Source organism: Halomonas sp. 3F2F, assembly GCF_014897805.1.
GTDB lineage: Bacteria > Pseudomonadota > Gammaproteobacteria > Pseudomonadales > Halomonadaceae > Vreelandella.
The window spans coordinates 115344-156516 of record NZ_JABUZE010000076.1; the positions used below are offsets into that span (position 1 = coordinate 115344).

Annotated in this window: 36 protein-coding genes, 4 tRNA genes and 1 pseudogene (1 of these 41 running past the window's edge); 22 read left to right on the forward strand and 19 right to left on the reverse strand. The window is 52.7% G+C overall.

The window, feature by feature from the left end:
• From murI to INT21_RS09285, 4 genes are all read left to right on the forward strand, one after another.
• Positions 1-330, forward strand: the final stretch of a protein-coding gene (murI, locus tag INT21_RS09270; RefSeq protein WP_089038719.1) for a glutamate racemase. The gene continues 468 nt to the left of window position 1, outside the view; the window shows 330 of its 798 coding nt (coding positions 469-798); its start codon lies off the left edge, out of view; the stop codon is at positions 328-330.
• Between the two features lie 57 nt (positions 331-387).
• A complete protein-coding gene (gene trmA / locus INT21_RS09275) occupies positions 388-1500 on the forward strand; it encodes a tRNA (uridine(54)-C5)-methyltransferase TrmA (protein WP_193068095.1) in 1113 nt (370 codons plus the stop codon).
• Between the two features lie 197 nt (positions 1501-1697).
• Positions 1698-6521, forward strand: a complete 4824-nt coding sequence (locus INT21_RS09280) for an NAD-glutamate dehydrogenase (RefSeq protein ID WP_193068094.1) — start codon at positions 1698-1700, stop codon at positions 6519-6521.
• Positions 6522-6804: 283 nt separating this feature from the next.
• Entirely contained in the window at positions 6805-7818 is a 1014-nt protein-coding gene (locus INT21_RS09285; protein ID WP_193068093.1) for a quinone-dependent dihydroorotate dehydrogenase, read from the forward strand.
• 70 nt (positions 7819-7888) lie between these two features.
• On the opposite strand, the gene rmf is transcribed toward INT21_RS09285, so the two are convergent.
• A complete protein-coding gene (gene rmf, locus INT21_RS09290; protein WP_009722578.1) occupies positions 7889-8098 on the reverse strand; it encodes a ribosome modulation factor in 210 nt (69 codons plus the stop codon).
• A gap of 341 nt (positions 8099-8439) precedes the next feature.
• Between rmf and rlmKL the strand changes: the two genes are divergently transcribed.
• Both rlmKL and INT21_RS09300 read left to right on the forward strand, forming a co-directional pair.
• Positions 8440-10662, forward strand: a complete 2223-nt coding sequence (rlmKL, locus tag INT21_RS09295; RefSeq protein ID WP_193068092.1) for a bifunctional 23S rRNA (guanine(2069)-N(7))-methyltransferase RlmK/23S rRNA (guanine(2445)-N(2))-methyltransferase RlmL — start codon at positions 8440-8442, stop codon at positions 10660-10662.
• A 19-nt stretch (positions 10663-10681) separates the two neighbouring features.
• Positions 10682-11017: a glutaredoxin family protein gene (locus INT21_RS09300; protein ID WP_193068091.1), complete on the forward strand. Its 336-nt coding sequence runs from the start codon at positions 10682-10684 to the stop codon at positions 11015-11017.
• Positions 11018-11139: 122 nt separating this feature from the next.
• On the opposite strand, the gene INT21_RS09305 is transcribed toward INT21_RS09300, so the two are convergent.
• Positions 11140-11421, reverse strand: a complete 282-nt coding sequence (locus tag INT21_RS09305) for a WGR domain-containing protein (protein ID WP_030070186.1) — start codon at positions 11419-11421, stop codon at positions 11140-11142.
• Positions 11422-11505: 84 nt separating this feature from the next.
• Here INT21_RS09305 and pdxB point away from each other — a divergent pair, with 84 nt between their 5' ends.
• Positions 11506-12681 (forward strand): 4-phosphoerythronate dehydrogenase PdxB, encoded by a 1176-nt coding sequence (gene pdxB, locus INT21_RS09310; protein ID WP_193068090.1) that lies wholly within the window; start codon positions 11506-11508, stop codon positions 12679-12681.
• A gap of 95 nt (positions 12682-12776) precedes the next feature.
• On the opposite strand, the gene htpX is transcribed toward pdxB, so the two are convergent.
• The 4 genes from htpX to msrB form a co-directional block, all read right to left on the reverse strand.
• On the reverse strand, positions 12777-13682 hold the full coding sequence (htpX, locus tag INT21_RS09315; protein WP_172420287.1) for a protease HtpX: 906 nt from the start codon (positions 13680-13682) through the stop codon (positions 12777-12779).
• Positions 13683-13790: 108 nt separating this feature from the next.
• Entirely contained in the window at positions 13791-15038 is a 1248-nt protein-coding gene (locus tag INT21_RS09320; protein ID WP_089038711.1) for a pyridoxal phosphate-dependent aminotransferase, read from the reverse strand.
• Positions 15039-15093: 55 nt separating this feature from the next.
• The gene (gene ylqF, locus INT21_RS09325) at positions 15094-16047 is read right to left on the reverse strand and encodes a ribosome biogenesis GTPase YlqF (protein WP_193085087.1); all 954 of its coding nucleotides are present in this window, start codon (positions 16045-16047) and stop codon (positions 15094-15096) included.
• 120 nt (positions 16048-16167) lie between these two features.
• Positions 16168-16566, reverse strand: a complete 399-nt coding sequence (msrB, locus tag INT21_RS09330; RefSeq protein WP_038482587.1) for a peptide-methionine (R)-S-oxide reductase MsrB — start codon at positions 16564-16566, stop codon at positions 16168-16170.
• Between the two features lie 339 nt (positions 16567-16905).
• Between msrB and INT21_RS09335 the strand changes: the two genes are divergently transcribed.
• From INT21_RS09335 to nadB, 5 genes are all read left to right on the forward strand, one after another.
• Positions 16906-16981 (forward strand) — tRNA-Glu (locus tag INT21_RS09335).
• Between the two features lie 55 nt (positions 16982-17036).
• Positions 17037-17111: transfer RNA gene (locus INT21_RS09340), tRNA-Gly, on the forward strand.
• Positions 17112-17198: 87 nt separating this feature from the next.
• Positions 17199-17272: transfer RNA gene (locus tag INT21_RS09345), tRNA-Cys, on the forward strand.
• Between the two features lie 41 nt (positions 17273-17313).
• A tRNA-Leu gene (locus INT21_RS09350) sits at positions 17314-17400 on the forward strand.
• Positions 17401-17737: 337 nt separating this feature from the next.
• Positions 17738-19432 carry an L-aspartate oxidase gene (gene nadB / locus INT21_RS09355; protein ID WP_193068227.1) on the forward strand — a complete coding sequence of 565 codons (1695 nt, stop codon included), beginning with the start codon at positions 17738-17740 and terminating at the stop codon, positions 19430-19432.
• Here the strand turns inward: nadB and INT21_RS09360 are convergent.
• On the reverse strand, positions 19409-19720 hold the full coding sequence (locus INT21_RS09360) for a hypothetical protein (RefSeq protein ID WP_232471489.1): 312 nt from the start codon (positions 19718-19720) through the stop codon (positions 19409-19411). The genes nadB and INT21_RS09360 overlap by 24 nt on opposite strands.
• A 46-nt stretch (positions 19721-19766) precedes the next feature.
• A complete protein-coding gene (locus tag INT21_RS09365) occupies positions 19767-20060 on the reverse strand; it encodes an FAD assembly factor SdhE (protein ID WP_009722716.1) in 294 nt (97 codons plus the stop codon).
• Positions 20061-20265: 205 nt separating this feature from the next.
• Between INT21_RS09365 and INT21_RS09370 the strand changes: the two genes are divergently transcribed.
• The 3 genes from INT21_RS09370 (at position 20266) to lapB (ending at position 22211) form a co-directional block, all read left to right on the forward strand.
• Positions 20266-20562: an integration host factor subunit beta gene (locus INT21_RS09370; protein WP_009722715.1), complete on the forward strand. Its 297-nt coding sequence runs from the start codon at positions 20266-20268 to the stop codon at positions 20560-20562.
• A 143-nt stretch (positions 20563-20705) separates the two neighbouring features.
• Positions 20706-21011, forward strand: a complete 306-nt coding sequence (locus tag INT21_RS09375; RefSeq protein ID WP_038482879.1) for a lipopolysaccharide assembly protein LapA domain-containing protein — start codon at positions 20706-20708, stop codon at positions 21009-21011.
• The gene (gene lapB, locus INT21_RS09380; RefSeq protein ID WP_193068228.1) at positions 21012-22211 is read left to right on the forward strand and encodes a lipopolysaccharide assembly protein LapB; all 1200 of its coding nucleotides are present in this window, start codon (positions 21012-21014) and stop codon (positions 22209-22211) included. It abuts the gene before it with no gap.
• Between the two features lie 12 nt (positions 22212-22223).
• Here lapB and pyrF read toward each other — a convergent pair whose 3' ends face one another.
• Entirely contained in the window at positions 22224-22922 is a 699-nt protein-coding gene (pyrF, locus tag INT21_RS09385; protein WP_193059260.1) for an orotidine-5'-phosphate decarboxylase, read from the reverse strand.
• A 274-nt stretch (positions 22923-23196) separates the two neighbouring features.
• Between pyrF and INT21_RS09390 the strand changes: the two genes are divergently transcribed.
• Positions 23197-23481, forward strand: a complete 285-nt coding sequence (locus INT21_RS09390; RefSeq protein WP_193059261.1) for a ComEA family DNA-binding protein — start codon at positions 23197-23199, stop codon at positions 23479-23481.
• A gap of 114 nt (positions 23482-23595) precedes the next feature.
• Here the strand turns inward: INT21_RS09390 and prpF are convergent, their stop codons facing one another.
• From prpF to INT21_RS09415, 5 genes are all read right to left on the reverse strand, one after another.
• Positions 23596-24774 (reverse strand): 2-methylaconitate cis-trans isomerase PrpF, encoded by a 1179-nt coding sequence (gene prpF / locus INT21_RS09395; protein ID WP_193059262.1) that lies wholly within the window; start codon positions 24772-24774, stop codon positions 23596-23598.
• Positions 24775-24934: 160 nt separating this feature from the next.
• Positions 24935-27574 carry a Fe/S-dependent 2-methylisocitrate dehydratase AcnD gene (gene acnD / locus INT21_RS09400; RefSeq protein WP_193059263.1) on the reverse strand — a complete coding sequence of 880 codons (2640 nt, stop codon included), beginning with the start codon at positions 27572-27574 and terminating at the stop codon, positions 24935-24937.
• Between the two features lie 33 nt (positions 27575-27607).
• Positions 27608-28735 (reverse strand): bifunctional 2-methylcitrate synthase/citrate synthase, encoded by a 1128-nt coding sequence (prpC, locus tag INT21_RS09405; RefSeq protein WP_038482861.1) that lies wholly within the window; start codon positions 28733-28735, stop codon positions 27608-27610.
• A gap of 57 nt (positions 28736-28792) precedes the next feature.
• Positions 28793-29689 carry a methylisocitrate lyase gene (gene prpB, locus INT21_RS09410; RefSeq protein ID WP_226912621.1) on the reverse strand — a complete coding sequence of 299 codons (897 nt, stop codon included), beginning with the start codon at positions 29687-29689 and terminating at the stop codon, positions 28793-28795.
• Positions 29690-29732: 43 nt separating this feature from the next.
• Positions 29733-30476, reverse strand: a complete 744-nt coding sequence (locus INT21_RS09415; RefSeq protein WP_089038604.1) for a GntR family transcriptional regulator — start codon at positions 30474-30476, stop codon at positions 29733-29735.
• A 252-nt stretch (positions 30477-30728) separates the two neighbouring features.
• Between INT21_RS09415 and pabB the strand changes: the two genes are divergently transcribed.
• Positions 30729-32087, forward strand: a complete 1359-nt coding sequence (gene pabB, locus INT21_RS09420) for an aminodeoxychorismate synthase component I (RefSeq protein WP_193068230.1) — start codon at positions 30729-30731, stop codon at positions 32085-32087.
• A gap of 115 nt (positions 32088-32202) precedes the next feature.
• A complete protein-coding gene (locus tag INT21_RS09425) occupies positions 32203-32823 on the forward strand; it encodes a phosphoadenosine phosphosulfate reductase domain-containing protein (protein ID WP_193059266.1) in 621 nt (206 codons plus the stop codon).
• A 69-nt stretch (positions 32824-32892) separates the two neighbouring features.
• Here the strand turns inward: INT21_RS09425 and cysB are convergent, their stop codons facing one another.
• Positions 32893-33867, reverse strand: coding sequence for an HTH-type transcriptional regulator CysB (gene cysB / locus INT21_RS09430; protein WP_089038607.1), 975 nt, complete (start codon positions 33865-33867; stop codon positions 32893-32895).
• 298 nt (positions 33868-34165) lie between these two features.
• On the opposite strand from cysB, the gene trxA reads away from it, so the two are divergent.
• Complete coding sequence (gene trxA / locus INT21_RS09435) at positions 34166-34549, forward strand: thioredoxin (protein WP_009722702.1); 384 nt, start codon at positions 34166-34168, stop codon at positions 34547-34549.
• Between the two features lie 69 nt (positions 34550-34618).
• On the opposite strand, the pseudogene INT21_RS09440 reads toward trxA, so the two are convergent.
• Positions 34619-35717 (reverse strand): annotated as a pseudogene (locus tag INT21_RS09440) (AI-2E family transporter).
• 192 nt (positions 35718-35909) lie between these two features.
• Between INT21_RS09440 and INT21_RS09445 the strand changes: the two are divergent.
• Positions 35910-36740: an SIMPL domain-containing protein gene (locus INT21_RS09445; protein WP_193059268.1), complete on the forward strand. Its 831-nt coding sequence runs from the start codon at positions 35910-35912 to the stop codon at positions 36738-36740.
• Here the strand turns inward: INT21_RS09445 and serS are convergent.
• The 3 genes from serS to INT21_RS09460 form a co-directional block, all read right to left on the reverse strand.
• Complete coding sequence (gene serS / locus INT21_RS09450; protein ID WP_193059269.1) at positions 36682-37959, reverse strand: serine--tRNA ligase; 1278 nt, start codon at positions 37957-37959, stop codon at positions 36682-36684. The genes INT21_RS09445 and serS overlap by 59 nt on opposite strands.
• Before the next feature lie 184 nt (positions 37960-38143).
• Positions 38144-38407 (reverse strand): Txe/YoeB family addiction module toxin, encoded by a 264-nt coding sequence (locus INT21_RS09455; RefSeq protein WP_193059270.1) that lies wholly within the window; start codon positions 38405-38407, stop codon positions 38144-38146.
• Positions 38404-38646 (reverse strand): type II toxin-antitoxin system Phd/YefM family antitoxin, encoded by a 243-nt coding sequence (locus tag INT21_RS09460; RefSeq protein ID WP_193059271.1) that lies wholly within the window; start codon positions 38644-38646, stop codon positions 38404-38406. The genes INT21_RS09455 and INT21_RS09460 overlap by 4 nt, the downstream gene beginning before the upstream one ends.
• 324 nt (positions 38647-38970) lie before the next feature.
• Between INT21_RS09460 and INT21_RS09465 the strand changes: the two genes are divergently transcribed.
• Together INT21_RS09465 and INT21_RS09470 are read left to right on the forward strand one after the other, a co-directional pair.
• Positions 38971-40224 (forward strand): dicarboxylate/amino acid:cation symporter, encoded by a 1254-nt coding sequence (locus tag INT21_RS09465; RefSeq protein ID WP_193059272.1) that lies wholly within the window; start codon positions 38971-38973, stop codon positions 40222-40224.
• A gap of 116 nt (positions 40225-40340) precedes the next feature.
• Positions 40341-40931: a DUF4202 domain-containing protein gene (locus INT21_RS09470; RefSeq protein ID WP_193059273.1), complete on the forward strand. Its 591-nt coding sequence runs from the start codon at positions 40341-40343 to the stop codon at positions 40929-40931.
• Positions 40932-41173: the final 242 nt, after the last annotated feature.

Sequence of the window (41173 nt, forward strand, 5' to 3'; positions counted from 1 at the left end):
ATACCGATTAACCAGCAGCGCATAAACCTAGCGCTAACACCTTTATGGCAGGCTACCCAGACCAACCCAGCACTCGATACGGTTGTGCTGGGCTGTACCCATTTTCCACTGTTGAAAACTGAGCTAATCCGGCTATCGCCGGTACCCTTGGCGTGGGTGGATTCTGGCGATGCAATTGCCCGCCGAGTAGGGCAAGTGGCACCGACCATAGCCAACAGCGCCCAAGATGGGCGTTGCTTCACGACAGCATCAGCGTCGCAACTTACTAACGGGTTGGCACGCTTTGGTTTTCACGCGCCACAACGATTAACGATTCCTAACGCGGTGTAGTCCCTCTGTTAGGTTGTTTGTTTTTATTGATGTTATTTACTTAAATGAGGAACTACCTTGGCGATCCCCACTGTAGAACCAGAACGCTACGCCGAACAGCTCGCTGAAAAGCAAGCCTACGTGGAGAAAACCTTTGCAGCGTTCACCACGCCCACGCTTGAAGTCTACCCCTCACCGCCGAGCCACTATCGGCAACGCTGCGAATTTCGTATTTGGCATGAAGATGATGACCTCTTCTACGCTATGTTTGAGGTCGATTCGCACAATCCCAAAAACAAGCGTGTCGTGCGTTTGGATCAGTTCCCCGTCGCCAGTGAGCATATCAATGCGCTGATGCCGCGTCTGCGAGAAGCGTTTCTTGCCAGCGATGAACTTCGTCGGCGCTTATTTCAAGTTGAGTTTTTAACCACGTTGTCTGGCGAAGCCTTGGTAACGCTGATCTACCACCGCCCGCTAGGCGAGGCCTGGGAGGCCGAAGCGCGCGCACTGGAGGAGGCGCTTGGCATCATGATTATTGGCCGTTCGCGCAAGCAGCGCTTGGTGCTAACCCGCGATCATGTGTGGGAGCGCTTAACCGTTGATGGACGTGAGCTGGTGTATCAACAGGTCGAAAACAGTTTTACGCAGCCGAATGCGCATATCTGCCAGACCATGCTTAGCTGGGCCAGGGAGGCCACCGCTGGACGGCAGGATGAAGACTTGGTGGAGCTTTACTGTGGTAACGGTAACTTTACCATTGCGTTAGCGGATAACTTCCGCCGCGTTTTGGCGACGGAAATTTCGCGCACCTCGGTTGCCAGCGCTAACGTCAATCTGGACGCTAACGGTGTAACCAATGCTCAGGTCGTAAGAATGTCCGCTGAAGAGTTCGCCTTGGCGCTAAAGGGCGAGAAAACAGGTCGCCGAGTGACGGAGATGGCGTTGGATGCGTATGAGTTTTCCACCGTGCTAGTCGATCCACCAAGAGCGGGTTTGGACGCCGAAAGTTGTCATCAAATCAGCGAATACGCTCAAATCGTCTATATTTCATGCAATCCGGCAACGCTAGCTGAAAACTTAACCATACTGACTCAAACACACCATATTGAACGGTTCGCGCTTTTTGATCAGTTTCCGTTTACCGAGCATTGTGAATGCGGTGTATTACTCACACGAAAGAGCGCTGGGTAATTGAGAAATTGCCGATAATGCTTAAGAGCTCTTGTCAATAGTGCTTATGATGCATAAGCGGCATACACCATGAATAACCTGTCAGATGGTTAGGGGGATAAGCAACGGTAGCGTAAGCTAGTGGATAGTGTGGCCTAAAGGCCTATTGTCCTTCGTTTTTTGGCCTAAATTGTGGCCCCAGGCAGTCGAGGTGATGGATGCATTACGTTGCGATTGAAGAGAGTCGGCGGGATCTTTTGAAGCAGCTACAAGAGCGATTGGATGCGCGACTGGAGCCGGAGCGAGCGGCAGATGTCGAAGCCTTTGCTCGCCACTTCTACGCCACGGTACCCGTTGAAGACTTGGTTGACCGGCGTTTAGACGACTTGTATGGGGCCACACTGTCGATTTGGCAGTTTTTACAGCATCACGATCCCAAAAATCCCAAGGTGCGCATCTTCAATCCCGACTTTGAAGAGCATGGCTGGCAGTCAACCCACACCTTCGTTGCCGTTTTGCACGAAGATATGCCATTTTTGGTTGACTCGGTACGAATAGAGCTTAATCGTCGCGGACTGACGGTTCACGCTATTCAGAACGCTGTGCTTGCCGTGGCGCGTGATAGTCAGCATCAGCTCAAAGCACTTGCCTCGCCAAGAGATGAAGATGCGCCTGAGGCGCGTGAGTCGCTGATGGTCATTGAAGTGGATCGCCACTCGGATCCTGAATCGCTGACCAAAATTGAGAATAAGTTACATGAAGTGCTACGTGATGTTAGAACCGCCGTCAGCGATTTTGACGAGATGTGCGGTCAAATCACGTCGGCTATTCAAGAGTTAGAGAAAAACTGCCCCCCGCAAATTGATCCTGACGATCATGAAGAGGCCATCGCGTTTTTAGAGTGGCTGCTCAAAGACAACTTTACCTTCCTGGGGTACGACGAGTATCTGTTGGAAGGCAAAGAGCTGCAGCGCGATCCTAATAGTGTTCTAGGGGTTTTCCGCCTTGATCAGCCGCGTTATCGCGAGCGCATCCGCACTGAAGAGGGGGTTGATGAGAATGGCGACTATGTACTAGTACCCCAGCTACTGTCGTTTGCTAAAAGCGCGCATCACTCCCGGGTGCATCGCCCCACATACCCAGACTACATTACCGTTGATCGCTATGACGACGATGGCAATGTGATCGGCGAGCGGCGCTTCTTTGGCTTGTTCACATCTACGGTTTATAACGAATCGCCACGCAATATTCCGCTGCTGCGTCGCAAGTTGAAAGCGGTGATGGATATTGCCGGGTTTAACCCCCAGGGGCATAACGGCAAACAGCTGTTGCAAGTGTTGGAAGTGTATCCGCGTGATGACCTATTCCAGATCAGCACCGAATCCCTGGCCAGCACGTCACTCGGTATTCTTAATATCCGCGAACGCCGCCAAGTGCGCTTGTTTATTCGCGCGGACGTCAGCGGTAAGTTCTACTCTTGCTTAGTCTTTGTTCCAAGAGATGTGTTCTCTACTGACCTGCGCCAGCGCATACAAACGATGCTATGCGATGAGCTAGACGCTCATTTTGGCGACTTTAACACCTATTTGTCAGAGTCGGTTTTAGCTCGTATTCAGCTTATTCTGCGCTTTAATGGTGAAGGACCAAGTCAATACGATCTTAAGCGCTTAGAAAGCAAAGTGGCACGTTTGGCACGTAGCTGGCGTGATGAGCTTCAAGAAGCAATGATCGAAGGGTTTGGTGAAGAGCGTGCCAACCACGAAATGGATCACTTCCATGATGCATTCTCGGCCAGCTACCGAGAAGATTTCAACGCGCGCACAGCGGTGTTTGATGTTCAGCATCTGCTGACCCTGGATAGCGGTGACGATCTCTCGTTGTCACTTTATCGCCCCTTGGAAGAGCAAGCGGGCGGTATGAACTTAAAGCTTTTCCATCGTGAAACGCAGATCCCGCTGTCTGATGTGCTACCGATGATGGAAAACCTGGGATTGCGCGTTATCGGCGAGCGCCCTTATGACATTAATGCCCCGCAGCAGCGTTACTGGATTCATGACTTCGAACTGGAACATAGTCGCGAAGGCGTTAATTTAAGTGAGATGCGTGACACCTTCAGCGAAGCGTTTAAGCGTATATGGGCCGGAGAGGCGGATAACGACGCTTTTAACCGTCTGATAATTGGTGCTGGCCTTGATTGGCGTGAAGTCGCCATGCTGCGCGGTTATGCCCGTTACCTTAAGCAGATTCGCTTTGGTATGTCGCAGGACTACATCGCGGCTACTCTAGCTAATTACCCGGTAATCACCCAGGCGCTCGTTGAGCTATTCCGCTTGCGCTTTGATCCCAAGCATCAGCCAAGCAGCTTAGATGACTGTATTGCTCGTTTAAATGAGAACCTGGAAAGTGTCGCCAGCCTTAATGATGACCAGTTGCTGCGTCGCTTTATGGAGCTTATTCAAGCAACTCTGCGCACTAACTACTACCAAAAAGCGGATGATGGCCGTTTTAAAGACTATATCTCCTATAAACTGGAGCCCTCGAAAGTCACGGGCATGCCCAAGCCCCGTCCGGCGTTTGAGATTTTTGTCTGTTCACCCCGCGTAGAAGGTGTTCACCTGCGTGGCGGTAAAGTTGCTCGCGGTGGCTTGCGCTGGTCAGATCGCCACGAAGATTTCCGTACGGAAGTGTTGGGTCTGGTAAAAGCCCAGCAGGTAAAAAATGCGGTTATCGTGCCCGTGGGAGCTAAAGGCGGTTTCGTATGCAAACGCATGCCAGAAAATGCTGGTCGTGAAGCTCAGCAGAAAGAAGGTATCGCCTGCTACAAAATCTTTATTCGCGCACTGCTGGATGTCACTGACAACCTAGTGGGTGGTGAGGTTGTGCCACCGCAAAATGTGGTTCGCCATGATGGCGACGACACCTACCTTGTCGTTGCAGCCGATAAAGGGACCGCAACTTTCTCGGATATCGCAAATGAGATATCCATAGAGTATGGCCACTGGCTCGGGGATGCCTTTGCTTCTGGCGGTGCTAACGGTTACGACCATAAGAAAATGGCGATTACCGCGCGTGGTGCCTGGGAATCCGTCAAGCGTCACTTCAAAAACCTTGACGTGAATACCCAGCAAGATTTGTTCACGGTAGTGGGCGTTGGCGATATGGCTGGCGATGTTTTCGGCAACGGCATGCTGCTGTCGGATAAAATCCAGCTGGTAGGCGCATTTAACCACCTGCATATTTTTGTCGATCCAAACCCCGACGCGGAAGCTGCTTTCGCCGAGCGCAAGCGCATGTTCAACCTGCCGCGCTCCAGTTGGGAAGACTACAATGCTGAACTGATTTCACAGGGGGGCGGTGTCTTTAGCCGCAGCGCGAAATCGATCCCGATTAGCCCGGAAATGCAGCAGGTGTTTGGTATCGAAGAAACGCGCCTTTCACCCAATGATCTGATCCGCGCCATGCTGAAGGCCAAGATTGATCTGTTGTGGAACGGTGGTATCGGCACCTATGTGAAGAGCTCCGATGAAACCGACGCCGACGTGGGCGACAAAGCCAACGACGCGCTGCGTATTAACGGCGCTGAGTTGAATTGCCGCGTTGTTGGTGAGGGCGGAAACTTGGGCTTGACCCAGCGTGGCCGGATGGAAGCGGCCGCTAAAGGTGTGCGCGTTTATACAGACTTTATCGATAATGCGGGCGGGGTTAACTGCTCTGACCATGAGGTCAATATCAAGATATTGATTGATGAAGTGGTTAAGCGTGGTGACATGACCGACAAACAGCGTAACCAGCTGCTATCAGATATGACCGAGGAAGTTGCTAACCTAGTCATTCTCGATAACTATCGTCAAACCCAAGCGCTGGATCTGTCAGAAATTCTGTCTCACCAAGGCATGGGGCCATACCGTCGCTTTATCAGTGAGCTTGAGTCAGCCGGTCAAATTGATCGTGAATTAGAGTTCTTGCCTGCCGATGATGTGCTTAAAGAGCGCGCCAGTCATGATCAGGGCATGCGGTTACCTGAGCTGTCGGTGCTGATTTCTTACGCTAAGAGCACCCTGAAAGGCGATTTGATCAACTCTGATGTGCCGGATGATCCCTACATTCATCGTCATTTAGAACGCTTGTTCCCTGAGGTGTTGACGGAACGCTACCAGACCGAGATGTACGACCACCGTCTGAAGCGTGAAATTGTTGCCACCCAAGTGGCCAACGATCTAGTTGACCACATGGGTATCGTCTTCGTTCGTCGTCTAATGGACTCTACCGGCGCAGGTCGAGCTGATATTGCTCGTGCTTACGTGGTCGCTCGAGACGCGTTTAACCTGACGGCACTGTGGGAACAGATTGAGGCGCTGGACAACCAAGTGCCGAACCGTGTGCAGTACTCAATGATGCTCGACCTGATGCGCATGATTCGCCGCGCGACGCGCTGGTTCCTGCGTCAGCATTTGGGATTGTCGACCCAAGATACAATTGAGTACTTCGGACCTCGCCTTGCTCAACTGCAAGAAGGGATTGGTGAACTGCTCAGCGGAGAAGAGAAGGCGACATGGCGTAAGCGTTGTGACGAGCTGCTAGAAGCAGGTGTGCCAGAAGCGCTAGCCTCTACGGTGGCTGCATCGCCTAGTCTCTATGCAGGTTTGGGCATTATTCACGCAGCGCGGGTCACCAATGAGAAGCCTCAGCGTGTGGCCGAAGTGTTCTACGAAATTGGCAGCCGTCTAGAGCTACCCTGGATTATCCAGCAGGTGACCCAGCTGGAAGTGCGTGATGCGTGGCAAGCGCAAGCGCGAGAAACCTTCCGTGACGATATTGATCGCCAGCAACTGGCACTAACGACCAGTGTTCTGAAGCTGGAAGCGGGTAGTCGTGACACTCAAGAGCGTGTGGCTCAGTGGCTTGAGCAGCACGCCGAGCTACACCGTCGCTGGTGCCATTTGATTGACGAGGTGCGCGGTGGCAGTGAAGGCGGCTTTGCATTATTTGCTGTTGCCGTGCGTGAACTGGTCGATCTTGCTGAAAGTGATAGTGAAGGGTAAGCCATAAGCTAGCGATTATCTTGCCCGATGAGTAACACCACCTACCGCGCCCTGAATCAGGGCGCGGTTTTTTTATGACGGTTCTTGAGACCGTTCTTGAGACTGCTCTTGATACCGCTCTTGTGAGCGCTTTTTCACGGCATCGCCTTTCTCGCCGCTCAGCGCTGCGAAGATAACTTGATTTACGCTATACTCTGCGCGCCGCGCACTATGTCGTCTATTTGCCCACATGTAGCGTGTCCGTTCGTCTGCTTCATGCCCACTGCTCTGGAGAGCCTCGCTGATGTATAACTTCGCCCGTTCGCTGTTGTTTCGACTCGACCCAGAAACGTCTCATGGGTTGGCGCTGGGTGCGTTAGATACTCTGCATCGGGTGGGCGGTGTGCAGCGGGTATATGGTGAGCCTGTGAGCGACCCTGTCGAACTGATGGGGCTGCGTTTTAGTAATCGGGTAGGGCTTGCTGCAGGGCTGGATAAAAATGCCGATCACTTGGATGCGCTGGGCGCGCTGGGCTTTGGGTTTGTAGAAGTAGGAACCGTGACGCCCAAAGCGCAGCCAGGCAACCCGAAGCCACGCCTGTTTCGGCTTGCAGGCCACGAGGCGATCATTAACCGCTTTGGATTTAATAACAAAGGGGTTGAGCACCTTGTTGCCCAGGTGAAAAAGCGCCACTACAGAGGCGTTGTGGGTATCAATATTGGCAAAAACTTAACCACCTCTGTGGAGAATGCGCTTGATGATTACCTGCTCTGTTTAGAAGCGGTGCACGGCGTGGCTGATTATATTGCGGTCAATATTTCCTCACCCAATACGCCTGGGCTACGGACATTGCAGTTCGGTGAGCAACTGGATGCGTTGTTAGGGCCTATCCGATCGCGCAGCCAAGAGCTGGACAACGCGTTAGGCCGCAAGGTGCCGCTACTGGTTAAAATCGCCCCAGATATGAGTGAAGAAGAGGTTGTCTTGGTAGCCGACAGTATTGCTCGAAATGCACTGGATGGTGTGATTGCGACCAATACCACGGTATCTCGCGAGGCCGTTAAGAGTGACCCTCAGTCAGAAGAGGCGGGTGGGCTTTCTGGAAAACCCGTTTTTGAAGCATCGAATAGGGTGATTCGCCTGTTACGTGCGCAACTGCCAACGCTGCCTATTATAGGTGTGGGCGGGATTGATAGCGGTGAGGCCGCTGCTGCTAAAATTGCCGCTGGCGCAGACTTGGTGCAGCTCTATTCAGGGTTGATCTATCAAGGGCCTGGGTTAGTGAAAGCGTGCGCCGAGGCATTGAAACAGCCATAATTGAGCAATAAAAAAGCCCGCTTGTCAGCGGGCTCCGTACTCCAAATGTCATGTTTGAAAAGGTAAAAAACTAGGTCATCACCATGGGATTTTTATGAATACCGGAGACGCCGGTCATCCCGTCCCACTGATCACCGCGACCTTCACGCCAACCACTCATCCAATATTCGCGTAAATTGACATCTTGACTGGGGCAGTCATCTCGGGAGCGACCCGTAATGCCCGCTTTATAGCCGTGAACATAAGCCCGTTGGAAGCGATCACGTTTTTGTCGTTTCATTGGCTAACCTCTTTTCACGAAAGCCTTTGATAAGAAAAGCACGCTGGGCAAAAATGCTATATTTGCATCAGTGCTATTTCGATAGATAACTTTGGCAAGCCGCCACTCAACGCTAGTGCCTAGCACTCACGTGCTGAACGGGCAAAGCGGCAGACTCGACAAATTAGGGTCTTGAAAGCAAGTTGCTTATAAAACCCTGACAAACAACGCATGCGTTTTTCAGTAGCTACACTCTTATTGTTAGCTCATTATGGGGTCACTTGTCGACCATCAAATTGTCATAAGACGTAAACTCATTTGCCATATATAGGAATATCGCGCTCTTACGCGCGGCGATAAACATGACTGAGTCGAGCCAAACTGCCCCTCTAAACCTCCTTGCTACCTGCCCCAAAGGCATTGAAGGCCTTTTAGCTGATGAGCTTTCAGCGCTAGGAGCCGAGCTAGGTAAAACGACCGTGGCGGGCGTTTATTTTTCCGCCAATCTAGCAACCGCCTATCGCATATGCCTATGGTCACGGCTAGCTAACCGCATTATTTTGCTGTTGGCTCGGGAGCCGATGATTGATACCGCTGAGCAAGTGCGTGACGTGGTTGCCCGGCTTCCCTGGACACAGCATTTAACGCCAGGCAAAACGCTGGCGGTAGATTTTCATGGTCGCAGCGACCACATTCGCCATACTCGGTTTGGTGCCCAGACGGTGAAAGATGGCGTTGTTGATTCGCTGCAGCTAGCAGGTCAGGAGCGTCCAAATGTGGATACCAAAACGCCTGATCTGCGCATCTACGCCCATCTACACCGTGCTAACTTAAGTCTGGGAATTGATCTTTCAGGCGAAAGTTTGCACCGCCGTGGCTACCGCCGTGATGTTGGACATGCACCGCTGAAAGAGAACTTGGCAGCCGCATTGCTAGTGCGTGCTGACTGGCCTGAACGAGCAAAAGCCGGTGAGCCGCTGTTAGATCCGTTATGCGGTGCAGGCACGTTGCTGATTGAAGCGGCGTTAATGGCTGCCGACCAAGCGCCCAATCTCAATCGGGAGCGCTTTGGCTTTCAGGGCTGGGCAGGCCACGACGAGCCGCTGTGGAAAGAGTTAAAGCGCGAAGCTGAGGCACGGGCGTCGATAGGCCGTAAACGCTGTAAAACGGCGCTGGTGGGCTTTGATCAGAGTCCGGCGGCATTGACAGCAGCGAAAGCTAACGCCATGCGTGCGGGCATTCCTGCGCTAATTACCTTGCATGGGCAGAGCCTAAGTCAGCTAAGCAGGCCAGAGACTATTACTGCCGAACGTGGGCTATTGATAACTAACCCGCCTTATGGCGAGCGCTTAGGCGAATTGCCTGAGTTGGTGCGTTTGTATGCCCAGCTGGGAGAAAAGGCGAAAGCGCTGTTTCCCGGTTGGACACTGGCGCTGTTTACCGGTAACCCCGATTTGGGGCATCGCCTTGGGCTACGTGCTCACAAGCAGTATGCGCTGAAGAACGGTGCTCTGGATGCGAAGTTGCTGCTGATGGAAATTGCCACTCACACGGCCAGCATGCCAGGCAGTGACAGCGTTTCTTCTGTCTCAGAAAATGGTGGAGAGGCGCAGCAAACAAGTATCAGTGCCAAGCCTGCTGTGTCGGAAAATGCCCAAATGTTTGCCAACCGACTGGCGAAAAACCAAAAACGTCTGAAAAAGTGGCTCAAGAAAAGCGCTGAGACTTGCTATCGTGTTTACGATGCTGATATGCCGGAGTATGCGCTGGCAGTCGATCGTTACGGTGATCGAGTGCACGTTCAAGAGTACGCCGCACCCAGCTCAATCAACCCCGCTCAGGCTCAAAAGCGCTTGTTTGATGCCCTGGAAGTGCTGCCAGATGCCCTCGGCGTCGACCCAGGCAAGGTGTATATAAAGCGTCGTGAGCGGCAAACGGGTAGTGCCCAATACCAGAAGCGGGATGCCAGCGGTGAACGCTTTGAAGTGCAGGAGGGTGACGCTCGGTTGTGGGTTAACCTGCGTGACTACTTGGATACCGGCTTATTTTTGGATCATCGCCCAGTGCGCCGCCTGCTTAACGAGATGGCTAGCGGGAAACGCTTCTTAAACCTGTTTTGCTACACTGCCACGGCAACCGTGCAAGCAACCTTGGGCGGTGCAAGCGACAGTGTCAGCGTCGATATGTCGAATACCTACCTTGAGTGGGCGAGAGACAACTTTGCACTGAATAAGCTGGACCCAAGACTACATCGTGTGGTGCGGGATGACTGTTTCCGCTGGCTTGAAACCGCGAACGCCGAGTTTGACCTGATCTTTATGGACCCGCCGACATTTTCTAACTCCAAGAAAATGCGCGATACCCTGGATGTTCAGCGTGACCATCCGCGGCTGGTGGAACTGGCCATGGCGCGTCTTGCGCCCGGCGGTACCCTGGTGTTCTCGAACAATCAGCGACGCTTCAAGCTAGACGAGGGGCTCAGCGAGCGCTACGCAGTGGAAGATATTACATCGCGTACGTTTGACCCGGATTTTCAACGCCGAACCAACCTGCATCATGTGTTTTTGCTACGGCATAAAGCGTAAGGGCACAAAGAGATCGGATATGATTCAGCTATCGATTTATACAACGTTAGGCTGCCACTTGTGCGCTCAGTTAGAGGCGCTAGTGGTAACGTTGGCGAACCAAGAGGTATCGCTGCATCACATTGAAATCAGCGACGACGATACGTTAGCGGCGCGTTATGGTGTGCGCATTCCGGTTTTGATGGATGCTAATGGGGAAGAGCTGGATCGAGGCTTTGATCTTGATAAGCTGAGCGCTTGGTTACAAGCGCGCGGCTGGTTGGATGAGGCTGCGCTGGCGGCACTTACCACACCGCCCGAAAATGCGCCGCCAATTGGCGCGCATCAGCGCAATGGACGGCGCTACTTGGGTTGAGACAGTCCTTGAGACAGCCCTTGAGACAGCCCTTGAGACAGCCCTTGAGACAGCCCTTGAAACCGCTCTTGAAAAAGCCTTTAGGGTTCGAATTATTGTCGCTAACATAGAGTTTGATGCACCTAAAGTGCATCAAGTAGCGACAACTGCCGCATGGCTTCCTGTCCTTCGGGCGTATGATCGGCTGCTTCCAGTACCTTGCGAAACCCTCGCGAGGTCTGGATGGTGGCCTCATCTTCCATCCACATTTGTGCTTGCTCCAGGGTGTCTGCCAACTGATGCTTTAGCCCGCCAAACTGGGTGCCGATTTGCCCCCAGGCGCGGCTGAAAATCCAGTCGCCAAACATATCCTGGTGAATATGCACCAACACATAGTCATGGTCGGTTTCCCAGCGTACGATCACACCCATCTCCTTAACTGCTTCTTGATCATGCCTGCACAGCAAGCCGTTGCGGGCGTATTGTAAAGCCCGGATACGAAAACGCCTATGAAACTTGTTATCGACGCTAATATCCCCGCTGCAGACCTCTGTTTTGAGTCGTTTGGTACGTTGCATCGCTTGCCAGGGCGTGAGATTCGTCCTACCGATGTGGCTGATGCCGACGCACTGATAGTGCGCTCGATTACTCAGGTCAATCACGCGTTGTTAGCACAAAGCCCTGTCCGTTTTGTGGGTACCTGCACCATTGGCACTGATCATATTGATCGCGCGTTATTAAGCGAGCGTGGCATTGGCTTTGCTAGTGCGCCTGGCTGTAATGCCGACGCCGTGGTGGACTACGTGCTTAGCAGCTTGCTGCTGATAAGTGAGCGACAAGGTTGGTCGTTGCTGACACGTAGGGTGGGTATTGTGGGGGCTGGCAACGTTGGCAGCCGTTTGCAGCAGCGTTTGCAAGCACTGGGTGTGGAAACCATGGTGTGTGATCCGCCTCGCGCAGAAAAAGAACACCCTGGAAAAGGGCCCGCAGCAGTAGGGGAGGCGGGCCTGTTTTGCTCGCTGGATAGCGTCATCGAACACTGCGACGTAGTGTGCCTGCATACTCCGCTGGTGAAAGAGGGCCCCCATGCCACGTATCAACTGCTTAATGCTGAGCGTATTAATGACCTAACCCCTGGAACTGTGTTGCTAAACGCCGGGCGGGGCGACTGTATTGACGGTCTGGCGCTACGTAGTCGTTTAGCAGGTAAAGGCGATATCACGGCGATTCTCGATGTTTGGGAAGATGAGCCGGAGATCGATGCCGGGTTGCGTGATTTGGTAGCGCTGGCGACACCACATATTGCCGGGCATAGCCTTGATGGCAAGTTGCGTGGTACGTGGATGATTCAGCAGGCGCTGGCTCAGCATATCGAGCGGCCAAGTGGCGTTACGTTTAGCGAACTCTGCCCACGACCTGCGCTGTCGGCATTAACGCTGCAGCAAGCGATGCCGACAGAAGAAGCACTCCGGCTATGCACGCGCGCGGTTTACGATGTGCGCCGCGACCACGATGCGTTGCAGCGGCACGTGTTTCACCAGGGAATCAAAAAGGGCTTTGATTACTGCCGATCAAACTACCCACTGCGTCGAGAGTTTGCCACGCTGCGCGTGTTGTTAGAGAACGACGCAACGGTGTTGGAAGCGCCATTGCTGGCGGCTGGTTTTCAAGTGCGCTGCGTATAGTTGTGTGGTGACGGTGTGTTGGTTGTGAGGTGGTTTAGACAGCACAAGGCCCGCATTTGCGGGCCTTGTGTGTTATGCAGCTAGCGAATATGCGTTTACTGACGGTAAGCCGCTTCTTTTAAGGCGCGAATGCGATCGTCCAGCGGCGGGTGGCTGGCGAACAGCTGCTCTAGCAAAGAGCGGGTTTGGCCTTTAGTAATAGCCATCGCACGCAGGGTATCTGGCATCTGGTCAGGCATTTCAGTTTCCGCTTTCAGACGTGCCAGCGCATTCACCATTGCGCCGGTGCCCGCTAGGCGTGCACCTGCCTCATCAGCACGGTATTCACGATAACGTGAGAACCAGGCAACGATTGCGGAGGCGACAAGACCAAAGACGATTTCTGCCACGATCACCACGGCAAAATAGCCGATAAAACCAAGGCCACCTTCGCCGTCGCTACGACTTCTTAAGAAGTTGTCGACTAACTGAGCCACGACCCGAGCAAAGAACATAACAAAGGTATTCACGACACCTTGAATCAGCGCCAGCGTTACCATGTCGCCGTTGGCCACGTGGCCGATTTCGTGGGCCAGCACCGCGCGCACTTCTTCAGGGCGCATACGGTTTAATAGGCCCGCTGAAACGGCGACTAATGCATCGTTTTTATTCCAGCCGGTGGCAAACGCGTTGGACTGCTGAGCAGGAAAAATGCCCACTTCTGGCGTTTTAATACCCGCTTCGCGGGAAAGTTCAGCCACCGTATCCAACAGCCACTGCTCTGTTGAGTTAGAGGGTGTTTCGATAATCACGGTGCCGGTCGAACGCTTTGCCATCCATTTGGAAATGAACAGCGATACTAGCGAGCCGACCATGCCGAAGATAAAGCAGAAAATCAGCAGGCTAGTAAAGTTGATGCCCTGACTGCTTAGGTAACTTTCCACCCCAAACAGTCGCAGCGTTAAGCTGGCAACCAGCAACACCGCTAAGTTAGTGGCTAAAAACAGCACAATTCGCATCATGGTGCAGGTTCTCCATCAAAGGTCATTAAAAAAGCGTTAGTGGAATGACAGTTTAGATACGTGCTGTTAACGTCAGTTTCAAGTCACCGTTTTTATTGATGACTGCTTTTATTGACGATAGCGAGACAAGAAATTAGCAAAGCGATCAAGCGCATCACCCAATTGGTCGGCCCATGGCAGAGTAACAATGCGCACGTGATCCGGTTCTGGCCAGTTGAACGCAGTGCCTTGCACCAGCAGGATTTTTTCCTGGAGCAGTAAGTCCAGCACCAGCTGTTGGTCATCCTGAATGTTAAACACCTTAGGGTCTAAGCGGGGAAAGGCATACAGCGCACCTTTAGGCGTCACGCAAGAGACCCCTGGGATGGCGTTAAGCTTTTCTATCGTAATATCTCGCTGAGCCAATAGTCGGCCGCCCGGCAGAATCAAATCATTGATTGACTGGTAGCCACCCAGTGCGGTTTGGATAGCGTGCTGGGCTGGGACGTTAGCGCACAGGCGCATTGAGGCCAGCATGGTCAGGCCCTGAATAAAATCACTGGCGCGCTGTTTGGCTAGCGTGCCGGAAATGGTCATCCAGCCGGAACGAAAGCCCGCGCAGCGGTAGCTTTTCGATAGCCCATTCATGGTAATGACCAGTTGGTCATCATCCGCCAATGCACCCGTGGCGGTGTGCTCTACGCCGTCATAAAGAATCTTGTCGTAGATCTCATCGGAGAACACCACCAAATTGTGCTCTTGGGCAATATCCAGCACTTCCCGTACCACTTCAGGCGGGTAAACCGCACCGGTAGGGTTGTTCGGGTTGATAATGACAATGGCCCGGGTACGGCTGGTAACTTTGGCGCGAATGTCTGCTATGTCCGGTGCCCAATCGGCTTGTTCATCGCATAAGTAGTGAACACCGTGACCGCCAGATAAATTCGCTGCGGCGGTCCATAGCGGGTAGTCAGGGGCAGGGATCAGTACTTCATCTCCGTCGTTTAACAGCGCCTGCATCGACATCACGATCAGCTCGGAAACGCCGTTGCCGATGTAGATGTCTTCAATGCCAACCCCAGGAATCCGTTTACGTTGGCACTCTTGCATAATTGCCTTACGTGCCGAGTAAAGGCCTTTAGAATCACAGTAGCCCTGGGCAGTGGGCAGGTTGCGCATCACGTCTTGAAGAATCTCTTCCGGTGCCTCAAAGCCAAATGGCGCCGGGTTGCCAATGTTAAGCTTTAAAACTCGCTGGCCTTCTTCTTCCAGGCGCTTGGCATGGTCGAGCACTGGGCCGCGAATGTCGTAACAGACGTTATGCAGTTTGTGCGATTTTTTCAGTGTGTGTGATTCTGTAGGCTGCGGGGTGTCCATGGGGTTTATTATCCAAAATGTCCTGTGGCCGTGGGTGTTACTGATGATCAGCTCATTATGCGTCGGATTGTAGGTGGCTGTCTTCGTCGTTTTGTATCGGTGGTGGTGGAATATCACCTGGGGTTTCTAATGTAAGCCTACCGAGCTTGCCATCGCGTAGTTCGTGAAGCAGTACTTCGGCACCGCGGTGTATGTCGACCTCGCCACCGGGGCGTAAGCCGCCGCGCTTACTCGCAATTTCTTTCAAAATGGCGTGGCCGTCAAAACCGGCAATGGCTAAGAAGTCCGGCTTTTGCGGGCCATCGGCATCCACCTCTTGTGCTACGGGCGCTTCATAAGTAGGCAGCGCCTTTAACTTATAGCGGGCGGTCAACTCTGCAGGATAGCGCTTGGCAAGCTCGGCACTGGTGACGATGGCTACATCGGTATACTCAATCGCAGTATCACGAATTGCACCGCTAGCAGCCAAGCGATAGGCGCTAGCCTGGTCTTCGATTTTTGGCCATAGCACCCCAGGGGTGTCGATCAGCGCGACGCGGCCGTCGATACGCACCTTTTGCTGGCGCTTGGTGACCGCGGGCTCATTGCCAGTTTTAGCAATTTTCCGACCCGCAAGCCCGTTGATCAGCGTCGATTTTCCGACGTTGGGAATGCCCATTACCATCACGCGGACATCTCTATCAGCGCGTACCGCGCCTGCCAGCTCGTGGCATAGCTTAGGGATTTTTTTAAGCTCGCGAATATTGGTAGTGGTAATTGCCAGGGCGCGGGTATCTTCTTGAGCATCGAAAAAAGCTACCCACTCAGCAGTACGCTCAGGGTCGGCAAGATCCGCCCGCGACAAAATCTTCAATACCGGCTTATGGCGAGTCAGCTCGGCCAGCATCGGGTTGGCGCTGGAGTAGGGCAGGCGCGCATCAAGTACTTCAATTACGACATCAATTTCGGGCAGCGCGTCCTTAATCTGGCGGCGGGCCTTGTTCATATGTCCGGGGAACCAGCCGAGCATGAGTTTCTCCTAATTAGCGCAAAGCAAATACAAGCACGAAAAACGGGCACAAAAAAAGCGGGCTGCCATTCTAGCAGATGGCGCCCGCCTTTCTGACGTTGAACGAGGATTTAGTGACGATTACTCGTCAGGATGAAACTCTAGTGACACCGAATTGATGCAGTAGCGCAACCCCGTCGTGTCTGGCGGACCATCGGGAAATACGTGACCCAGATGGGCGTCGCAGTGGGAGCAAACGACTTCAGTGCGCCGCATGCCGTGGGAGGTGTCGCTATGCTCTTCAATGCAACGTGTTCCCAGTGGGCGATCAAAGCTTGGCCAGCCGCAACCCGCATCAAACTTATGTTCGTTTTCAAACAGCGGCGCATGGCAGCACACACAGTGGTAAATACCTTGAGCATCACTGACCTGATAATCTCCGGTGAAGGGGCGTTCAGTGCCTTTCTCACGTGCCACATGGTACTGTTCCGGGGTGAGTTGCTTGCGCCATTCATCAGGGGATTTTTCTATTTTCGCCATGGGGATCTCCTCTCCCTCTGGTTACCGTTAAACAGAGGCTTACTAAGCAGGCTAGCGTATCACTACGCAGAGTGACAGTAGATAGCCTGTCCAGGTTCAGCATGTGTGAAAGGTAAGAAAACCGCCAGTGTGGCGTTTACACGCTAGCGACATTACCGTGACGGTGTAGTAAGTGTATGAGAAATAAGCGGGTGCTCTTACATAAAGTGCTAGGGGTGATCAAAGCACCCCATTTTGAAGGCGCGACTCGTGGCAGGATAAAACGTTTCGATTTCAGAGTGCTTGACAGCACATTAAGGGCTGAGTAATATACGCGCCACCTCGACGAGGCAATGAAACGTCCCATTCGTCTAGTGGTCTAGGACACCGCCCTTTCACGGCGGTAACAGGGGTTCGAACCCCCTATGGGACGCCACTTACTCTTATAGAGTTAGTGGTATAGAGTAAGAGGTCGTCAAGGTATCGGAATTGCGGGAATAGCTCAGTGGTAGAGCATCGCCTTGCCAAGGCGAGGGTCGGGAGTTCGAATCTCCTTTCCCGCTCCAACTTGGATAGCGTAGTAAAGCAAGAGAGGGTCGTGAGCTGGAACGCCAGTCCGATCGCATCTACTTTCTCGCTCCAACGACTTGTTAGGCTGGATGGCAGAGTGGTTATGCAGCGGACTGCAACTCCGTGTACGCCGGTTCGATTCCGACTCCAGCCTCCATTTAAGTGTGGCGATGAATAGCAATATTCCTGCGATGCACTGCCCGGATGGCGAAATTGGTAGACGCAAGAGACTTAAAATCTCTCGGAGGCAACTCCGTGCCGGTTCAAGTCCGGCTCCGGGCACCATATTTAATTAGCACCTCCCCTTCTTTCAGCAGCAAACGTTTCCCATCTTGTTTTAAGAGCACTAGAGAAGCTTTTTTGTGCTTCTTACAAGGCTCTTCAATTTTTTGATTACCCCTCTTTTTTATCCATCCTGTTGTATCCGATCGTCAAATAGCTTGCCCCCTCTTAAATATCGCACTAGAGCGTTTAGCCGCTATCTATATGCGCTGAAAGCAATTTTTCACAGACCCTCATCGCCAAGTGACAACAGTCACGCTATGATGCCTTCCTCTGCTGTCTACAGCACGCGAAGCATTTAGCACCTACTGCGTTTGAATGTAAAAGAGGATCCGGCCCCATGAGCTCGCCAACATCCGACGTACTTGTCATCGGCGGCGGCGTCGCCGGCCTAACTTTAGCCCTTGAAGTTGCTGACCACCTTTCGGTAACCCTGGTTAGGCCCGCTCTGGATGACCAAGGAGCCAGCCGCTGGGCGCAGGGTGGAATAGCCGCCGTGCTCTCGCCAGACGACGATCTGGATGCCCATGTGCGAGATACGCTCATTGCTGGTGATGGCCTATGTGATGAAGAGGCTGTTCGATTTACCGTGACACACGGCCCAGATGCCATTCAGTGGCTAATCGACAACGGTGTCCCCTTTACACCGGATCCAGACCCGAGCGCCCGCTACCCTTATCATTTAACACGGGAAGGCGGCCACAACGCACGCCGCATTATTCATGCTGACGATGCAACTGGACGCGCGGTAGTCGATACGCTGTACGAAAAAGTCACTTCTCACCCCAATATTACTCAGCGCAGTGACTTAACCATCCTGCACTTAATCAGCGATGCCACAGGCCGCTGTATTGGCGCGGAAGGCGTAGATCAACAGCAGCATCAACAAACACTGCTTGCCAAGCACATCGTACTAGCAACAGGCGGTGCAAGTGGCCTTTATCGACACACCACCACCCCATCGCCCAGCAGTGGGGAAGGCATGGTGATGGCCGCTGAACTGGGCGCAAAACTGATGAATCTTGAGTTTCAGCAGTTTCATCCTACCTGTCTATTTGACCCAGAAGGACCTGCTTTTTTAATTAGCGAAGCCGTACGAGGAGAAGGCGGGCACCTGCTAAATGAGGCCGGTCATCGGTTTATGCCCGATATTGATTCTCGCGCTGAGCTGGCGCCCAGAGACGTCGTTGCTCGAGCAATCGATTCGCAAATCCAACAAAGCAGCCAAGGGCATGTATGGCTAGATATCAGCCACCTTGGAGCAGCCGCTATTCGCCACCACTTCCCTACTATTTTGGCACACTGCGCCTCTCGGGGAATTGATATAACCCGCCAACCCATCCCAGTAGTGCCTGCCGCTCATTACAGCTGTGGCGGTGTTGCCACAGACCAGCGTGGCGCAACTCACGTCACCAATCTCTATGCGGTTGGTGAGCTTGCCTACACAGGCCTACATGGCGCAAATCGCATGGCTAGCAACTCACTATTGGAGTGCCTGGTATACGCCAGAAGCTGCGCAAAGCACTTACTCACGCAGGAAAAACGCGCGCAAACACGGCCAGTTGCACCTAAAGAGACTCTTAGCGATACCCCCGATACAATGCCGCTGCTAGGCCAGCAGTGGTCATCCACTTCCTTGGAAGCCCTGGCGGCTATACGTAGCGAACTGCGGGCAACAATGAGTCAGCACGTTTCGATTGTTCGCAGCAATCAGGGGCTAACTATCGCTCACCATAAGCTGAACGAACTTGAGACGCAGCTTAACGACATTCTAAACGACAGCCTTGACGGTGTTGCTGACAGCTCTAAGAGTGGCTCTAACAACGCTTTTGAAGACACCGCAGGCAAGCGCAGCCACCCTGAAAGCGTGCGTTTACAGCAAGCACTGTGGCTTGCAAAGTTGACGGTATTGGCGGCACTTCAGAGACATGAATCACGGGGACTGCATTACTCTATCGACTGGCCTAAGCACCAGGAGAATACAGCGGCTTCGGAGATGTCACTTGATCAGCTAGCGCCCGGGACGATGGCATAAGCGCCGCAGCGAACGTTGACTGTGTGCAGGCAAACTATCTGGCCACAACCAAAGCCGCTGCGGCCCGACACGGAGCCCGATTAACCAAGGGCCCACGTAATCAGCGTTAACAGGCTGTTCGTTTTCAAGCTCACCCTCTTCCGATAACCACTGCGCACTTAAGTGATGGCCGCTTTTTGAAACTCTTAACTCTCCCATGGGTTGATAGCGATACTCACGGCTCAGCAACAGTATCGCGATTACTGCCGCAAGCAACGCTACCCATGGACTAATAAGCCATGCTGTCACCGCACACAACCCGAATGCCAAGAATGCGTGAAAAGCGCACTGGATTTTAGAGCGTGCGATAAGCAGAGTTATCGGTATTTTCTGCATGTTCTACGATCATCTGCACGATGCGCTTTAATGATGGCTCCTCGGGCCATTCACGACGCATCAACCATCCAAAGAGATCTTGATCCTCTTCCTCAATTAAGCGCTGATAGGCCAACTGCTCATCTTCACTCAGTTCATCAAAGCGGTGTTCAAGAAACGGTATCAGCAGCAGGTCAAGCTCCCACATGCCACGGCGAGAGTGCCAATAAAGCCGTTTACGCAATATGGCTGCAGGGGAAGTATCGTCGTTCAACGTCAGCCTCTCCAGTTACAAAATGAGTCGCCAGTATACCTAAGCCACAGGGTCGCGCCAGCGCCTCACTTCGCCTATGCTGATATTCATTCTAGTACCTTGTTTTATCTGAATTGTTTTATCCTGTTATGCGCAGTATGCTGACTCTGTTGTTATCGAGGTCGCAAGCGCGTCACGGCCATTAAAGTTCGCAGGGAGCCAACCGATGACCAAATCTGAACTAATCGAACAAATTGCGATGCGTCAACCGGAGCTATCCGCCAAAGAAGTAGAAACGGCGGTGCGTATTATTTTAGACGATATGACCGATGCTCTTGCTAGCGGGGGACGGGTTGAGATCCGGGGGTTCGGCAGCTTTTCGCTTCACTACCGAGAGCCTCGTGTCGGGCGCAACCCTAAAACAGGAGACCCGGTCGACTTGGACGGCAAGTATGTGCCGCACTTCAAACCGGGCAAAGAGTTGCGCGAACAGGTAGATGCAAGCCGCGCACTTGGCTATTAATGAGCTAACCGAGGCTACACAACCTCGGCATTGCCAATAGCAAGGCTCTTTTGATCTTGTTATCCGACTTTATGTGGGATGACGCCGCGCCACGACTCATACACAATAGAGCCATTATGAACGTCACTGACTAGGAAACTCTCATGCGTTGGATCAAAGGGCTGATTCTGGCCGTCATATTGCTGGTTGTTCTACTGGTGGGCATTTTATTTGCCGTCAACAACCAACAAACCATTGCCTTAAACCTAATTTGGGCAGAACTGCCGCCTGTGTCACTCTCTGTCTGGCTGCTAGCTACGTTAACTTTCGGCGTTATCTTAGGCATGCTTGCCATGCTAGGTGTTTACGTGCGCCTTAAAGCGCAGCTAGCACGAAGTGAACGACACAATAAGCAACAGCGCAAAGAGCTAGACCGCTTACGCACTCAGGAGCTTAAGGAACTGGCTTAAATGTATGATGTCGTGCTGCTAGGCGTTCTACTGGCAGCCATTGCCATCGGCTTTGGCCTGGGTGTTCGTCACGCTTCCCGCCGCCGCCAGCGCACTCACGACTCTCGCCCATCTGGTTTATCGAGAGAGTACTTTGTCGGGCTGAATTACCTGCTCAATGAGCAGCCCGACGAAGCTATCAATACGTTTGTCAATGCACTGGATGTTAATAGCGATACTGTGGAAACCCACATAGCGCTAGGCAAGCTGTTTCGCGCACGCGGTGAAGCAGACAAAGCCGTTAGCATTCATCAAAACCTGCTTGCTCGCCCTGCCCTTTCCACCAGCACTAACGAACATGTGCAGCTTGAGCTAGCACGTGACTTTATGGCGTTAGGCGTTCACGACCGAGCTCAGCGAATGCTGAGAGCGCTGCTGGATAAATCAGACAATGACACCTATCGCCAGGAAGCCAAGCGGCTACTGATTGATTTGCTTGAGCGCGAAAAAGACTGGCAAGAAGCACTCGACGTGGCTCAATCACTGTTCAAGCAACAGCCCGGCATGCAACGACCTGCTGCTCACTGGCTATGTGAACTCGCCCAGCAGGAGATACATCAAGCAAGTCGCGCGATCGCCCGTAAGCACTTAAAAAAAGCGCTTCAATTGGATGAGCGATGCGTCCGCGCGACGTTACTACTTGCTGAGCTGGAGATGGATAATGGGCATTACACACGCGCCATTGAGCGCCTAAACCATATTCCCCAGCAGGATATTGCGCACATTCCCACCATGCTGCCCACCCTTCAGCATGCCTATGAGCGTAATAACGACATTCAAGGGTTTGAAACGCATCTTTATCGACTGCTGGGACAAGCACCGTACACCAGCATTATTATCGCCCTCGGAGAGCTCGTTCATCAAAGAGATGGCGTAGATAGTGCTATTGAGCAAACGGGCGAGTGGCTAAGGGAGGCACCCAGCCTGGGTGGGCTTGATTACCTAATCGACCTTTATCATGAAAGCCAACGTCTGAGTGGAAAAACTCCGCCAGACACGCGTTTGCTGTTACTTAAGCACCACACCAATGCCCTTTTAGAGGGCAAAGCCCGCCATCGCTGCCGCCGCTGCGGCTTTGCCAGCGACAGCCTGGCATGGCAGTGCCCTAGCTGCCGCCGCTGGGGCACCATTAAGCCCATTACCGGGGTTGATGGCGAGTAAGCGGTAGTACCGTCAGCCAGCCAGTTCAGCTTCTATGGCTGCTAGCGCCATCATTGGCTCTGCCGCCTGTGTTACCGGTCGCCCAATCACTAAGTGCGTACTGCCAACACGCATCGCATCACTGGGTGTCATAATACGCTGTTGGTCATTAGCCGCTGCAAAGCTTGGGCGTATTCCAGGAGTTACCTTCAAAAAGTCGTCGCCACACAGCGCCTTGATTTGCGCCGCCTCTTGGGCTGAACAGACAACACCGCCTAATCCGCTCTGCTGAGTTAATGCGGCTAAACGCAATACATGCTCTTCCGGCGTAGCAGCTATGCCTACCTCATGCAGATCCTCAGCTTGCATGCTGGTTAGCACCGTAACGGCAATAAGATGTGTACTTAGCCCATGATCATCTAAACGCTTAGCGGCCGCTTCCATCATCTTGCGCCCGCCAGAAGCATGCACGTTAACCATCCATACGCCTTGCTCAGCTGCCGCCTGCACCGCGCCTGCCACCGTATTGGGAATGTCATGAAATTTTAAGTCTAGAAAAATTTCAAAACCACGCCCATGCAAGGCTTCCAGTACCGCAGGGCCACTGCGCGTAAACAACTCTTTACCCACCTTTACCCGGCAGCGCTTAGGGTCAAGCTGATCTGCCATGCATAAAGCCGCATCAAGAGAGGAATAATCCAACGCGATAATCAACGGGGTATCAGTAGACACTGTGCTTAACTCCATTTTCCATTTGACAGCATTATAACAGCCATCCCGATCCCGCTGTGTAAGTGATTAACCATTATCAGAGAGCAAAAATCTTACAAACACCATCGTTAATGTCTTACAGCTCACCTCCTATAAATGTATTAGTTTAATTAAGGCAAAAGGTATTGAAGGAACAGTCAACCTTTTTGCATGCGCAAACCGCCACAGCCTATCACTCCAAGTACAACAACCGATGGGAAAGGCGGCTTTAGGGAAATCTATGAGGATATTAACAATGAAAATAACGCTAAAAGGACTATTGGCTGCACTGCTATTGAGCCTAAGCTTAGGGGTTTCGGGCCTTGCATTGGCACAAGACATCGCGCCTATTAATGTGAATACAGCGGATGCTGAGCTGCTTGCTGAGTTACCTGGTATCGGACCCAGCCGTGCGGCCGCGATTATAGAAGAGCGCGAAAATAATGGCGCATTTGCTAATGTAGATGATCTAACCCGCGTTAGCGGCATTGGCCCCGCCACTGTTGATCGTATGCGCGACCAAGTAGCGATTGAAGAGTAAACTGCTAAAGCAAAGATAAGTATAAAACTTACATCTCTCTAGGCTGAAGCCGCCGTTTAGGGCATTCCCAAAACGGCGGCAAGGCGTCACCTAGTATTCACGCGCGAATACTCTTTAAAAGCTATCTCCGGGTATGCGTACAGAGCCTTCCATTAACACCCGCGCGCTGCGGCTCATGACAGCTTGATCAATCTGCCAGCGCCCATCAGTCAGACTTGCTTTTGCACCTACACGCAACGAGCCAGAAGGATGCCCAAAGGTCACCGCTTCACGCTCCTCACCACCTGCGGCTAAATTTACTAACGTGCCTTGAATGGCTGCTGCCGCGCAGATGGCAACCGCTGCGGTGCCCATCATTGCGTGGTGCAGTTTACCCATGGAAAGCGCCCTTACCACAAGATCGATGTTTTCCGCACTCACCGCTTTACCACTGGACGCCGTATAGCTAGCCGGCGGGGCAACGAAAGCCACCTTCGGCGTGTGCTGCCGGCTGGCCGCTTCATCAACATGCTTAATCAATCCCATACGCACCGCAGCATGGGCACGAATGGTCTCGAACATGGCGAGTGCTTTGGCATCGCTGTTAATTGCTTCCTGTAGTTCGCAACCGGTATAGCCTATGTCCTGGGCGTTAACAAACACGGTGGGAATACCCGCATTAATCAGCGTCGCTTTTAAAACGCCAACCCCGGGCACTTCCAAGTCATCGACCAAGTTCCCGGTTGGGAAAATTGCCCCCTCACCATCCGCAGGATCCATAAAGGCCACAGGAATCTCAGCGGCAGGAAAGGTCACACCGTCTAGCTCAAAATCGCCGGTCTCCTGCACCTGTCCATTAACAATAGGCACTTTAGAGACAATGGTTTTACTGATATTGACCTGCCAAATACGTACTTCAGCGACACCGTTTTGCGGTATTTTGGCGGGGTCAACTAACCCATTAGCAATCGCATAAGGACCTACTGCTGCCGATAAGTTGCCGCAGTTGCCGCTCCAATCCACAAACGGCTTATCAATTGAAACCTGGCCAAACAGGTAGTCCACATCGTGATCTGACGACTCACTCTTGGAAAGAATCACCGTTTTACTGGTGCTTGAGGTTGCCCCTCCCATCCCATCGATCTGCTTTTCATAGGGGTCTGGGCTACCAATCACCCTCATCAGCAGTTTATCTCGCGCCTCGCCCGGCACTCTTGCCGCCTCGGGCAAGTTGTCCAAGGTGAAAAATACCCCCTTACTGGTGCCACCGCGCATATACGTCGCAGGAATACTAATTTGTCCAACATGAGACATAAATAACGCTCCCTAACCATTTTCAATGACGATGCCTGAACATTCTCAATGACGATTATCAATGACCATGTTCACTAATCGCATGCCGAAAAAAGAGCCCGGCGCTTAGCGACGGGCTCTTTCATTAATCGCCTTGGCGCTGCGTTACACGCCAATTTGGCTACGCCGTGGTGGACTCAAGAAAGTCCTGGGCGAAACGCTGCAAGACCCCACCGGCAGAGTAAATCGTGACCTCTTCGGCGGTATCAATACGGCAGATCACCGGCACACGTTCAGTGGTACCACTTTGACGATGAATAACCAGCGTCAGCTTGGCTCGGGGCTGAGGAGTGCCTTCTACGTCGAAGACTTCCGTACCGTCCAGCGCCAAGGTTTTACGTGTGGTGCCCTCCTCAAACTGCAGCGGCATCACGCCCATACCAATTAAATTGGTCCGGTGAATACGCTCAAAGCCTTCGGCTACAATGGCTTCAACACCCGCTAGCGCAACACCTTTCGCCGCCCAGTCACGCGAGGAACCCTGACCATAATCCGCACCGGCAATAATAATCAGCGGCTGTTTACGTGCCATATACGTTTCAATGGCTTCCCACATCCGCGTCACAGTGCCTTCTGGCTCAACACGTGCCAACGACCCCTGCAGCACTTTGCCCTGCTCGTCGTGGACCATTTCATTGAACAGCTTCGGGTTCGCTAATGTTGCCCGCTGGGCAGTTAAATGATCGCCGCGGTGGGTCGCGTAGGAGTTAAAGTCCTCCTCAGGCAGGCCCATCTTGTGCAGATACTCACCTGCTGCGCTGTCCAGCATAATCGCGTTAGAAGGCGACAAATGGTCGGTGGTGATATTGTCCGGCAAAATCGCCAACGGACGCATACCTTTCAAACCACGTTCGGCAGCCATATTGCCTTCCCAGTAGGGAGGCCGACGAATATAAGTGCTCTGAGGCCGCCACTCATAAAGCGGGCTGACCTGAACGCGCGCGCTCTTGTCGAGGTCGAACATCGGGATATAGGTCTGACGGAACTGCTCCGGCTTCACGGAAGCCTTCACAATCGCATCGATTTCGCTATCGTCGGGCCAGATATCTTTTAGCGTGACGGGGTTTCCGTTTTGGTCGGTGCCCAGTACGTCTTTCTCAATATCAAAGCGAATCGTGCCGGCAATGGCGTAGGCAACCACTAAGGGCGGCGATGCCAGAAATGCCTGCTTCGCATAGGGGTGAATGCGCCCGTCAAAGTTACGGTTACCGGAAAGTACCGCTGTGGCGTATAGATCACGGTCGATAATTTCTTTCTGGATGACCGGATCTAACGCCCCGGACATGCCGTTACAGGTCGTACAGGCGTACGCCACGACACCAAAGCCAAGTGTTTCCAGCTCATCCATCAGCTTGGCTTCTTCCAGATACATCTTGACGGTTTTCGATCCCGGCGCCAGCGACGATTTTACCCACGGTTTGCGGGTTAACCCTAAGCGGTTAGCATTACGAGCAATTAAGCCAGCTGCCACCATATTGCGCGGGTTAGAAGTATTCGTGCAGCTGGTAATCGCGGCGATAATCACCGCACCATCTGGCATTCTACCTGCTTGCTCGTCGGCCCTTGCTTTATCCAAGTCGATCGCGATGCCGCGTTGGGCCAGCTCCGAGGTGGGCAAATGAGCATGAGGGTTGGAAGGCCCCGCCAAGGTGCGATTAACGCTTGAAAGATCAAAGCGCAGTACCCGCTCATACTCAGCAGTTTTTAGGCTATCGGCCCATAGCCCTGTGTGCTTGGCATAGGCTTCAACCAGAGCAACCTGCTCATCCTCACGACCCGTAAGCTTGAGGTAATCAACGGTTTGGTTGTCGATGTAGAACATCGCCGCCGTGGCGCCGTACTCTGGCGTCATGTTGGAAATGGTCGCCCGGTCGCCTACGGTTAACGCGTCGGCACCTTCTCCGTAAAACTCCAGGTAGGCACCGACTACACGCTCTTTGCGTAGAAACTCGGTAATCGCCAACACCATATCGGTGCTGGTAATACCTGGCTGCAGCTTGCCAGAGAGTTCTACACCAACGATATCCGGCAGGCGCATCATCGAAGCACGGCCCAGCATCACACTTTCGGCTTCAAGACCACCCACACCAACGGAAATAACACCCAGCGCATCGACCATCGGCGTGTGGCTATCGGTACCCACACAGGTATCTGGGTAAGCAACACGCACTCCTTGTTCATCAGGGCGGCACTGCACTACCGGCGACATTTTCTCCAGATTGATCTGGTGCATAATGCCGTTGCCCGGAGGAATAACATCAACGTTCTCAAAAGCCACTTTGGTCCAGTTAATGAAGTGGAAGCGGTCATCGTTACGGCGATCTTCCACCTGGCGGTTTTTTTCGAACGCGTCTTTCTCAAACCCAGCGTGTTCAACGGCCAATGAGTGGTCAACAATCAGCTGTGTAGGCACCACAGGATTCACTTTAGCCGGATCACCGCCCTTCTCAGCGATGGCATCCCTTAGGCCAGCAAGGTCGACTAACGCGGTCTGCCCCAGGATGTCATGGCATACAACGCGTGCCGGGTACCAAGGAAAATCCAAATCTTGCTTGCGCTCGATGAGCTGTTTCAGTGCATCGGTTAACAGCGCTGGATCGCAGCGGCGTACCAACTGCTCAGCCAACACTCTGGACGTGTAGGGCAGCGTCGCGTAGGCGCCGGGCTTGATATCTTCAACGGCTTGATGCGCGTCGAAGTAATCTACCGGAGCACCCTCTGCCGTCACGCCTGGCAGCGGCTTACGATAATTCGTGTTCATAATGCCTCTCACTTAATCACGGCCCGTTAAGGGTTAGTCACGCGCTTCGATGGGCACCCACTCGCTCTTCTCAGGACCAGTGTAGTCGGCGCTGGGGCGAATAATGCGGTTATTGGCGCGCTGCTCAAACACATGCGCTGCCCATCCCGTTAAACGGGACATGACGAAGATTGGCGTGAACAGTTTGGTCGGAATATCCATGAAGTGGTAAGCACTGGCATGGAAGAAGTCCGCATTGCAGAAAAGCTTCTTCTCGCGCCACATAACTTCTTCACAGCGCACAGAAACGGGGTAAAGCACGCTGTCGCCAACGTCTTCAGAAAGTTTCTTCGACCACTCTTTGATAATTTCATTACGCGGGTCAGACTCGCGATAAATGGCATGGCCAAAGCCCATGATTTTCTCTTTGCGCTCAAGCATACCAAGCATTTCACGCTCAGCTTCTTCCGGTGACGCCCAGTTCTCGATCATCGCCATGGCCGCTTCGTTAGCACCGCCATGTAGCGGGCCACGCAACGAACCAATCGCGCCGGTAACACAGGAGTGCATATCGGAAAGCGTCGAGGCGCAAACCCGCGCCGTGAACGTTGACGCATTGAACTCATGCTCGGCGTATAGAATCAGCGATACGTTCATAACCCGCGCATGCAACTCAGAAGCGGGCTCGCCACGCAGCATATGCAAGAAGTGACCGCCTACCGAGGCATCGTCAGTTTCAGTATCAATGCGAACGCCGTCATGGCTAAAGCGGTACCAGTAGCAAATAATCGAGGGCAGTACCGCTAACAGCCGATCAGAAACATCCTGCTGCTGGTCAAAGCTCTCTTCTGTCTCCAGGTTACCCAGCATGGAGGTACCGGTGCGCATAACATCCATCGGGTGCGCATCTTTGGGAATTTGCTCCAGTACGGTTTTCAAAGCATCGGGTAAGCCACGCAGCCCCTTCAGCTTGGTAATGTAACTATCAAGCTCGGCTTGATTGGGCAGCTTGCCTTTCAGTAATAAATACGCGACTTCTTCAAACTTCGCCTTCTCGGCCAGCTCTTTGATATCAAAACCACGGTAGGTTAATCCGGAACCCGTTTTACCCACCGTACACAGCGCTGTAGTACCGGCGCTTTGACCACGGAGTCCTGCGCTGTTTTGCGGTTTGTCAGCCATGTCGTGTCTCCTGTTAGCTCTTTTTATATGTTTTAGTATTGATAATGTTAACGGCTATTAAGCGTCTTTCTGCTCAGCAAATAGCGCGTCGAGCTTTTGCTCGAAATCGTGATAATTTAAAAAGTCGTACAGCTCATCGCGAGTCTGCATGGTATCGACCACCTCTTTTTGATGACCGTTATCTAAAATGCTCTGATACACCTTCAATGCGGCAGCATTCATAGCGCGGAAGGCCGATAGCGGATAGAGCACCATGCGACACCCCACCTCGCCCAGCTCCTGCTGAGAGAACAGCGGCGTTGCGCCAAACTCAGTGATGTTGGCCAGTATTGGCGCATTCACGCGCGAACAGAACGCACGATAATCATCCAGGGTGTGCACGGCTTCGGCGAAGATTGCATCCGCACCCGCCTCCACACAGGCATTAGCACGCTCGATAGCGGCGTCTAAGCCCTCTTTCTGGAACGCATCGGTACGCGCAATCAGATAGAAATCGGGATCAAGCTTGGCATCTGCCGCGGCTTTGATGCGGTCAACCATTTCCTGCTGGGACACAATGGCTTTATTCGGGCGGTGGCCGCAGCGCTTTTGAGCCACTTGGTCTTCCAGATGAACCGCAGCAACGCCTGCGCGCTGCATCTCTTTAACGGTACGCGAAATATTAAAAGCACCGCCCCAGCCCGTATCGATATCTACCAGCAGCGGAAGATCGGTAGCGCCACAGATACGATGTGCATCTTCCACCACGTCGTTCATGCTGGTCATACCCAAGTCCGGCAAGCCAAAAGACGCGTTAGCCACGCCGCCGCCCGACAGATAAATCGCTTGGTGGCCTACTCGCTCGGCCATCATCGCGGTATACGCGTTAATCGTGCCTAGAATCGGTAAAGGGCGGTTCGCGTCTAGCGCAGCACGAAAGCGAGCACCTGGCGTGAGAGTAGATGAAGTGGACATTGGCATTGCTCCTTTAAAAGGCTTGGCGGATAGGCATAACGAACTAATCCGCTGATGACGTTGATTGTTGTTCAAGAACAGCAGCGTAACGGTCGGCGACGTTGGCTCGGGAAGCGCTAACGTGGCGGCGCATCAGCAACTCCGCTAGCTCGGCATCTCCGGCTTCAATGGCATCTACAATACGATGGTGCTCGACAAAGGCGAGCTGGGGCCGCTTACCGCTGGCGCTGAACTGGGTACGGTAAAGACGCACTAAGTAGTAGAGATCATCGCAAAGCAGGTTCATCAGCATTTTGTTATGGCTGCCTTGAACAATGCGATAGTGGAAGTCGAGATCGCCTTCGCGCTGATAGTAAGCTTCGCCACGCTTGAGATCTGCCTGGCCTTCGTGAAGGGCCAACACCTCACGCAGCCCTTTAATCTCCTCGGCAGACATATGCTCAGCAGCCAAGCGGGCTGCCATGCTCTCAAGCGCTTCGCGCACATCAAACAGCTCAAGCAGCTCTTTCATAGAGAGCTTGACAACGCGAGCGCCAACGTGAGGAACACGCTCAATTAAACGGTGCGCTTCTAAACGCCGCATGGCTTCGCGCAGCGGACCGCGAGAGATACCGTACGTTTTAGAAAGCCCCGGCTCGGTAATTTTGCTGCCCGGCGCCAGCTCTCCACGTACGATAGCGTCTTGAAGCTGGTGAAAGACCCGCTCAGCCAGCGTTCGGACTTCTGGCGAGGTCTGATCACTGGGCGAATCAGCTTTAGAACGAGAAAGAGTAGCAAGTGAGGTCATGGCTAATTGTCGACAATTATGAGGTAGGAGAACTTTAGCCCGCCATATTTGTGCCGTCAACTAGTCAAAATGGTCGATTTTATTCACCTTTCGTGTAACCCAGCCATTTATTCTTGGGTTAATGTCAACAATCATGCTCTTTCCGTTAACCGTGTTTAACCTACCGTGAGAAAGGCGTCAGTGGTTAACACTGGTGTCATCTATTAACGACCTCTAGAATGCGATGCCTTCCATCGGCCTGGCGTTTGCTCCATGACATCGGCGTTGACCATTAAAGCCCTGCCCTACTCTCCTACTCCCCTGGAGATCTTTGCTCACCTGCGAAAGCGTCATGGTGCGGTATTACTTGATAGCGGCCGCCCATCAGCAAACGGGCGCTACGACATTATCAGCAGTGATCCGTTAGCTACGCTAGAAGTCATGCCTGATGGACAAACTAACTTCACTTCAACGCAGCTGGACCTTCCCTCGGCACTCGCTGGAGATATGACCGCCCAGCAGCAATGGATGCTTGAACAGCTACCCAGCACAGATTTCCCCAGCGAGCTGCCTTTTTTAGGCGGCCTGATGGGTTATTGGAGTTATGACCTAGGACGTAATAACCTCGCGATTTCCAGCCGCCACCCCAATGTTACTAATCTGCCATTGGCACGTTTGGGGCTTTACGACTGGTGCATTACCTTTGATCACGAAAAGCAGGCAACATGGCTCATTGCAACAGCAACTCGCCAACAGCAGGTCATGAAATGGCTAGCTCAGCCACCTACCAGTGTTGCTAAAGACTTTCACTTAACCAGCCCCTTTCATGGCGAGCTAAGCCAAGCGGATTACACTGAACGTTTTAACACTGTTCAGCACTACATTCGCGCCGGCGACTGCTATCAAATTAACCTTGCTCAGCGGTTTACAGCGAGCTATGAAGGCGATGAATGGCAGGCTTATCTACGCCTTCGCAAGGCAACGCCAACGCCCTTCTCAGGCTTTATGGCATGGAAAAACCAGGCGGTACTCTCGCTTTCCCCCGAACGCTTTATCCAGTGTAAAGACGGGCGAGTGGAAACGCGCCCAATCAAAGGCACGCGACCACGAGGTAAGTCGCCGGAGGAGGATATCACTCTAGCGGAACAGCTATTAAGCAGCACGAAAGACCGCGCGGAAAATGTCATGATTGTTGACTTGCTGCGCAATGACTTGGGACGCGTATGCGCTCCTGGGTCTATTCGTGTACCGCAGCTATGTCAGTTAGAGAGCTACCCCAACGTGCATCACCTGGTAAGCGTGGTTCAAGGTCAGCTCGCCAAACATCGCTCACCGCTATCTCTGCTGACAGCAGCGTTTCCTGGCGGCTCTATTACTGGCGCGCCTAAAATACGCGCCATGCAAATTATCGACGAGTTGGAGCCTTGCCAACGCAGTGTCTATTGCGGAAGCCTGGGGTACATTGATAAACGGGGCAGCATGGACACATCAATTGCGATACGCACCATGGTGGCAGATGCAGGCAAGCTAAATGTTTGGGGCGGCGGAGGATTAGTCGCCGACTCTAGAGCAGACGAGGAGTACACAGAAACGCTGGATAAAATCCGCCATCTAATCGGCGCCTTGGAATAAATAACAAAATTCTTACATCAAAAAGGAATATAAAAGCCAAACCAAACGGTATTGGGGCTAAGCCCCTCCTCTTTGATAGCCTAGTGTCATACTCGACCTTATGACAGGAGGCAGCATGTCTTCAGCGCTTGACAGCATTAACCGTGATTTTGCCAATAATCCCCAAGAGCTTATCAAGTGGGCGCTTAGCCAAGGCGAGCGTCCTATTTGCACGACCAATTTCCGGCCGTTTGAGGCGGTGATTCTGCATATGGTCACTCAGGCACGTCCAGACATCCCCATCGTATGGATGGATAGTGGCTATAACACTGAGGCCACTTACCAATTCGCCGATGCCTTAATCCAGCGGCTGAACCTAAACATGGTCAGCTTTATTCCGCAGCGAACCCGTGCTCACCGTGAAGCGCTAGAGGGGGCAATGCCCAGCATTGACGACCCACGTCACGCAGCCTTCACTCAAGAAGTAAAGATTGAGCCGTTTGAGCGTGCCCTGCGGGAAATGCAGCCGGATGTCTGGTTCACCGCCCTGCGGGCAGAGGACACCCCAGAGCGGGCTAAAATGCAGCCTGCCAGCCGTAACAGCGATGGCTTATTAAAAATTGCCCCGCTGCTGCAGTGGACTGCAAAAGATATGTACTACTATCTTGAGGCACACGACCTGCCCAACAACTTTGACTACTTCGACCCCACCAAGGTAGAAGACAAACGTGAGTGTGGCCTGCACTTACAGCACTGATTAGGCAGAGAACGGTGAATAGCGCCCAGACACCCACGTCAAGCGCTATTCACCCACTACCCGATGCTCCTAATGCTCAGGAAGCTCTACTCCCTCAAACAGCTCATGCTCAAAACGTGGGCCAGCCAACAAGGCTTCGTCTACCAAGTCTCGGGTGAGATGAGGTGCAAAGCGTACGAGGAAATCGTACATATAGCCGCGCATAAAGGTGCCACGGCGAATTCCAATCTTAGTCGTAGAACTCGCGAAGAGATGGCTGGCGTCCAATGCGACCAAATCCTCATCTAGCACCGGATCAACCGCCATTTGGGCGACAATACCAACCCCCATGCCCAGTCGCACATAGGTTTTAATCACATCAGCATCAGCGGCCGTTAACACCACATTGGGCGTAAGTCCCTGTGCTTTAAACGCATCATCTAACTGCGAGCGGCCGGTAAACCCAAACACATAAGTAACGAGAGGATGTTCGGCCAACGCTTGAAGCGTCAGCGGCTTGTCTATCGATGCCAGGGGGTGGTCTTTAGGTACTAAAGCGCAGCGATTCCAGCGGTAGCAAGGTAACAACACCAAGTCGGTGAATAGCTCTAGCGATTCAGTGGCAATTGCAAAATCGGCCTGACCTTCGCTAACCATCTGAGCGATTTGCTTGGGTGTGCCCTGCTGCATATGTAGGGCAACATCAGGATACTTGAGGGTAAACTCGCTGATGATAGGAGGTAGTGCATAGCGCGCCTGAGTATGAGTAGTAGCAATCGACAAACTCCCCCGGCGCTCGTCACTGTGCTCTTGGGCGACTTGTTTGATGTTTTCGGTCAGCTTCAACACCTGACCTGCCAACTCAATGATAGACAGCCCTGCAGGCGTTACGCGGGTAAGGTGCTTTCCGCTACGTGCAAAAATCTCCACACCTAGCTCATCTTCAAGCAAGCGTATCTGCTTGGAAATACCCGGCTGCGAGGTAAACAAACTCTGCGCGGTGGCTGACACATTCAGGTTGTGTCGATTGACTTCCCAGATATAGCGAAGTTGCTGTAGCTTCATATCCTCACCTTATTATCTATGCAGGAAGCACGTTGAAGCGCATCCTCGCGCCGCTGCTAACTTGCACCACCCACGAAGCACTCAAAGGTGCAATACGTGGGGGCGACACGCCTCATACATACAATTTTGAATAAAAAATCATCTTATAATTCACTTATAGTATAAAAAATAGCCGTCACGAACACCCCTTAATTTTTCATAATGGCTGTCGAAACGTCATAGGAAATTTGCCAGCACCTTCTGCGCCCGCTAACATCTGCCAACTTGGCGCGGTGAAAGTGCGCTAGTAAAACGCGTAATGACCGTTGCTCCATTTGAGGCAACGAAACAGCAAGAGCAACGCAAACGGGAGAAACAGATGGCTAACAATGTTGATGTCACCAACGCCAATTTTGAGCAAGAAGTCCTCAACGCCGAACAGCCAGTCCTACTGAAGTTTTGGGCCCCCTGGTGCGGTCCCTGTAAAGTAATGGCACCTGTGGTTGATGAAGTTGCTGCCGAACGTGGTGATAATCTGAAAGTGGTTAGCGTGAACGTTGACGATGCGCCTGAAATTGCTGCAGAACAAGGCGTGCGCGGCGTTCCGACAGTGATGCTATTTAAGTCCGGTACGAAAGTGGCATCGCTGGTAGGTGCACAGTCTAAGTCCCAGCTGACCCAATTTATCGATCAAAATGCCTAACTCGCGCTAACGTTACCGCTGGCACTGCCAGCGGTAACTTCCTGCACTTCCCATCTCAAACGCCTCCTTCTACTCTCGACGCTTCCAAGGTGGACGGCGTGCATCGCCAAGACGCGTTCGACGCTGCCCTCCCGGCCCCAGTAAATGAGCAATCCAGCGAGTCTGAGGATGGCTATCCAAGGCGATTTTTAATGTCATCGTCAATACGACCGACAACAACATCCCCGCAGCACCAAAGATCCACCCCCACACAACCAACGAAAGAAACGCCACAAATGTTGATAGCCCCAATGCTTGCCCCATCACTCGCGGCTCAACCAAGTTACCCAAAACGAAATTAATCACCAAATAGGCAGATGCGAGTAACAGCGCCTGCAATACTCCGCCATCTTGGGATACCAGCAATAGCAGTACGGGAGGAATCGCCGCCAAGGCCGAGCCGATATTAGGAATAAAGTTAAGGGCAAAAGCCAACACCCCCCCACAGCAACGGGAACTCCACTCCCACTATTAAGCAAGAGAGCCATACCAGCGCCCCGGTGGCCAAGCTAATAACGGTCTTCACTGCCAGGTAGCGCTTCAGCGTTAAACTAAACTCGCTAAACCGCTTTAGGCTTGGCGCTGGGTTCTCAAGAGCGCGGGACACTTTATCTCGGAAGTTAAGCGTTTCAAACAGCATGAAAATAACTAACAGCCCGATAATACTGCCTTGCATAAAGAGATTGCCAAGTTCGCCTAGCAACGTTGTCACCCACGACCCATCGTCTTCCATAGCAAGCATATTGCTGAGCTGATCAGGATTAATGGCTAGCCCACGGTTAGAGAGCGCGTTCAACAAATCCCAATAATGCTCATACAAACGCGACTCGATATCCGGTAGCACCTGAACAAAGGTGCTAAAGCTGTTGACCACCAGCAAGCCAATTAAGGAAATAAAACCCAGCAGCACCATCAATGTTAAAAAAGCAGAGGCTCCCCTGCTGAGGCCACAGCGGTGCAGCCACTGCACAGGCGACGTACATACAACAGCAATAAAGACTGACAGTAACAGAGGAACCAGAAGATCCGCCCCAGCCTTCATACCCGCCACAATAACAACGAGTGCGGCAAGCGCCAGGGTCGCATTTAAAGGGATACTACGATAATCCTCATCCGATAATTTCGACATTGCCCTTTCCTTAGCGTGTTATCCACATATCATGGCCGCTCGCGCAATATTGCACAAACCATGACAACATTAAGCAATTGCTTTGCATCGACTCTTAGCCAGTGAACTTTATTGCGCTTTGCCCTTCCAAGCAGCGTCACAGTATAAATTAGTTAACATTAATCATTGTCTCGATCAGTAAGGAAGTGACCTATGAATCCAGCAACACCACATCTAAAACGCTTGCGCTACGGCGTGCTTGGCAGCGCACTTCTCGCCCTTCTGGCAACGTCTACGGCTCACGCTGCGCCCCCCACCCCGCCCAGCTTACATGTTCAAGCCCAATCATGGGTGGAAGTAGAGCCCGACAAAGCCACTCTGTCTGCACGGCTGTGGGAAAACACCCCAGCGGTTTCCACGCTGGAAGATACCGACAGTGGCGAGCTGAGCGACGCACGCGCGCGGCTTGAAAATCGTGCCAGTGAGCTAATTAAAGCCATGGAAGAGATCGGCATTGAGCAACGCGCCATCAATGCAGGGTCACTCAATGTCTATCCTGAGCACGTCGCAGGGCCGCGCAACGATGATGGTGAACAAGAAACGTTAATGCGCACCCGCTTAGAGCGCCCCTTCAATATTGAGCTTACCGATATAGATCAATTGGGCGAGGTGTTTGACGCAATGATAAGTGCTGGCGTGAACACGCTGGACGGCGTTCAGTTTGATCTTCAAGACCGCGACGCCGCTACCGATGAAGCACTTACTAAAGCGCTAGAAAAAGCCCGCCATAAAGCGGACTTAATGGCCAGTACCCTAGGCGTAAGGCTTGGCCAAGTACAGCGCATTGAAGAAGCCCAAACGCCCATCTTCCAGCCCCGCATGATGGCCATGCGCGCTGAGAGCGATGCCATGGGCAGTGGTTCCGCTAGCGACTATCGCCCCGGCACCATTCGTATCGATGCCGAGGTCAACGTCGAGTGGGCAATTAGAGGGCAAGACGCTCAAGGCCGCCCAGGTAGGGTTGCAGAGGCGCAGGAACAGTAATAGAGCCATCTGCCTGCTGGTGGTTTTCAAGCACCGCCAGCAGGCAACGCCCCACCGCTAGGCCTGAACCATTCAGCGTATGCAGCAACTGTGGCTTTTTCGCGTCTGGGTGGCGGAAGCGGGCTTGCATGCGCCGCGCCTGGAAATCTTCGCAATTAGAGACTGAAGAAATTTCCCGATACGTTTCTTGGCTAGGCAACCAAACTTCCAAATCGTAGGTCTTCGCCGCCCCAAAGCCCATATCGCCGGTACACAGCGTCACTACGCGGTAAGGCAACTCCAGCGCCTGCAGAATTGCTTCAGCATGGCCACGCATCTCTTCCAGTGCTTCATAGCTCTTATCTGGCTCAACAATCTGCACCATTTCGACTTTATCGAACTGATGCTGACGGATCATGCCGCGGGTATCGCGCCCATGAGAACCGGCTTCGCTGCGGAAACAAGGCGTGTGGGCAGTCAACTTCATTGGCAACGCCGCCTGATCGACAATCTCATCACGCACAAAGTTAGTTAGTGGCACTTCCGACGTCGGAATTAGATGGTATTCCCGTTCGTCGTTAAGTTTAAACAGATCTTCGCCAAATTTTGGCAGTTGGCCGGTACCCATCAGCGAATCGCGATTCACCATATACGGCACATAGCACTCTTCGTAACCATGCTGCTGAGTTTGCGTATCCAGCATAAATTGCGCCAGTGCCCGATGCAGACGCGCAATCGGCCCACGCATTACCGCAAAGCGAGCGCCGGTCAGCTTAGCCGCCAGTTCAAAGTCGAGATAACCCGATTTCTTACCAAGATCGACGTGATCCAGCACCTCAAAATCAAACTCACGCGGCGTACCCCAGCGGTGAAGCTCAACATTATCGTCTTCGCTTTTGCCTTCAGGCACGCTTTCATGAGGAAGATTGGGAATACCACTGATAGCGTCATCCCACTCTTCCTGCACCTCAGCCAGTTCTTTCTTGGCTTTATCCAGGCGCTCGCCTAAATCGCTCACTTCATCCAGCAACGGCTGAATATCTTCACCGCTAGCCTTCGCCTTACCAATCGCTTTTGAACGCATATTGCGCTCGTTTTGCAGCTGCTCGGTCTGGGTTTGCAACTCACGACGGCGCGATTCCAGCGCTTGCAGTGCCGCTTTATCAAGTTCGAAGCCCCGCCGGGCCAGTTGTTGCGCAGCCGCATCAAGATCACCGCGCAGCAGTTTCGGATCGAGCATGAGTTATCCCTTGGCCTGAAATCAGTGGAACACGGCGTACATCGCCCGTGATGAAAGAGGCCTATTGTAGGCAAAAGCACGGCGGGGAGCTATGGCTGCCTTAATGGGGAGTGATGCTTTTGACTAACCGTATTGCATTCATCGTTGTTCTACTTGATATTCGGCAGCAGCAACTGGTTATACACTATTCGTAGTGGCTCCAAAGCCGGAGCACTTTAATTACCCCTTCGTCTTCAAGCACTTGGTAAACCAAACGATGCTGAATATTGATACGCCGTGAATAAGCCCCCGCAAGATCACCGATGAGTTTCTCAAACGGAGGCGGTTTCCGATACGGATCTTCTGCGATTAGTGCCAGCAGCTCCTGCGCCTTTGGCTTCAAGCCACTGGAAGCTAACTTCTTCGCATCTTTCTGAGCGTGTTTGGTGTAAACCAACGTCCATGTCACCAGTCCAACTCCTCATCACACTCATCTGCAGGGGTCTCCATTCCCTCACGAACAGACTCTCGCATCCCTGGCACAGAAAGCAGGAAAAGCGTCTCCTGAATGGCAGACCAGTCCTCTTCCGCCACCAAAACGGCTTTATTCCGCTTGCCCATAATGATAATTGGCTGATGAGATTCTGCAGTCTCATCAATCAACCGATAAAGGTTACTGCGTGCCTCTGTTACAGATATTCCGGTCATAACACACCTCTAATTTATCCCGCATTACATAAATTGTACGCCATGCAGTACGTACGTCAAAACGAACGCAATATTTAATCCTTTTGGGCTCGAATTAAACCACCACGACTTCTGATTGTTGTGCTCCAAAATAGCCGTAGCGTGAACTCCAAACCTCGAGTGCGCATGGCATGCCTGTGACTGAGCAGCATCGAACTTTCGAATCAAACGCATACGCTATTACCAATCGGCATAAAAACCTTGGCTCACTAGCCCAAAGTGATAGAGTGCCCGCCGATTTGCAGCGCGAATCACTAATAATGGATGTTAAACAGGAGAAACGTAGTGCAGGAAACAGCAAAAAAGGGAAAGTTTTCTTGGTGGAGTAAAATCGCGCTGTGGAAAAAAATTTTGGCGGGGTTGGCACTGGGGATATTAGCCGGTGCGTTACTAGGTGAAACCGCCAGTGTCTTTAAGCCGCTCGGCGATATTTTCATTAATGCCATAATGATGCTGATTGTACCGCTTGTGTTCTCAACGCTAGTAGTCGGTATTACCTCAATGCGTGACCCGCAAAAAATGGGTCGCATTGGTGCGCGTACTATTACCTTGTATTTGGTGACGACGGCCTTTGCGATCAGCATCGGTCTACTGCTTTCCACCTTGTTACAGCCAGGGGTAGGCGTCGATTTAAGCTTCGATACAGAAGTGACTGCAAACGAAGCCCCCTCTCTGATTTCTATTCTGGTTAACTTGGTGCCGCGCAACCCTCTCGATGCTCTGGCTAATGGCAACATTATGCAGATCATTGTATTTGCCATTGGCTTAGGTATTTCGCTAACGCTGATTGGCGAAAAAGGCGAGCCGGTTATGAAGGTTTTCGATAGCTTTGCTGAAGCAATGTACAAGCTCACCGGCATTGTGATGGCCTTTGCACCCTTTGGTGTATTTGGCTTAATCGCCCATGTTTCAGGCCAATACGGCTTAGAAATCCTGCTGCCGCTGGCCAAGCTGATTGGCGTGGTATATCTCGCCTGCATTCTGCATGTGTTGGTAATTTACTCTGGGTTTATTTCACTACTTGGCCGCTTGAACCCTGTGCGCTACCTGAAAGGCAGCTTGGATGCCATTGTGGTGGCGTTCTCCTCTGCCTCGTCTGCTGGCACGCTACCGGTGTCGATTCGCTGCGCGCAAAAAAACCTAGGGATTTCAGAGGGCGTTTCTGGCTTTGTGCTACCCGTGGGCGCGACGATTAACATGGATGGCACAGCGCTTTACCAAGGCGTAGTCGTGCTGTTTATTGCCCAAATGACCGGCACCGATCTAACCATGATGGATTACGGCATGATTGTGGCCACCGGCACGCTGGCCTCAATTGGCACCGCGGGCGTTCCCGGCGCGGGTCTTATAATGCTGTCGATTGTAATGGCACAAATTGGCCTTCCTCTGGAAGCGATTGCGGTGGTTGCCGGTATCGACCGTATTCTGGATATGGCCCGCACCAGCGTAAACGTGGCGGGTGATTTGATGGTCACGACCCTGGTGGGTAAAAGCGAAGGCGAACTAAACGAAGAGGTTTATAACAACAACCGCGCATAGACTTCTTTATGAATGTTACTTTAGCGCTTGCTGCCTTTGTGCAGCGGGCGCTTTTTTCATGGCCTGGCGCTAACCTGCTAGCATGTCGTTAATCTTCCCTAATCATGCGAGCTCTTATGCCCTCTGCGTTTGAACAAACTCTAACGGCCATTGATGCGCTTCACGCCCAAGATCCGCGCCAAACCACCCTTGCCGATGGCACACCCCTGCCCCAGGAACTTGCCTACGCCCAGCGTATGAGCCATTGGTTAGCACAGTTGCAGTCTGCCCCTGCCGAACTACTGCGTTTGGCAGTCCGCGCCCAACATCTCCAGCGCTGGCTTGTGCCGCGCAGCGATTACCCTGAAGGACGCATAGGCTATTTAACCTGGCGCCGCGACCAAGGTGAGCGCGCGGGCGATACCACTGCCCAACTGATGCGTGACGCTGGCTATAGCGCTGCAGACGCCGAACGAACCGCAACGATTATCCGTAAGAAAGGTCTTGGCCGCGATGCCGATGTGCAAGCGCTGGAAGATTGCGCCTGCCTGGTGTTCTTGGAAAATTACTTCGCGGATTTCTCCCGCAAAGTCGAGCACGACCATATGGTGCGTATTGTGCAAAAAACCTGGGGCAAGATGTCCCCCCAAGCACATGCACTTGCTCTGGCACTACCCATGAACGCGACCAGCGCAGCGCTGGTGAAAGAGGCGCTTGGCAGCGCATAAGACGCGCCATCAAGATGCAGAGCCGCGGTAGCTGCGGTAAAGTAGCGTATCCCCTATCCGCTCCCAGCAGTGACGGCTTGATCAACTATGATTGCATCTTTGGATTCTCGTACGGCCCCGTTTAAACGCCTAAGCACTCATTACGTGCGTTTCCTCGACGCCTTGCGCGCCCGTGGCTTCGAAGGCGAGATTGCCCCGGACTATGCCAACCGCACGGTGCTGGCAACGGATAACTCGATTTA

Excerpts from the sequence above, each read along its gene's own strand:
- INT21_RS09375 (WP_038482879.1), top strand. The coding sequence starts at position 20,706 with ATGCGTTGGATCAAAGGGCTGATTCTGGCCGTCATATTGCTGGTTGTT.
- INT21_RS09320 (WP_089038711.1), bottom strand. The coding sequence starts at position 15,038 with ATGGACACCCCGCAGCCTACAGAATCACACACACTGAAAAAATCGCAC.
- prpC (WP_038482861.1), bottom strand. The coding sequence starts at position 28,735 with ATGGCTGACAAACCGCAAAACAGCGCAGGACTCCGTGGTCAAAGCGCC.
- INT21_RS09370 (WP_009722715.1), top strand. The coding sequence starts at position 20,266 with ATGACCAAATCTGAACTAATCGAACAAATTGCGATGCGTCAACCGGAG.
- rmf (WP_009722578.1), bottom strand. The coding sequence starts at position 8,098 with ATGAAACGACAAAAACGTGATCGCTTCCAACGGGCTTATGTTCACGGC.
- INT21_RS09415 (WP_089038604.1), bottom strand. The coding sequence starts at position 30,476 with ATGACCTCACTTGCTACTCTTTCTCGTTCTAAAGCTGATTCGCCCAGT.
- INT21_RS09460 (WP_193059271.1), bottom strand. The coding sequence starts at position 38,646 with ATGACCGGAATATCTGTAACAGAGGCACGCAGTAACCTTTATCGGTTG.
- acnD (WP_193059263.1), bottom strand. The coding sequence starts at position 27,574 with ATGAACACGAATTATCGTAAGCCGCTGCCAGGCGTGACGGCAGAGGGT.
- INT21_RS09280 (WP_193068094.1), top strand. The coding sequence starts at position 1,698 with ATGCATTACGTTGCGATTGAAGAGAGTCGGCGGGATCTTTTGAAGCAG.
- INT21_RS09300 (WP_193068091.1), top strand. The coding sequence starts at position 10,682 with ATGATTCAGCTATCGATTTATACAACGTTAGGCTGCCACTTGTGCGCT.
- INT21_RS09390 (WP_193059261.1), top strand. The coding sequence starts at position 23,197 with ATGAAAATAACGCTAAAAGGACTATTGGCTGCACTGCTATTGAGCCTA.
- trxA (WP_009722702.1), top strand. The coding sequence starts at position 34,166 with ATGACCGTTGCTCCATTTGAGGCAACGAAACAGCAAGAGCAACGCAAA.
- htpX (WP_172420287.1), bottom strand. The coding sequence starts at position 13,682 with ATGATGCGAATTGTGCTGTTTTTAGCCACTAACTTAGCGGTGTTGCTG.
- msrB (WP_038482587.1), bottom strand. The coding sequence starts at position 16,566 with ATGGCGAAAATAGAAAAATCCCCTGATGAATGGCGCAAGCAACTCACC.
- prpF (WP_193059262.1), bottom strand. The coding sequence starts at position 24,774 with ATGTCTCATGTTGGACAAATTAGTATTCCTGCGACGTATATGCGCGGT.
- rlmKL (WP_193068092.1), top strand. The coding sequence starts at position 8,440 with ATGACTGAGTCGAGCCAAACTGCCCCTCTAAACCTCCTTGCTACCTGC.
- INT21_RS09285 (WP_193068093.1), top strand. The coding sequence starts at position 6,805 with ATGTATAACTTCGCCCGTTCGCTGTTGTTTCGACTCGACCCAGAAACG.
- ylqF (WP_193085087.1), bottom strand. The coding sequence starts at position 16,047 with ATGCTCGGCTGGTTCCCCGGACATATGAACAAGGCCCGCCGCCAGATT.
- nadB (WP_193068227.1), top strand. The coding sequence starts at position 17,738 with ATGAGCTCGCCAACATCCGACGTACTTGTCATCGGCGGCGGCGTCGCC.
- pdxB (WP_193068090.1), top strand. The coding sequence starts at position 11,506 with ATGAAACTTGTTATCGACGCTAATATCCCCGCTGCAGACCTCTGTTTT.
- prpB (WP_226912621.1), bottom strand. The coding sequence starts at position 29,689 with ATGTCCACTTCATCTACTCTCACGCCAGGTGCTCGCTTTCGTGCTGCG.
- lapB (WP_193068228.1), top strand. The coding sequence starts at position 21,012 with ATGTATGATGTCGTGCTGCTAGGCGTTCTACTGGCAGCCATTGCCATC.
- INT21_RS09425 (WP_193059266.1), top strand. The coding sequence starts at position 32,203 with ATGTCTTCAGCGCTTGACAGCATTAACCGTGATTTTGCCAATAATCCC.
- INT21_RS09470 (WP_193059273.1), top strand. The coding sequence starts at position 40,341 with ATGCCCTCTGCGTTTGAACAAACTCTAACGGCCATTGATGCGCTTCAC.
- serS (WP_193059269.1), bottom strand. The coding sequence starts at position 37,959 with ATGCTCGATCCGAAACTGCTGCGCGGTGATCTTGATGCGGCTGCGCAA.
- cysB (WP_089038607.1), bottom strand. The coding sequence starts at position 33,867 with ATGAAGCTACAGCAACTTCGCTATATCTGGGAAGTCAATCGACACAAC.
- INT21_RS09445 (WP_193059268.1), top strand. The coding sequence starts at position 35,910 with ATGAATCCAGCAACACCACATCTAAAACGCTTGCGCTACGGCGTGCTT.
- pabB (WP_193068230.1), top strand. The coding sequence starts at position 30,729 with ATGACATCGGCGTTGACCATTAAAGCCCTGCCCTACTCTCCTACTCCC.